This window comes from Bacillus sp. BS98, from assembly GCF_008432245.1.
GTDB lineage: Bacteria > Bacillota > Bacilli > Bacillales > Bacillaceae_G > Bacillus_A > Bacillus_A toyonensis.
This window is the reverse complement of sequence record NZ_CP043830.1, coordinates 812,470-870,140: the sequence shown is the minus strand read 5'-3', so window position 1 is coordinate 870,140 and position 57,671 is coordinate 812,470. Positions and strand designations below refer to the sequence as shown.

The 57,671-nt window shown below is 35.5% G+C and carries 61 protein-coding genes, 2 pseudogenes and 1 riboswitch (2 of these 64 only partly in view); of the genes and pseudogenes, 21 read left to right on the top strand and 42 right to left on the bottom strand.

Annotated elements, in window-relative coordinates:
- Together F0362_RS04490 and F0362_RS04485 are read right to left on the bottom strand one after the other, a co-directional pair.
- On the bottom strand, positions 1–135 hold the beginning of the coding sequence (locus tag F0362_RS04490) for an ABC transporter ATP-binding protein (protein WP_000116604.1). It extends 1,866 nt beyond the left edge of the window; the window shows 135 of its 2,001 coding nt (coding positions 1–135); the start codon lies at positions 133–135; its stop codon lies off the left edge, out of view.
- The gene (locus F0362_RS04485; protein ID WP_000493209.1) at positions 132–1,892 is read right to left on the bottom strand and encodes an ABC transporter ATP-binding protein; all 1,761 of its coding nucleotides are present in this window, start codon (positions 1,890–1,892) and stop codon (positions 132–134) included. The genes F0362_RS04490 and F0362_RS04485 overlap by 4 nt, the downstream gene beginning before the upstream one ends.
- Positions 1,893–2,537: 645 nt before the next feature.
- Between F0362_RS04485 and gapN the strand changes: the two genes are divergently transcribed.
- Entirely contained in the window at positions 2,538–3,977 is a 1,440-nt protein-coding gene (gene gapN / locus F0362_RS04470) for an NADP-dependent glyceraldehyde-3-phosphate dehydrogenase (RefSeq protein ID WP_000213647.1), read from the top strand.
- Between the two features lie 40 nt (positions 3,978–4,017).
- Here gapN and racE read toward each other — a convergent pair whose 3' ends face one another.
- Positions 4,018–4,845 carry a glutamate racemase gene (gene racE / locus F0362_RS04465; protein ID WP_000109657.1) on the bottom strand — a complete coding sequence of 276 codons (828 nt, stop codon included), beginning with the start codon at positions 4,843–4,845 and terminating at the stop codon, positions 4,018–4,020.
- Positions 4,846–5,045: 200 nt separating this feature from the next.
- A riboswitch (Lysine riboswitch) is annotated at positions 5,046–5,227 on the top strand.
- Positions 5,228–5,373: 146 nt separating this feature from the next.
- Here racE and F0362_RS04460 point away from each other — a divergent pair.
- The 4 genes from F0362_RS04460 (at position 5,374) to F0362_RS04445 (ending at position 9,311) form a co-directional block, all read left to right on the top strand.
- Positions 5,374–6,798, top strand: a complete 1,425-nt coding sequence (locus F0362_RS04460) for an amino acid permease (protein ID WP_001186296.1) — start codon at positions 5,374–5,376, stop codon at positions 6,796–6,798.
- A gap of 60 nt (positions 6,799–6,858) precedes the next feature.
- Positions 6,859–8,058, top strand: a complete 1,200-nt coding sequence (locus F0362_RS04455; RefSeq protein ID WP_000021402.1) for an ABC transporter permease — start codon at positions 6,859–6,861, stop codon at positions 8,056–8,058.
- A 267-nt stretch (positions 8,059–8,325) separates the two neighbouring features.
- Positions 8,326–8,841 (top strand): type 1 glutamine amidotransferase domain-containing protein, encoded by a 516-nt coding sequence (locus F0362_RS04450; RefSeq protein ID WP_000037539.1) that lies wholly within the window; start codon positions 8,326–8,328, stop codon positions 8,839–8,841.
- Between the two features lie 266 nt (positions 8,842–9,107).
- Entirely contained in the window at positions 9,108–9,311 is a 204-nt protein-coding gene (locus F0362_RS04445; protein WP_001066489.1) for a hypothetical protein, read from the top strand.
- Between the two features lie 57 nt (positions 9,312–9,368).
- Here F0362_RS04445 and F0362_RS04440 read toward each other — a convergent pair whose 3' ends face one another.
- A complete protein-coding gene (locus F0362_RS04440; protein ID WP_149889668.1) occupies positions 9,369–10,631 on the bottom strand; it encodes an MDR family MFS transporter in 1,263 nt (420 codons plus the stop codon).
- An 84-nt stretch (positions 10,632–10,715) separates the two neighbouring features.
- Here F0362_RS04440 and F0362_RS04435 point away from each other — a divergent pair, with 84 nt between their 5' ends.
- A complete protein-coding gene (locus F0362_RS04435) occupies positions 10,716–12,476 on the top strand; it encodes an SgrR family transcriptional regulator (RefSeq protein ID WP_149889667.1) in 1,761 nt (586 codons plus the stop codon).
- 30 nt (positions 12,477–12,506) lie between these two features.
- A complete protein-coding gene (locus F0362_RS04430; protein ID WP_061529752.1) occupies positions 12,507–13,025 on the top strand; it encodes a hypothetical protein in 519 nt (172 codons plus the stop codon).
- A gap of 49 nt (positions 13,026–13,074) precedes the next feature.
- Here F0362_RS04430 and F0362_RS04425 read toward each other — a convergent pair whose 3' ends face one another.
- Together F0362_RS04425 and F0362_RS04420 are read right to left on the bottom strand one after the other, a co-directional pair.
- Positions 13,075–13,623 (bottom strand): NAD(P)H-dependent oxidoreductase, encoded by a 549-nt coding sequence (locus F0362_RS04425; protein WP_000789203.1) that lies wholly within the window; start codon positions 13,621–13,623, stop codon positions 13,075–13,077.
- Between the two features lie 23 nt (positions 13,624–13,646).
- The gene (locus F0362_RS04420; RefSeq protein WP_000061962.1) at positions 13,647–14,186 is read right to left on the bottom strand and encodes an ester cyclase; all 540 of its coding nucleotides are present in this window, start codon (positions 14,184–14,186) and stop codon (positions 13,647–13,649) included.
- A gap of 169 nt (positions 14,187–14,355) precedes the next feature.
- On the opposite strand from F0362_RS04420, the gene F0362_RS04415 reads away from it, so the two are divergent.
- Positions 14,356–14,694 (top strand): winged helix-turn-helix transcriptional regulator, encoded by a 339-nt coding sequence (locus F0362_RS04415; RefSeq protein ID WP_001059478.1) that lies wholly within the window; start codon positions 14,356–14,358, stop codon positions 14,692–14,694.
- Between the two features lie 53 nt (positions 14,695–14,747).
- On the opposite strand, the gene F0362_RS04410 is transcribed toward F0362_RS04415, so the two are convergent.
- From F0362_RS04410 to F0362_RS04380, 6 genes and pseudogenes are all read right to left on the bottom strand, one after another.
- The gene (locus tag F0362_RS04410) at positions 14,748–15,950 is read right to left on the bottom strand and encodes an MFS transporter (protein ID WP_000742966.1); all 1,203 of its coding nucleotides are present in this window, start codon (positions 15,948–15,950) and stop codon (positions 14,748–14,750) included.
- 281 nt (positions 15,951–16,231) lie between these two features.
- Positions 16,232–16,810 (bottom strand): TetR/AcrR family transcriptional regulator, encoded by a 579-nt coding sequence (locus tag F0362_RS04405; protein WP_002038002.1) that lies wholly within the window; start codon positions 16,808–16,810, stop codon positions 16,232–16,234.
- A 137-nt stretch (positions 16,811–16,947) separates the two neighbouring features.
- A complete protein-coding gene (locus tag F0362_RS04400) occupies positions 16,948–17,262 on the bottom strand; it encodes a DMT family transporter (protein ID WP_000539672.1) in 315 nt (104 codons plus the stop codon).
- Between the two features lie 2 nt (positions 17,263–17,264).
- Positions 17,265–17,621: a DMT family transporter gene (locus tag F0362_RS04395; protein WP_098001296.1), complete on the bottom strand. Its 357-nt coding sequence runs from the start codon at positions 17,619–17,621 to the stop codon at positions 17,265–17,267.
- Positions 17,622–18,090: 469 nt separating this feature from the next.
- Positions 18,091–19,149, bottom strand: a pseudogene (locus F0362_RS04390) (glucan-binding protein).
- A gap of 517 nt (positions 19,150–19,666) precedes the next feature.
- Complete coding sequence (locus tag F0362_RS04380) at positions 19,667–20,026, bottom strand: MerR family transcriptional regulator (protein ID WP_000288079.1); 360 nt, start codon at positions 20,024–20,026, stop codon at positions 19,667–19,669.
- Between the two features lie 137 nt (positions 20,027–20,163).
- Between F0362_RS04380 and F0362_RS04375 the strand changes: the two genes are divergently transcribed.
- Positions 20,164–20,934 carry an SDR family NAD(P)-dependent oxidoreductase gene (locus F0362_RS04375; protein ID WP_000878088.1) on the top strand — a complete coding sequence of 257 codons (771 nt, stop codon included), beginning with the start codon at positions 20,164–20,166 and terminating at the stop codon, positions 20,932–20,934.
- A 77-nt stretch (positions 20,935–21,011) separates the two neighbouring features.
- On the opposite strand, the gene F0362_RS04370 is transcribed toward F0362_RS04375, so the two are convergent.
- Together F0362_RS04370 and F0362_RS04365 are read right to left on the bottom strand one after the other, a co-directional pair.
- Positions 21,012–21,467: an N-acetyltransferase gene (locus tag F0362_RS04370; protein WP_000686679.1), complete on the bottom strand. Its 456-nt coding sequence runs from the start codon at positions 21,465–21,467 to the stop codon at positions 21,012–21,014.
- A gap of 128 nt (positions 21,468–21,595) precedes the next feature.
- On the bottom strand, positions 21,596–22,090 hold the full coding sequence (locus F0362_RS04365; RefSeq protein ID WP_000446110.1) for an Lrp/AsnC family transcriptional regulator: 495 nt from the start codon (positions 22,088–22,090) through the stop codon (positions 21,596–21,598).
- A gap of 205 nt (positions 22,091–22,295) precedes the next feature.
- Here F0362_RS04365 and F0362_RS04360 point away from each other — a divergent pair, with 205 nt between their 5' ends.
- Positions 22,296–23,207 carry a DMT family transporter gene (locus F0362_RS04360; protein ID WP_001146259.1) on the top strand — a complete coding sequence of 304 codons (912 nt, stop codon included), beginning with the start codon at positions 22,296–22,298 and terminating at the stop codon, positions 23,205–23,207.
- Positions 23,208–23,241: 34 nt separating this feature from the next.
- Here the strand turns inward: F0362_RS04360 and F0362_RS04355 are convergent, their stop codons facing one another.
- The 9 genes and pseudogenes from F0362_RS04355 to F0362_RS04315 all read right to left on the bottom strand — a co-directional run bounded on the left by F0362_RS04355 (position 23,242) and on the right by F0362_RS04315 (position 30,952).
- Positions 23,242–23,724, bottom strand: a complete 483-nt coding sequence (locus F0362_RS04355) for a PRK06770 family protein (RefSeq protein ID WP_000758760.1) — start codon at positions 23,722–23,724, stop codon at positions 23,242–23,244.
- 87 nt (positions 23,725–23,811) lie between these two features.
- Positions 23,812–24,213 (bottom strand): nuclear transport factor 2 family protein, encoded by a 402-nt coding sequence (locus tag F0362_RS04350; protein ID WP_000920284.1) that lies wholly within the window; start codon positions 24,211–24,213, stop codon positions 23,812–23,814.
- Positions 24,214–24,371: 158 nt separating this feature from the next.
- Positions 24,372–24,776: a DoxX family protein gene (locus F0362_RS04345; protein ID WP_001077742.1), complete on the bottom strand. Its 405-nt coding sequence runs from the start codon at positions 24,774–24,776 to the stop codon at positions 24,372–24,374.
- 164 nt (positions 24,777–24,940) lie between these two features.
- Positions 24,941–26,002 carry a DUF871 domain-containing protein gene (locus F0362_RS04340; protein ID WP_000580648.1) on the bottom strand — a complete coding sequence of 354 codons (1,062 nt, stop codon included), beginning with the start codon at positions 26,000–26,002 and terminating at the stop codon, positions 24,941–24,943.
- Between the two features lie 48 nt (positions 26,003–26,050).
- On the bottom strand, positions 26,051–27,415 hold the full coding sequence (locus F0362_RS04335) for a PTS transporter subunit EIIC (RefSeq protein WP_000711289.1): 1,365 nt from the start codon (positions 27,413–27,415) through the stop codon (positions 26,051–26,053).
- 35 nt (positions 27,416–27,450) lie between these two features.
- A complete protein-coding gene (gene murQ, locus F0362_RS04330; protein ID WP_000892375.1) occupies positions 27,451–28,335 on the bottom strand; it encodes an N-acetylmuramic acid 6-phosphate etherase in 885 nt (294 codons plus the stop codon).
- A 156-nt stretch (positions 28,336–28,491) separates the two neighbouring features.
- A complete protein-coding gene (locus F0362_RS04325; RefSeq protein ID WP_000648150.1) occupies positions 28,492–29,355 on the bottom strand; it encodes a MurR/RpiR family transcriptional regulator in 864 nt (287 codons plus the stop codon).
- Positions 29,356–29,372: 17 nt separating this feature from the next.
- A pseudogene (locus F0362_RS04320) lies at positions 29,373–29,701 on the bottom strand (outer surface protein).
- Positions 29,702–29,824: 123 nt separating this feature from the next.
- Complete coding sequence (locus tag F0362_RS04315; RefSeq protein ID WP_000899811.1) at positions 29,825–30,952, bottom strand: cation:proton antiporter; 1,128 nt, start codon at positions 30,950–30,952, stop codon at positions 29,825–29,827.
- 410 nt (positions 30,953–31,362) lie between these two features.
- Here F0362_RS04315 and F0362_RS04310 point away from each other — a divergent pair, with 410 nt between their 5' ends.
- Complete coding sequence (locus tag F0362_RS04310) at positions 31,363–32,766, top strand: branched-chain amino acid transporter BcaP (protein WP_000838706.1); 1,404 nt, start codon at positions 31,363–31,365, stop codon at positions 32,764–32,766.
- A gap of 28 nt (positions 32,767–32,794) precedes the next feature.
- On the opposite strand, the gene F0362_RS04305 is transcribed toward F0362_RS04310, so the two are convergent.
- The 3 genes from F0362_RS04305 to F0362_RS04295 form a co-directional block, all read right to left on the bottom strand.
- Positions 32,795–32,938, bottom strand: coding sequence for a hypothetical protein (locus F0362_RS04305; protein ID WP_000583224.1), 144 nt, complete (start codon positions 32,936–32,938; stop codon positions 32,795–32,797).
- A 38-nt stretch (positions 32,939–32,976) separates the two neighbouring features.
- Positions 32,977–33,177 carry a hypothetical protein gene (locus F0362_RS04300; RefSeq protein ID WP_000435798.1) on the bottom strand — a complete coding sequence of 67 codons (201 nt, stop codon included), beginning with the start codon at positions 33,175–33,177 and terminating at the stop codon, positions 32,977–32,979.
- 80 nt (positions 33,178–33,257) lie between these two features.
- Entirely contained in the window at positions 33,258–35,720 is a 2,463-nt protein-coding gene (locus F0362_RS04295; RefSeq protein WP_149889666.1) for a LamG-like jellyroll fold domain-containing protein, read from the bottom strand.
- Between the two features lie 353 nt (positions 35,721–36,073).
- On the opposite strand from F0362_RS04295, the gene F0362_RS04290 reads away from it, so the two are divergent.
- Positions 36,074–36,499, top strand: a complete 426-nt coding sequence (locus F0362_RS04290) for an S-Ena type endospore appendage (protein WP_000791321.1) — start codon at positions 36,074–36,076, stop codon at positions 36,497–36,499.
- Between the two features lie 57 nt (positions 36,500–36,556).
- Here the strand turns inward: F0362_RS04290 and F0362_RS04285 are convergent, their stop codons facing one another.
- The 4 genes from F0362_RS04285 to F0362_RS04270 all read right to left on the bottom strand — a co-directional run bounded on the left by F0362_RS04285 (position 36,557) and on the right by F0362_RS04270 (position 38,299).
- Positions 36,557–36,901 carry a DUF3992 domain-containing protein gene (locus F0362_RS04285; RefSeq protein WP_000525817.1) on the bottom strand — a complete coding sequence of 115 codons (345 nt, stop codon included), beginning with the start codon at positions 36,899–36,901 and terminating at the stop codon, positions 36,557–36,559.
- 20 nt (positions 36,902–36,921) lie between these two features.
- Positions 36,922–37,290, bottom strand: coding sequence for a DUF3992 domain-containing protein (locus F0362_RS04280; protein ID WP_001277536.1), 369 nt, complete (start codon positions 37,288–37,290; stop codon positions 36,922–36,924).
- A gap of 110 nt (positions 37,291–37,400) precedes the next feature.
- On the bottom strand, positions 37,401–38,006 hold the full coding sequence (locus tag F0362_RS04275) for a DedA family protein (RefSeq protein WP_000435005.1): 606 nt from the start codon (positions 38,004–38,006) through the stop codon (positions 37,401–37,403).
- An 11-nt stretch (positions 38,007–38,017) separates the two neighbouring features.
- Positions 38,018–38,299 carry a YkvA family protein gene (locus F0362_RS04270; protein ID WP_000733839.1) on the bottom strand — a complete coding sequence of 94 codons (282 nt, stop codon included), beginning with the start codon at positions 38,297–38,299 and terminating at the stop codon, positions 38,018–38,020.
- Between the two features lie 352 nt (positions 38,300–38,651).
- On the opposite strand from F0362_RS04270, the gene F0362_RS04265 reads away from it, so the two are divergent.
- Entirely contained in the window at positions 38,652–39,464 is an 813-nt protein-coding gene (locus tag F0362_RS04265; protein WP_000557730.1) for a non-homologous end joining protein Ku, read from the top strand.
- A 17-nt stretch (positions 39,465–39,481) separates the two neighbouring features.
- Here F0362_RS04265 and F0362_RS04260 read toward each other — a convergent pair whose 3' ends face one another.
- Positions 39,482–40,261: a DUF2935 domain-containing protein gene (locus tag F0362_RS04260; protein ID WP_149889665.1), complete on the bottom strand. Its 780-nt coding sequence runs from the start codon at positions 40,259–40,261 to the stop codon at positions 39,482–39,484.
- Complete coding sequence (locus tag F0362_RS04255; protein ID WP_080023262.1) at positions 40,261–40,644, bottom strand: VOC family protein; 384 nt, start codon at positions 40,642–40,644, stop codon at positions 40,261–40,263. Before F0362_RS04255 ends, F0362_RS04260 begins: the two co-directional genes overlap by 1 nt.
- A 93-nt stretch (positions 40,645–40,737) precedes the next feature.
- On the opposite strand from F0362_RS04255, the gene F0362_RS04250 reads away from it, so the two are divergent.
- From F0362_RS04250 to brnQ, 4 genes are all read left to right on the top strand, one after another.
- Complete coding sequence (locus tag F0362_RS04250) at positions 40,738–40,953, top strand: spore coat associated protein CotJA (protein ID WP_001046260.1); 216 nt, start codon at positions 40,738–40,740, stop codon at positions 40,951–40,953.
- A gap of 8 nt (positions 40,954–40,961) precedes the next feature.
- Positions 40,962–41,225 carry a spore coat protein CotJB gene (locus F0362_RS04245; RefSeq protein ID WP_000194492.1) on the top strand — a complete coding sequence of 88 codons (264 nt, stop codon included), beginning with the start codon at positions 40,962–40,964 and terminating at the stop codon, positions 41,223–41,225.
- 12 nt (positions 41,226–41,237) lie between these two features.
- Positions 41,238–41,807, top strand: coding sequence for a spore coat protein CotJC (gene cotJC, locus F0362_RS04240; protein ID WP_000265285.1), 570 nt, complete (start codon positions 41,238–41,240; stop codon positions 41,805–41,807).
- Between the two features lie 219 nt (positions 41,808–42,026).
- Positions 42,027–43,343, top strand: coding sequence for a branched-chain amino acid transport system II carrier protein BrnQ2 (gene brnQ, locus F0362_RS04235; RefSeq protein WP_001260922.1), 1,317 nt, complete (start codon positions 42,027–42,029; stop codon positions 43,341–43,343).
- Between the two features lie 42 nt (positions 43,344–43,385).
- Here brnQ and F0362_RS04230 read toward each other — a convergent pair whose 3' ends face one another.
- The 3 genes from F0362_RS04230 to F0362_RS04220 all read right to left on the bottom strand — a co-directional run bounded on the left by F0362_RS04230 (position 43,386) and on the right by F0362_RS04220 (position 46,086).
- Positions 43,386–44,396 (bottom strand): ABC transporter permease subunit, encoded by a 1,011-nt coding sequence (locus F0362_RS04230; protein ID WP_000269940.1) that lies wholly within the window; start codon positions 44,394–44,396, stop codon positions 43,386–43,388.
- A 1-nt stretch (position 44,397) separates the two neighbouring features.
- A complete protein-coding gene (locus tag F0362_RS04225; protein WP_000239657.1) occupies positions 44,398–45,264 on the bottom strand; it encodes an ABC transporter permease subunit in 867 nt (288 codons plus the stop codon).
- Between the two features lie 87 nt (positions 45,265–45,351).
- Positions 45,352–46,086, bottom strand: a complete 735-nt coding sequence (locus F0362_RS04220; RefSeq protein WP_000451311.1) for a YwaF family protein — start codon at positions 46,084–46,086, stop codon at positions 45,352–45,354.
- 211 nt (positions 46,087–46,297) lie between these two features.
- Between F0362_RS04220 and F0362_RS04215 the strand changes: the two genes are divergently transcribed.
- From F0362_RS04215 to entC, 4 genes are all read left to right on the top strand, one after another.
- Entirely contained in the window at positions 46,298–47,401 is a 1,104-nt protein-coding gene (locus F0362_RS04215) for an efflux RND transporter periplasmic adaptor subunit (RefSeq protein WP_000728809.1), read from the top strand.
- Complete coding sequence (locus tag F0362_RS04210; protein ID WP_000609098.1) at positions 47,398–48,072, top strand: ABC transporter ATP-binding protein; 675 nt, start codon at positions 47,398–47,400, stop codon at positions 48,070–48,072. The genes F0362_RS04215 and F0362_RS04210 overlap by 4 nt, the downstream gene beginning before the upstream one ends.
- Positions 48,073–48,074: 2 nt before the next feature.
- A complete protein-coding gene (locus F0362_RS04205; RefSeq protein WP_001097724.1) occupies positions 48,075–49,250 on the top strand; it encodes an ABC transporter permease in 1,176 nt (391 codons plus the stop codon).
- A gap of 458 nt (positions 49,251–49,708) precedes the next feature.
- A complete protein-coding gene (entC, locus tag F0362_RS04200; protein WP_149889664.1) occupies positions 49,709–51,100 on the top strand; it encodes a cell wall-binding protein EntC in 1,392 nt (463 codons plus the stop codon).
- Between the two features lie 279 nt (positions 51,101–51,379).
- Here the strand turns inward: entC and F0362_RS04195 are convergent, their stop codons facing one another.
- From F0362_RS04195 to F0362_RS04165, 7 genes are all read right to left on the bottom strand, one after another.
- Positions 51,380–52,465, bottom strand: coding sequence for a DUF871 domain-containing protein (locus F0362_RS04195; RefSeq protein WP_000440064.1), 1,086 nt, complete (start codon positions 52,463–52,465; stop codon positions 51,380–51,382).
- Positions 52,455–52,733, bottom strand: a complete 279-nt coding sequence (locus F0362_RS04190; RefSeq protein ID WP_000900038.1) for a hypothetical protein — start codon at positions 52,731–52,733, stop codon at positions 52,455–52,457. The genes F0362_RS04195 and F0362_RS04190 overlap by 11 nt, the downstream gene beginning before the upstream one ends.
- Entirely contained in the window at positions 52,709–54,019 is a 1,311-nt protein-coding gene (locus F0362_RS04185; protein ID WP_001013063.1) for a PTS sugar transporter subunit IIC, read from the bottom strand. The genes F0362_RS04190 and F0362_RS04185 overlap by 25 nt, the downstream gene beginning before the upstream one ends.
- Before the next feature lie 71 nt (positions 54,020–54,090).
- Positions 54,091–54,396: a PTS sugar transporter subunit IIB gene (locus F0362_RS04180; RefSeq protein WP_000275635.1), complete on the bottom strand. Its 306-nt coding sequence runs from the start codon at positions 54,394–54,396 to the stop codon at positions 54,091–54,093.
- 1 nt (position 54,397) lies between these two features.
- Positions 54,398–54,718, bottom strand: a complete 321-nt coding sequence (locus F0362_RS04175) for a PTS lactose/cellobiose transporter subunit IIA (protein WP_000131325.1) — start codon at positions 54,716–54,718, stop codon at positions 54,398–54,400.
- 109 nt (positions 54,719–54,827) lie between these two features.
- Positions 54,828–56,768: a BglG family transcription antiterminator gene (locus F0362_RS04170; protein WP_000169811.1), complete on the bottom strand. Its 1,941-nt coding sequence runs from the start codon at positions 56,766–56,768 to the stop codon at positions 54,828–54,830.
- 76 nt (positions 56,769–56,844) lie between these two features.
- Positions 56,845–57,671, bottom strand: the 3' portion of a protein-coding gene (locus tag F0362_RS04165) for a DUF871 domain-containing protein (RefSeq protein ID WP_001253371.1). Its footprint extends 262 nt past the window's final position; the window shows 827 of its 1,089 coding nt (coding positions 263–1,089); its start codon lies beyond the right edge, outside the window; its stop codon occupies positions 56,845–56,847.

Sequence of the window (57,671 nt, the reverse complement as noted above, 5' to 3'; positions counted from 1 at the left end):
ATCGTCAATCATCGTTTTAGCGACGAACGGACCGGCAAGCTCAGCGATAACGAAAATAAATAACATCGCCATCGCTGCAAAAATCGTCCCTTTTACTTTCATCGCATATTGAAACAATCGTTTTGAAACACTCATATTTTCACCCCACTATCCGCACTCTCATTTTCACCTTGTTGTCTTTCAAACTGCTCAGCATACCAGCCTCCGTTTCGAAGTAACTGGTCATGCGTGCCTTCTTCCATAACTTCGCCGTCATCCATAACGAGAATCCAATCTGCATGTTGTACGGCAGATAAACGGTGCGTCGTAATAATCGTCGTCTTTCCGCTTCTTTCCGTTCTTATATTTTCAATAATCGCCGCTTCCGTACGAGCATCGACGGCTGATAACGAATCGTCCAAAATTAATATTTCTGGATTTTGAATAACCGCTCTCGCAATCGAAATCCTTTGCTTTTGCCCTCCTGATAACGAAACACCTTTCTCTCCAACGAGCGTTTCTAATCCTTCTGGTAAAAACTCTAAGTCTTTTGTAAACGCAGCAATTTCAATGGCTTTCTCGAGCTCTTCTTCAGTCGCTTCCCTGTTTCCGAATAAAATATTTTCCCTCGCTGTTTTTGAGAATAAAATGTGCTCCTGAGGTACATATCCAATCCACCCGAGTACATTATCACTCGTCATTTTATCTAATGTCACATCAGAAACTGCAATATCCCCTTCTCCAAGCGGATATTGACGAAGAAGCTGACGTACAAGCGTCGTTTTTCCGCTTCCTGTTTTTCCGACAACCCCTAGCGTTTCTCCTTGTTTTAATGTAAAAGAAACCTTTTTTAAATTTTCTTCAGCTGATGAAGGATAGGAAAAAGAAACTTCATCAAACTGAATATAATCAGGATCTTGTACAAGCTTTGGATTTTTCGGATTCTTTACATCTGGTTCATATGCTAACGTTTCATTCACACGATCTAACGAAGCATTTCCTCTTTGCATAACATTAATTAATTCGCCAATTGCAAACATCGGCCAAATCATCATCCCTAAATACACGTTAAAGGAAACGAGCTCACCAAGTGTCACCTTTGATTGAAATACAAGGTATGCACCATACACTAAACCAATTAAATAACTAAGTCCGACAAGCATTTTCACAGTTGGTTGGAATAACGCATCGATTCTTGCTACCTTCATATTTTTTTCGTAGACGTCATCTCCTAAATGATGAAATCTTTCCTGATCTGCGTTCTCTTGTACGTATGCACGAATCACCCGCACGCCAGCAATTGATTCAAGTACTTTATCATTCATATCACCGAACGCATCTTGCGCAACTGTAAACCTTTCATGCAATTTCTTTCCATATATATTCATCGCATATGCCATAATTGGCAGCGGTATAAGGGCCGCTAATGTAAGCTCCCAACTTATTGTAAATCCCATCATAAAAACGATTGTAAGCATATATAAACTAGAATCTACAAGCGTTAATATACCGAAACCAGCTGTCATAGCGATTGCTTTTAAATCGTTTGTTGCTCTCGCCATTAAATCGCCAGTACGATTTTTTTGATAAAACGTCGGTGTCATCTTGAGTAAATGCCCCATAAATTTCGAGCGCATCGTCTTCTCAAGTACGAACGCACCTCCAAATAATTGATGCTGCCAAACAAAAGTAAGGCCATATCCAACTATCGTAACTCCTATTAAAATAAGAATAGACTCCATAATTGCTGCATTCGTTAACGTTCCTGTTTTTATATTATCAATCGTAACCCCTAGTACTTTTGGGGGAATAACTTCAACTATATTTACAATTAAAAGCGCACCAATTGCGATACTATATCTCTTCCAATGCTCTTTAAAAAACCATCTTAACTTTAGTAATACTGAAAACAATGTAACCTCTCCCTTCTCGTTTTCGTTTCACTCTCATTTCTTTATCCGCTATCCAAACCAATCACATTTACATTTCGTAACCCATACAATCTCATCACATTTTTCCACCTTCCAAATTTCAGTTTTATAGTAACCATACAAAGTATGGAAACAAGCAAATTGGACAAAAAAAAGCATACCGTCGCTTGACGATATGCACAAGAATGCATAAAAGCGTACGTTACGATATACGCAACGTACGCTTTTTATAAGACAAAAATGCCCTATATATCCGTACGGGTTGCGTAATGATATGAATGTTTTCTGTTATTTAACAGAGCTAAGCCCATTACATTTACGATTACAATCATTACGCACACCCCTTTCATTTATTTTCCATTTATTATCTTACAACTATATTGAGTATTCTGTCAATTGTTTTTTTCGTTATAGAGTAAGATAGTCTTTTATCACAAAAAAATGAAGAATGGTTCATAACACGATAAATAAGTTAGAAATAAGGGAATCTTCTGTAAGAAAGGGCATACAAAATAAAAAAAGAATAAGAAATCGTTTTCACAAACATTTCATTTGAAAAATATTATCAAACCCCCTACAATCACCTTATACTCACTCTTACAAGTTGCTATTTTAGGAGGACTAATCATGACAACTAGCAATACGTACAAATTTTATTTAAACGGAGAATGGAGAGAAAGCTCTTCAGGACAAACAATCGACATTCCATCTCCATACTTACACGAAGTAATTGGTCAAGTACAAGCAATTACTCGCGGAGAAGTAGATGAAGCAATTGCATCTGCAAAAGAAGCTCAAAAATCATGGGCTGAAGCTTCTCTACAAGATCGCGCAAAATATTTATATAAATGGGCTGATGAGCTCGTAAATATGCAAGATGAAATTGCCGATATTATTATGAAAGAAGTCGGTAAAGGATATAAAGATGCGAAGAAAGAAGTTGTTCGTACAGCTGACTTCATTCGTTACACAATTGAAGAAGCTTTACATATGCACGGAGAAAGCATGATGGGCGATAGCTTCCCTGGCGGAACAAAATCAAAACTTGCGATTATCCAACGCGCACCACTTGGTGTTGTATTAGCAATCGCACCGTTTAACTACCCAGTAAACTTATCTGCTGCAAAACTTGCACCAGCATTAATTATGGGTAACGCTGTTATTTTCAAACCAGCAACTCAAGGTGCAATTAGCGGTATTAAAATGGTGGAAGCACTTCATAAAGCTGGCCTTCCAAAAGGTCTTGTAAACGTAGCTACAGGACGCGGTTCTGTAATTGGTGACTACTTAGTAGAACACGAAGGTATCAATATGGTATCGTTCACAGGTGGTACAAACACAGGTAAACATTTAGCGAAAAAAGCTGCAATGATTCCACTTGTATTAGAACTTGGTGGGAAAGACCCTGGTATCGTTCGTGAAGATGCTGACTTACAAGATGCTGCAAACCATATCGTAAGCGGTGCATTCTCTTACTCTGGTCAACGTTGTACAGCTATTAAACGTGTACTTGTACACGAAAACGTAGCAGACGAGCTTGTTGACTTAGTAAAAGCGCAAGTAGCTGAACTATCAGTTGGATCTCCAGAACAAGACAGCACAATCGTTCCATTAATTGACGATAAATCTGCTGACTTCGTTCAAGGTTTAGTTGACGATGCTGTTGAAAAAGGTGCAACAATCGTTATCGGTAACAAACGTGAGCGTAACTTAATTTACCCAACATTAATCGACCACGTAACAGAAGAAATGAAAGTTGCTTGGGAAGAGCCATTCGGCCCAATCCTTCCAATCATCCGCGTTTCTTCAGATGAGCAAGCAATTGAAATTGCTAACAAATCAGAGTTCGGCTTACAAGCAAGTGTCTTCACAAAAGACATTAACAAAGCATTTGCAATTGCTAACAAAATCGAAACTGGTTCTGTTCAAATTAACGGACGCACAGAGCGCGGACCTGATCACTTCCCATTCATCGGTGTAAAAGGTTCAGGTATGGGCGCACAAGGTATTCGTAAGAGCCTTGAGTCTATGACACGTGAAAAAGTAACTGTATTGAACTTAGTTTAATCTTATATAGAAGCTGATCTAGTTTTAGATCAGCTTCTTTTTATTTCACGAGTTGTTTTTCCATAGGTAAATTCACACATTCTACAGAAATTTCATATCCTAGCCAACGCTCAGCAATATGTTCAAATGATAAAACAGAGCCTGTTGTAAAAAATCGATGCTTCGGATTCAAATTGTCAGACAGGATTCCTTTGTGCTGTAAAATTGTGCTTAATTCTATCGCTGTTTCTTCTGCAGAACTAATAATCGTTACATCTTCTCCTAGTTCCTTTTTTATATAGGACTCTAAAAGTGGATAATGCGTACACCCAAGAATTAACGTATCTATATCTTCTTTCGTTAATGGCAGTAAAGCTTGTTTCACTTGCTGCGTTACATATGCTGTATCTTCTAATTGATTTTCTACAACTGTAGCTAAAGTCGGGCACGCGTGACTATGCACTTCCAAATATGTATCAAGCTCGTGTAATGCTTTTTCGTACATATTAGACTGTATCGTACCTACAGTTCCAATTACTCCGATTTCCCCTTTCTTTGTCACTTTAATTGCCGCTCTTGCTCCCGGATGTATAACGCCAATAACCGGAATAGACAGTGCTTCTTGCAGCGCAGTCAATGCAGCAGCTGCAGCAGTATTACATGCTACCACTAGCGCTTTTAACGGAAACTGTTTGAGGAACTCAACCATTTCAAATACGAAAGATTGTACCTCTTCTACACTTCTTGGCCCATACGGACAACGCTCATTATCACCAATATAATAAATGCTCTCTTTAGGCAATTGTCTTATAATTTCACTCGCAACTGTTAATCCCCCAACTCCCGAATCTAGCACACCTATTACTGAATGTTTATGACATACAGACATATACTTCATCCCCTTCTCAATCTTCTAGCGTCAATAACATTTATTATATTATGAAAATTCAATATTACATAATAATCCCTCTCTCTTTTAATCACAAACTCTTCTCTATAATCTGATTATTACTATATCCATTGACGTATAAAAATACATTTGTTACTCTTAAATACGTTAATTTAATATTTAAATCCTCATTCGTATCTCGGTGAGGTAGAGGTTGCAGTCATTAAGAGTATCATTTCAGGAGATGTAGTGGCATTGATGAAGAAATGGGAAAGGAATGATTGCCGAAGTAAGTCGTGTCCACCATGCACACTTGCTGGGTCTGCATTTAATAAGTGCAGAACTGTCACAAACGTTTCGTTTGTGGAGAGCTATCGAGAGGTATGTCGTGGGTTTCTTATAAGATAGAAAGCATGTAGCGGCAGATTACGTGCTTTTTTTGTTTTGTTTGGGACTTCTCTTCTCTAATCGGAAGACATACATATCTCCTCGCTTGACTTGGTTATACTAACTTTGGAGGTATTTTCTATGCAACAAAAAAAATGGGGCTTTTGGGTACTAACAGCTTTCGTTGTCGGTAATATGGTTGGCGCTGGGATTTTCATGGTGCCAAGTACATTGGCACAAACAGCAAGCCCACTCGGTGTCACTTTAGCTTGGTTAACAACAGGGTTTGGTGTTTTAATGCTAGCTCTTGTTTTCGGTAATTTAGCAATTCGTCGTCCTGATTTAACGACAGGACCACAAAGTCATGCATATGCTTTATTCTCAACACCAAAAAAGAAAAAAATGGCTGGTTTCAGTATGGTATGGGGATATTGGGTTGCAAACTGGGCAAGTAACGTTGCTATTATTACATCTTTCGCGGGATATTTATCACTCTTCTTCCCAATTATGAAAGATACACGACTACTATTTTCAATCGGTTCGTTTAACATAGAAGTCGGAAAACTAATTACATTTACGATTTGTTCCATCTTACTTTGGGGAACTCATATTATATTAACTAATGGTGTAAGCGGAGCTGGAAAGCTAAACTTCTTAGCAACAACAACGAAAGTGACTGGATTCCTTTTATTTATCGTCGTTACGTTATTTGCATTCGAAGCTTCTAAGTTTGGACAATGGTACACACCGATGATCGATAAATCAGGTGTATCACATGGTCTTCTTTCACAAGTAAATTTAGCCGCTCTTACAACGCTTTGGGCGTTTATCGGAATTGAATCAGCCGTTCTTTTATCAAACCGGGCTGTTTCTCCAAAAACGGTAAAACGGGCAACAGTTGCGGGATTACTTATTACAGTTGCAATTTACTTAGGAATTACAATTTTAACAATGGGTGTCCTTCACGTTGATACATTACAAGCTTCTGAACGTCCGTTAGCAGATGCACTAAATGCTGCAATGGGTCATGGCGGCGGGAAACTGATGGCATTACTTGCTCTTACTTCCCTATTCGGTTCTATCTTAGGCTGGATTTTATTAAGCTCAGAAGTACCGTATCAAGCAGCAAAAGAAGGTTTCTTCCCTTCCTTCTTCACAAAAACAAATAAAAAAGGAAGTCCAATTTACTCATTACGATTAACAAACATTATGTCGCAAGTATTCTTATTCTCAACATTATCAGGAACTATTGCGGAAGCTTATACATTCGTTATTACCGTATCAACACTGGCCTACCTCATTCCATATCTCGTTTCACCGATCTTCCAGTTAAAATTAGTCGCAACTGGTGAAACGTATAAAAATGAAATGCGGGCAAGAATTACAGATGGTATAGTCGCAGTGATCGCACTTTGCTACGCACTATGGGTTATAAAAACCGGTGCATCCGATATAAAAACGTTCCTTCTCGGAATTGGTTTATTCGTAATTGGATTTGCTTTCTATCCATTAATGAATCGTGATCAGAAAAAAAATAACGAAAAGAAAAACGGGCAAGTTGCATAACGCAATTTGCTCGTTTTTTCTTTTGTAAAACATATATAATAGAACAAAGAGGTGAAAAACATGTCAATTGAATCACTATGGAGCAGTCGCTTCCAACAACATATGCAAAATATCATTACATACTTTGCACGTATGATTAACGGTTTATTATATAGCTTTATCTTTATTTCATGCGTTGGCGCATATTATTATGCTCAGTTTCTAAAAGCATCTCCTTCTAAAGGAATATCTCTCATACTCATAACGACCGTTCTTACATTTATTATAATGAGATGTCCCATTCGCACCTTTATTCAAAAACCTGATGCTGTCTATTTGCTTGCATTAGAAGAGAAACTAACATCTTATTTTAAAAAATCTCTTCTATATAATTACATCATTCAGATTTTCCCATTATTATTTACGTTCCTTATTCTCGTTCCGCTGGCTATGCAATCATTACAATTAACTGTACCGTTCTTATGTACAATCTTTATCGTTTTAATGATTACGAAAGCTTGGAACCTGTACATATATTGGATGTGGCGTGATAGCCATGAAAAAAACATATGGTTCATTATTCGTATTGCTTGTAACGTCCTAATCATTTACATGCTATTTTACTCGGCACATGTTCTCATATTAGGCGGATTGCTCTTACTACTTGCTTTCCTACTTCTATATACGAAAAAACAGCCTACAAAACGAATACCGTGGGATTACATAATCGAGCAAGAAGAAAAAATGGATGTTCGCTTTTATCAATTTGCTAGCATCTTTACTGATGTTCCGCAACTTAATAAGCAAGTAAACAAAAGAAAATGGCTTACAAATTGGATTGAACCTTTATTACATAAAAAACGAGCAACTTTCTTCTATTTACATACACTAGCATTTTTACGCGGGAATGATTATTTCGGTATATATATTCGCTTAGGGCTGATTGGTGCCTTCGCCTTATATTTTATACCAAACACATACGTAAAAGGCGCTATCGCATATATCGTCCTATATATGATTTCTATGCAGCTTCGTTCCCTCTGGAAATATTTTTTGGGAAATATTATTGTAGCATTGTATCCGATTGATACTGAAAAACGAATGAATCAATTTCTTCGCTTAATCTTTATATTACTAAGCATTCAACTCATTGTATTTTCGAGTGTTATACTCATTGCTACAGGTCAATTACTACATACCTTGATTATTATGATAATCGGGGTAATCTGGATTAAATTTATTATTGTACCAAAAACGAAGCAACGTGTTTCTTCGTTTTAACGAAAAGAATTATCTTAAAAGCCAAGGAGAAAATAAATTATCTCCTTGGCTTTTTTATTTTTCTTCCTCAAACAACCGATATTTTATGATTTTTACATACAAAAACGATAATACATGTTTACGTCCTAATAAAAAGGGTATTTATTAAATTAACAGGGCAAAGGAACTGGAGGGAATGAAAAAACATGAATTAAAGCTTCACTTTATAAAAGGCATTGCTCAAGGATGATTCTGGAACCGATACTATAATATAAGGAGCTGACTGCAATGAGTAAAAAAATTGCTATTTTAATAACGGATTATTTCGAGGATACAGAATACACAGAGCCAGTAGAAGCTTTTAAGCAAAAGGGATATGAATTAACAACTATTGAAATGGAAAAAGGTAAAACGGTACACGGTAAGCAAAGAAAAAGTGAAGTCGTAATTGATAAAAGTATTGATGATGTTTCCCCAGAGAACTTTGATGCCCTCTTCATACCGGGCGGATTTTCCCCAGATATACTTCGTGCAGATGAACGTTTTGTTCACTTTAGCAAAACATTTATGGATGCGGAAAAACCCGTTTTCGCTATTTGTCACGGACCTCAGCTACTCATCACTGCACAAACACTTGAAGGACGCGATGTGACTGGATATAAATCCATTGAGGTCGATTTGAAAAATGCTGGCGGAAACTTTCATGATAAAGAAGTAGTCGTATGCCAAAATCAGCTAGTCACAAGTAGACAACCGGAAGATATCCCCGCTTTTATTGAAGAATCGTTGCGTATATTAGGATAGCTACTTTGGTTAACCTCTTTTATTTGTATGAAAAACAAAATGTAATCAGTGGGGGATTTATTTCATCCCCCACTGATTATTAGTTCACACTAATCACGTGTTTATGGGCAACCCGACTCCCACAAATACACCTCTTATCTCACTCTAAAATTCCCAATCACTATTCATAGGCAGTTCTCATATAGTGAAAATGACTATATAATTCCTATCCATAAGTTAAATCATGATTTTACACATATATAAATACAAAAGATGGGAGCCTAACTATGAACAATACTCCACCTTCAACGCCCCCAAATCCAACGGAAACGAATAATAATGAAGTGAGCTTACAAACGTTACGCGTCATTGGGCTTATTGTACTGATTAGTGGCTACATATTAGTAGCACTTTCTGAAGTAGGAACGTTAAAAAATCTTTTACTACAGCCGAATACCACTCCAAATTTAGCTGAAGTTGATCCGTTTTAAAAATGGTATAAAAAGCGCTCCTCATTATAACTGGTTCGCTTTTTATATCGTTTCACTTTATCCGATCTGAGAAACCTTCCCTTCATCTTGATATTTCTCTTTCCCTATCGCCTTCATAAATAATAAAACACTGCTCATACCAACAATAAAGTACAGAGCACTCATGCCCCAAGATGCAATAAATGAACCTAACATAACACCTAATGCCCCGTTCATTTTCGCCATTTGAAAGACCATCCCGTTAATCGCCATATAAGAACCTCTTGCCTCATCCGGCACCATATCCGCCATAATAGATTGACGAACCGGCACATACATTATCTCTCCTACCGTTTGGAAAAGCCCAGCAATTAATAAAATCGATAAGCTATTGCTCGTTCCGAGTATTGTAAATCCAATTGTATAAATGAATAAACCTACATATAAGATTTTCAAATCGTTGAAGCTTTTCAGCATTTTAATAAGGAGTGCCGAACATAACACAACTAAAATTGTATTCTCTGCTGAAATCCAGCTCATCATTCGAATACCTGTTAAATCAAACGTAACACCATTCCCAAAGAAAAAGTGCACCGTTTCAAATTCCTGCTGCAAACGTACTCCTAAATAATTATTAACCTGAAACTCTAAAGATAATGTACATATACTTGCTGCACAAAAAATTAAAAACGCTTTATCTTTCATTACAACTTTATAACTATCTGCCATATCTTTTAAGACATTTTTCTTCTCTACTGTTTTTCTCGCTACATACACCTCTTCCATATATACAGCCATCACATATAAAGTAATAATGGCAACAAGCGTTAATACGATAAACAATTGTAATCTATAGTTTTCAAATAGTAGTCCTCCAAATATCGCTCCAATTGCAATGGATAAATTAATCGCCCAGTAGTTAATGCTGTACATCACTTTTCGATTTTCCGGTGTACTCACATCAATTAACATCGCCTCTGTCGCAGGATTCATAAGACCAGACCCTAAACTATTCACTAACATAAAGATAAATGTTAGCCACGGTGAATCTACATAATCTGAATTTGCAATCCCCATACAAGCGATTGAAATGACTTGTATACTTTGACCGATAATCATTACTTTTTTACGACCAAGTCGATCCCCAACATATCCACCGTATAAACCAATTACTAATGAAGCAATTACATTAATAAGTAGCAACGCACCAGCAATTGCACTACCTAATTTTATTGAAAAATAAATCGCCATAAATGGAAAAATCATCGTGGATACAGTACGTGTTAAAAACGAAGTTATAATTCTAATTTTTATATTTCGATGCATACTCCAAAATCCCATCGTTTCCCCCTCCTTATGCTTACTTATTTTACTTTGAAAAAAAGGAAGAAAAAGGTTAGAATATTCTAAAGAGTTTCCCCTTTTATGATAGAAGGAAGTGTATATATGAAAATTATGGACTATTACATTAGACTAAGACTACATGCACAAGATCAACAACATATGCGAAATAGCTTACAAGAATTAGCGGATGTTTTATATTGCAGTACGAAAAACGTAAAGATTTTATTAAAGAAAATGAGCGAGGAGCAATTAATTAACTGGACTCCAGGGCGAGGCCGCGGGAATAAAACGAAAATTCTATTTATACATAATTTCGTAGAAGCGATTGAGTCCTATACAGATGAACTGTTAGCGCAAGAAAAATTAAAAGATATCTTTCTTCTTTTAAAAGAACCCCTACCCCTTGCACTTCAAAAAAAGATAGAAAATAAACTACATCATCATTTTGGATACGAACCTTCAAATGATATGTACGACATATTAAAGATTCCTATATCGAGAAAGATATTTCCATTAGATCCGGCTTTTGTGGCTGTAACTACAGAGAGCCATCTTACGAGTCAAATTTTTGATACGTTAGTCGTTTATAACGATGTTACTGAAAAAATGGAACCACACATTGCGCATACGTGGGAATTAAGTGAAGACGGGCTTACGTGGACTTTTTATTTACGAAAGGATGTATATTTTCATAACGAAACAGTTTTAACTTCTAAAGATGTACGATTTTCATTTGAAAGACTAAAAGAAATTCACTCTCCTTTCGAATGGTTAACAGAAGAAATTGTTCAAATTGAAACGCCATCACCACTGCAAATTCGATTTCATTTAGCAAAACCAAATTTATTTTTCTTACACTATGTAAGTTCCATACAACTAGCAATTTTACCGCGTGATGTGAGTATCCAAAATCATCATTACATAGGTACTGGACCTTTCAAACTTGCTTATTACTCTGAAGATAATATCGTGCTCGAAGCGTTCACTCATTATTTTAAAGAGCGCGCGTTATTAGATCGTATTGAATTTTGGGGTATTCCTGATCATGTACAAATCGATGCTGACTATGAACTACCAAATGAAGAAGAAAATGAAACGCATGATATACAAATAGAAGAAATAGGTTGTATTTATGCTGGCTTCAACTTTACAAAACCTGGTCCTCATCATGACATGTACTTTCGAAAGGCTTGGAGAGAACTATATGATGTTGAAACGATAATTCGTAGCATAGAAGGTAGACGAACAATTGCTGCATCAAGTTTTTTCCCTGAAAGAAGCCGTCAAGCTTCTAAAAGATCCTACTCTTTAGAAAAAGCGAAAGAGTATTTAAAAAAGAGCACCTATAATGGAAAAACGATACACATTTATTTCTTCGCATTTAAAGATAGTGCAAATGATGCACATTTCCTAAAAGCACGATGTGAAAGTTTAGGTATACAAGTAGAGCTTCACCCATTTCTCGTTTCAGATTATATGAATCGTTCTATTGATCAACATGCTGATATTATTTTTATGGGAGAAGTATTTGCTGCCGATCATGAACTTGCATTCTTAAATATATTTAAAAATAAAAGTTGCTTCGTAAACCGGTTCATGGACCCGCACTATGAAAAACAAATTAACTGTTTGCTAGATACATTTTTATTAGAAGGAAATAAGGAGAAGCGCTACGAGCTCATGTATGAAATCGAAGAATTTTTACAAACAGAACACATCATTTTATTTAACTATCACGTTTTAAAAAGAAAAACATACCCTTCTTCTTTAAAAAATGTAACGATTGATTCATTCGGTTGGGCAAATTTTGCAAATTTATGGATACAGCCATCCATGTCTTAAAATGTGAGTCATTATAAAAGGAGAGGAACTATGAAACGCAACCTAGAAAAAAGACTTTCCTATCTATACACAGGTGAGTTATTTTCAGTCATTACTTTTATCTTCACAAGTTACTTACTTAATTATGCTTATCCTACATTACATTTATATTCCCTATATTCTTTTTGGGTCTCATTTCTTCTTTTAGAGTTTATCTTATTACAAGGAGTAATTTACTGGTACGTAAAGTGGAAACGACTAAAAAAAGAGAAAACATCTGTTACGCCCATTAGGATGATTCAATATTTAAAAATACTTAAAAAGATAAATATAGCATTCATTATCACGGGATTTATTACGTTTACTATTGATTTTGTAATTTGGTATCCCCACTTACCTTTAGGTGGGCTATCATTCACCCTATTTATTTATATTTTTGCATTACTTGAGTACATTAACTATTATCATACTCAGCTTTCATACGATAACATCTCTGATATGAAACATTTAATCAAATCAAAAAAACTAAAGCAGTCCTGTATAAGTAAAGATTTTCAACGTATTTCATAAAAGAGAAGGTACTACATCCTTAGTAGTACCTTCTTCACAATACAAACTATTATTGAATTACTCCATCCAAGTGATTTTTCAAGTTCAATAAATATTGCTCAATATCCGGATTCTTCACCACATCATAACAAGCAAAACTCTTTAACGGACTCATGCCAAGAAACTTTTGTACGCGATGTAAGTGACTAAGCGCTGACTCTAAACTTTCTCCTTCAAAAAACTTCGTCTTATCTCCAAATGCTTTTTCAGGTGCATTCCAAGTTGTAGAAAACATATATTGCTTCTCTTTTAGTAAACCACCTGTTCCATATTCATCAGCACCTTTAAAGAACAAACCGTATTCATACACTTCATCCATATATGTTTTAAATAGTCCCGGTACACTAAACCAATAAATTGGTGTTTGATAAATCACAACATCCGCCCATAAAAACTTCTCTTGCTCTTCTTTAATACTATAGCCATCTTGAATCGTTGTTGTTTTCACATGATGATTCTCGCTTAATACCGTTACCATATAATCTACTAACGTTCTATTTAATCGTCCTTCTTTCGTACCGTATTTCTCATGTCCATTTATAATAAAAATATTTTTCATCGCTTTTCTCTCCCCTATATGATCTACTCTTCAGCTATTAAGCCCAGTTGCTGCTTCAGCGTAAGATTATCTTCTAAATGCCAGTCTTCCGTGATCTTTCCGTCTTTCACATGTAACATATCAATTGCAAAAAAATTGATTTTCTTATCATTATGCGTTCCCGTAAAAGAAAGACGAGCTGTTACTTTATCACCAACGACTAATAAATCTTCAATCTCGCAATGTATATTAGGAACGACTTTACGAAAATTTTGTGCCGCAACCTTTAATCCTTCAGTACCTTGCGGACGACCTTTCGGTAATGTATTATCAAAGAAATTTTCCGTAACAGTATGCGGAATAAGATTCTCTTTACCTGTATCCCAAAATGCATAAAAACGCTGCGCTGCATGAACCATTTCTGTCGCTTCCTTTTTACTTAATGAAGAATCAATTGTCATTGCTTTTGGCTTTGGCATTTCTTTTAATAAATGAATTTCAGTTTTTTCTTCCACGCCGCATGCTACAAGTACAATACAAACAACAAACAAACTAAGGAACATAAACAATTTTTTCATACTCATGGAAATCACCTCCTCTTCATCTAAACCCTTTTTATTTCATATTGCTATTGTATATGCACTAACTTTCTTTATGGAAGTAGTGATATTTTTTTCATATAGTTACCAAAAGTATAGTTTTGTGATACTATAAAGCAAATTCATTCAAAAAATTTTTATGGAGGCTAGTTCCATGAACAATATAGATTCAGTTGTATTAACGAAAGGTTTACCTGGCATACCTTGTCCTATCGCTAAAACGCTTGACGTAATCAGTACAAAATGGACGTTTTTAATCATTCGTGACCTTCTTATTGAAGGAACTTTACGTTTTAGTGATTTACAAAAATCAATGGACGGCATTAGCCCAAAAACATTATCGCTTCGCCTAAAAGAATTGGAAGCACAAGGGATTATAACGCGAAAAGTATATCCAGAAGTTCCGCCCCGCGTAGAGTACACTTTAACGGATAAAGGAAAGCAGTTAGAGGGGATTTTTATTGAATTAAAGCGGTTTGGATTAAGTTTATAAACGAAAAGCCCCTTACCATACAAATAGTAAGAGGCTTTTCATTATTCACTACATTACTTCGCAAAACTTTCAGCTAGCTGTTTCTCTCTCCACATAAATGTAATGCCGAGACCAACGATTAAAACAACTCCTGAAAATGCATATGGATAATGAATATTCATATCAAATAATATTCCGCCCATAGCAGGTCCTGCGATATTTCCTAAACTCGTATACGTTGAGTTCATACCAGCAACAAATCCTTGCTCTTTTCCAGCTGCTTTTGATAAAAACGTCGTTAAAGCCGGACGAAGTAAATCAAATGCTAGGAAAATGAAGCAAGTAACGAGCAGTACAACCCAATAATTAAAGACTACAGTTGAAACGAAGGCTAACACTGCCCCCACAATTAAACATATTTGAATTAACACTTTTTCACCAAACATGTCAACTAATTTTCCAAACATAAATACTTGCACAACTACCCCAAAGATTGAACTAATTGTAATAATTGCAGCAATATCTTTCGGCGTGAAACCAAATTTATGATCAGAAAACAGACTAAACACAGTTTCATATGCCGATAAACCGAATGCAAGTACAAATACGATAATAAATGCGATTGCATACATTGGGTTTAATGATTTCTTTAAATCTCCAATAAAGCTTGATTCTTTCGTATTAGAAGAAATTTCTGCAAGCTCTTCTTTCGTTAACGGTTCTTTTAAAATAAAGATCGAAATCACACATGCTACAAAAGCAATCACTGCTGCCACAAAGAACGGCACACGTATTCCGTATTCTGCAATAAACCCGCCAATTCCAGGCCCTATAATAAATCCAGTGCTAATAGCTGCTGAAAGATAACCCATCGCCTTTGGCCGTTCCTGAATCGATGTAATATCCGCAACATATGCTGTAACACCCGGCATAATAAACGCAGCACTAACTCCGCCTAACACCCTCGCTACATAAAGCATCCACACATCTTTTCCTAATCCAAAAAGAAGCTCTGAAACACCAAAAATAAATAATCCAATGATTATCATTTTCTTCCTACCGTAAAGATCGACCCAACGACCTGTAATTGGTGAAGTTATGAGCTGAGCCATTGCAAACACTGCAACGAGATAGCCCATCGTTTTACCTGTTAAATTCATATCATTCATAAAGGACGGCATAACCGGAATGATTAACCCAATCCCTAAAAAAGCGATAAATATATTGCTTAAAAGAATGACCAATACCATCTTTTGTTCTTTTATCGGTTTCTTCACTTTTTAACACCTCTTCCCGTAAGTTCCTCTCAAAAATAATGCCCAAGAAACTTTTTCTTTATCCTGCTATTTGTGGGCTAATAATGAGTGGAGATACCCCCCCACTCATTAAAATTTCACTTTATCCTTCCACACATACACAAATACAGGGTGAATGACTATCATTCAGTTTTTCGTAGAAATGAACCTACCGTCTTAAGATAGGTTCACCTAACTGTTTTGTCCCCATTAATGCGGGCTAATAATCAGCAGGGAATGCCCCTACCAATTAAAGTTTCCCTTTATTTCTTTATATGTAGTGCATGTATTAAAAAATCTAGTACTTCTGCCTTTTGAAGCTCCACTTGCTCATCATCTTTATGATCGTATAAATAAACTTGTTCCGCTGCTGATTCAACAAGAGCGATAAATAACTTGGCTGTTCGCTCTGCGTGAACCGAATCACGAATTTCACCAGCTTCTTTTGCCTCGCTTAAAAATTCGCTTAGCCACATATAAAGAGGCTCATATACAGCTTCCCATTCTTTTATATGTTCAGTAGATGCAAGACCCGCATACATTAATGCTTGTATTTCACGATATTCAGCTATAAAGTTAAATACTGCATCTATTACTTGCTCAACTTTACTTGAAAAAGATGCATCGTTCTGTACTTTTTCTTTCACTGCAAGTATCATCTTCTCAACCATCACTTCTGCTATTGCAGGCATAACAGATAGCTTAGAAGGAAAATATAAATAGAAAGTTCCTTGTGCAATGCCAGCCAATTTCACGATATCAGAAATCTTCGTTTTTTCAACGCCCTTTTCCTGAAACACTTCAATAGCTGCATAGACAATTTTTTCTTTTTTATTCATCATCTAAACCCTTTCACACTCATATTGAATGACTGTCACTCATTTTATAAAATAACTAGCTGTACTGTCAATCATCATGTACTTTCATAATAAAAATCTCCCAACAGATCGTTAGGAGATTTAGCTTTAATATCCTTTTCTTATGAAAGGGCCTTTAATCCCGTAACTCCACATACGATAAGAGCTACGCTAATCAAACGTGCCTTACTTTTTGATTCACCAAACAGAAACATATTTAATAAAACTGCGCCTGCTGTTCCAATACCAATCCAAACCGCATAAGCCACACTTACTTGTAGGAACAAGAAAGAAGTGTATAAGAATGCGAAGGACGTTGCAAATCCACCTATATAAATCGCTCCATTTGCTAACGTCTTATCTTTACTATACATTTTAAGTCCTATCACACCGACTATTTCACTAATTGCGGCACAAAATACGAAAAACCAACCCATTTTTAAGCAGCTCCTTTCACAATTTCTTCCGCGATTTCTTCTTTATTATCAGCCAGTTTTAAACCGATAACACCCGCTACGACCATCACGATAAAGAATAGTTTCCCTACACTGAAACTGCCGCCGAAAAGGAATACATCCATTAGGAAAGTACCTACCGTACCAGCTCCGGCAAACACAGCATATACAGTCCCTGTTGCAAGATGTTCGCACGCTTTAGAAAGAAAATGAAAATCAACAGCAATAACTCCTACAATAACAACCCAATGCCACCAAGTATGGGCTGTATTAAAACCGAACACCCAAAATATTTCAAAGATACATGTTAATATCACATATAACCAAGCTTTATTTTTCATATCTCTCACCTTCTATTATTATATGACTGACCGTCAGTCATTTTTAATTTAAAAAATATAATCTCACGCAAACTACTATTTTAAAAAAACAATATCAGCCTCATTTATCCTTATATTTGTTCTTGTTCAGTTATTAAAAATTACTTATCTACACCCTTTCATAATAAATGACTGAATGTCATTCATAAATTATTTTACACGAATAATTTATAAAATGTCAATACCAACATTCCATAAACAATTTAACTACTTGTAATACTTTACATTTTTAGAAACCGTAAATTGCTTAACTTGATGGCAACAATGTCTCTTCCTCCATCAATCAACTTAATAAAAATCGGTACTCATTATTGTTAAAAATGTTATTCTTTCTTTATTAATAGGGGGCTAGCGTAAAAAAGACACCCTCACAGGTGTCCTTTTCATTATGGAAATCTCTTAAAATACATTTCTATTTAAAAACCTTTTGTTACATCATAATACCGTTATGTTTGAACGTATACCATTTTCCATTAATTAAATGTTTTCCAACTGCCATGTCACCGCTAGACTGTAAATAATACCAATTTTTATTTTCTTGTAACCAACCTGTTTTCATTGGGCCATCTTCAAAGTAATACCATTTCCCTTTATTGCTAAACCAACCTTGTTCACTTGCACCAGATTGATCATTAAAGTAATACCATCCTTCTTCTAGCTGTTTCCATCCTGTTAGCATTGAACCATCTTCATTAAAGTACCAAACCGTACCGCCTTCAGCTAGTTTCCCTTTTCGCATAGCACCAGTGTCATCAAAAACATAACGCTTTCCGTTTTCTTCTAACCAGCCTTCGTTCCAGTTATTTTCTGTGCTTTTCATTGATCCATCTGTATTTAAGTAATACCATACGTTATTATTTTTTAACCAGCCTGTTTGCATGACACCAGATGCATCAAAATAATACCATTTCCCTTTCACTTGTGCCCAACCTGTTTCCATAGCGCCATCTGCATTATAGTAAAACCATTTCCCTGTATAAGGCCCACTTTTAATCTCTTGCCAACCTGTAACCATAGTTCCATCTGCATTAAAAGTGTATGTTTTTCCTCCTATAGTCCTACGGCCATCAGACATGTAACCATCTTTGTCAAAGTGATACCATGAACCATTGATTTTTTTCCAATCTTTAGCCATAGAGCCATCTTCGTTAAAATAATGCCAAACTCGAACTTTCTTCCATCCTATTTGCATTGAACCATCTTCATTAAAATAATATGTTTTTCCTTGAATATTTTTCATATATGTAGCCATCATGCCTGTTTCATCAAAGTGATACCATTTTCCATTAATATTTTTCCAACCTATAGCCAAAGAACCATCTTCATTATAGTACAACCAGTATCCCGTCCCTTAAAACCAACCACGTTTTTCTTGAACTTGCTCAATTGTATCCGCTTTCTTTTGAGAAACTACATTTTCTTCTGCATGAGACACTGCTGGTATGATAAACATTGAAGACATTAAAATCGGCAAAATAACTTTCTTCATTTTCCAAATCCCCCAATTAATGAATATTTTTAGTTTTTATTTCCACAAACAGAATTGTATTACGTTAGTTAAATATAGTCAACAGTTTTTGTAATGTAATTGTAATATTTTTTATATATTAGAAACATATGAGTTTTTAATGTAATTATAATTACATAATCGTTATAATTAATCATCCATTTTTTCAAGTAATTCATTCGTTCCAAATATCAAAAAGATAAAAAGTATGGATTTCATAGTAGTCAAAACTTTGAGCGTATACATGAACTTTTTAATACTGTTATAATTTTAGTTAAAACAATAGTCTTTCAAATTTTTAATCTAGTTTAATAAAATCAATATTCCGTCAATAATATTGATAATACGATACTTTCTCCACTCCCCCTTGGAGAGATCCCTTGAATGGAGCAGTTAGCTTTTGCTAGCTGCTCTTTTTATTTGTCCGCACACTATGATGAAATACTCATAGATCAAATCCATTTTTCATCACGTAACAGGAAACAGCGTATTTTTTAATCTATGTATTTTTCAACGAGTCTTTGTATGCAATGATTTTATTTTCAAGCATCTTCTCTGTAACTTCTAAGTTTTCTCTTTGAATCTGAATAGATTTCCTATGATCTTCTAGGAGCTGCAAACGAGCTTCAGTTGTATGCTCCCCTTCTAAATATAATCTAGCGTATTCTCTTATTTTCGCTATTGGCATTTGCGTTTGTTTTAACTTCATTACAAACTGCAACCACTTTATATGTGATTCTTCATACAGTCGATTTCCATTTGTATCGCGATTTGCAATTAGTATGTTCTCTTTTTCATAATAACGTAATGTATGTGTGCTCACTCCTAATAATGTAGCTACCTCGCTAATTGTGTACATACTCATACTCCCTCCGCATGCCATTTGCCCTCATATATTTTGCATTCTTATCAAATTTATAAAAAACATTTGACTTAGAGTATACTCTAACAAATACAATCTAACCATAAATGAATTTGAACTTAGGGGGATTTTATATGAAATATACTGTTATTACTGGTGCTAGTTCTGGAATTGGCTATGAATCGGCTTTAGCCTTTGCATCTCGTGGAAAAAATATAATACTTGTAGCTCGAAGAAAAGAAGAATTAGATGGATTAAAATTGAAAATTAACGAAATGTATCCGGAGTTAGATGTTGTCATTCGAAGAACTGATTTATCCGTCACGGAAAATGTTTATAAACTTTATGAAAGTCTCCAAAGTTTCCAGATTGAAACGTGGATTAACAACGCAGGTTTTGGTAATTTTGCCTCAATTGCTGAACAAAATTTAAATAAAATAGAAACGATGTTGCATGTAAATATAGAAGCACTAACAATACTCTCTTCCCTTTTCGTTCGAGATTATTCAATGATTGATGGAACACAGCTTATTAACATTTCATCAGGCGGTGGATATACGATTGTCGCTAATGCTGTTACGTATTGCGCTACGAAATTCTATGTAAGTGCATTTACAGAAGGATTATCTCACGAACTGAAAGAACAAGGTGCAAAATTACAAGCAAAAGTTTTAGCTCCTGGTGCAACTGAAACAGAGTTCGCGAAACGATCATTTGATATTGATGAATTCCAATACGATAATGTTGTACCAAAATTCCACACTGCAAAACAAATGGCACAATTTATGCTCGACCTTTATGATAGCGATAAAGTTATAGGGCTTGTCGATGGTTCTACTTATAACTATGAACTTAAAAATCCCATTTTTAATTTTGCAGTAAGAAAAACAAATTCAAATTCTTAACAACATCTCATTTCTGCCTAAAATATAGATACCCACTATTTCTTAAATAATAGTGGGCTTTTTTCTTTCTAAACATTTCACCCAACATACCTAATCATCGCCACTTCATCACAATAATCAACTTTTGGACAATGCCTGCAATCAATCCACACTTTCTCTGGCAACACTTCCTTATTCACAAAATCAAACCCACACTTTTGAAAAAATTCCGTTTCATATGTTAAAGAAATTACCCTGTTCACTTTTATCTTTGCCGCCTCATTCATAACATGATTCACTAACATACGCCCTATCCCTTTCCCTGCATATGTATGCGAAACTACTAAAGATCGTACTTCTGCAAGATCCTCTCCTAATACATGTAAGCCAGCAACTCCAACGACTTCCTCTCCTTCTTTCATAACATATAAACATTGCAAATATTGATAGAGAGACAAAAGAGAACGCGGTAAAACAACCCCCTCTTTTGCATAAACTTCAATGAGACTATAAATTTCTTTCACATCACTCGTAACCGCATTACAGATTTTCATATTATATCCCCTTGCCCCCAATATTAATATTTATAACTTTAAATGAATTTTAATACATAATTTTATATAATAATACATCTCTCTTTTCTTCTCGTCAATCACTTTATACAAACAAAAAACCAAGCAATCTAATCGATGCTCGGTTCCTCATTTCGTATCGGCAATACCGTCGAATATTTAATTTCACGCAGTGCTAAACTTGTCTGTATCCGTGTAATACCAAGCTTGTTCAACTTTCTAATAAACTGCTCCAGTTCTTTACGATCACGATTTGCAACTTTTAATAAATAATCATATTCCCCTGTTAAACAATGACATTCTAACACTTCAGGCATCGATTCTAATTCTCGTTCTAGCACTTCAAGCTTTTCATACTGATGAATATTCGTACTCATAAAAATGAAGCATAGTAAATCAAAACCGAGCTTTTCTTGATTTAAAATTGCTACTTGCTTATCAATAAAACCTTCTCCATCTAACCTTTTTATTCTTGCATGCATCGCAGCTGGAGATAAATTAACACGGCGTGCAAGCTCTGCATTACTTACTTGTGATTCTTTCTGCAATATATCTAAAATTTGTACATCCAAATCATCTAACACTTTAATAACAGATGACTCCATTATAATTCCCCCTTTTTTCTTACCGATGATTATTCGAAAAAACACCCCTTAATTCAAACGAAACTGAATATTATTCTTTAAGATACAAACGAAACGAAATGTTTTATTGATTTTTAACCATTACACAAAAGAATATATTACACAATAAAGAAAAATGCTAAAATTATTTACAATTCGTATTGATTATAACAAAGGGGATTTTAATATGCCTTATTTTTATGTCTTTTTACTATTATTAACGAGCTTATTATGGGGAGGGAATTTTGTCGTTGGGAAATCTCTCGTCGATCATGCCTCGCCGATGACACTGACGAGTTTAAGATGGATCATTGCGATCGTTTGTTTATTACCTATGGTATGGTTTAAAGAAAAGAAAATCCTGCCACCGCGCGCTGCGATACTACCTTTAATACTGATGGGGATTTCAGGAGTCGCTCTCTTTAACATCTTTCAATTTTTAGCATTAGAAAAAACATCCGCAACGAATGTGGGTCTCATCTCTACATTGAATGCAATTTCAATTGCACTATTTTCGGTATTATTTCTAAAAGAAAAAGTAAATACACTTCAAATATTATCCATGACCCTTTCATTCTTCGGGGTTATCCTCGTTCTATTAAAAGGTGATTTCTCACTTTTATTTTCACTACATTTTAATAGCGGAGATTTATGGATGATTGCGGCAGTTTGTATTTGGGGGATATATTCTGTGTGCAGTAAATGGGCAACAAAAACAACTACACCACTAATGGCGACGTTATATTCTGGTATTTTCGGCATTATTTTATTACTGCCATTTAACATCGGTAACTTCACTGTTTCAAATATAAATACATCATTCATTACATCGCTTTTATATACAGGAATCATTTCAACAGTACTTTGTATGGTATTTTGGAACATTGGTGTACAAAAATTAGGAGCTACAACATCGGGAATTTTTCTAAACTTCAATCCGATTTTCACAGCTATTTTAGCATTCCTTTTCCTAGGAGAAGAATTAACATGGATACAAATTTTAGGTACAATTGTCGTCGTGACAGGATGTTATTTATTTTCTCATTTCAAAACAGTTGCTGTTCAGCCAACTAGAGCTTTACTACGCAAACATTCTTAATCAAAAAAACATCGCCACCAAAGTGGCGATGTTTTTATTTACCTTTCATTTCTTTCACATACTTCTTTTCTTCTTCTGGCGATAAACGTTCTGTTGCCTTTCCAGTATCACCACCTTGAATTTCCCACAAAAAGTTATGCTCCTCAACCGTTTGTGAAAAATCCCCTTTCTCCCAGCGCTCCAAAGTAGCAAGTAACTTTGATTTATTTTTAAAATTTGTACTGCTTTCTACCGCTTCCTTCGCACTACGAATTTCCTTATTTGTCATTTCAATAAATCCCCATTTTTCAGAGGATTTCACTTTTTGATGTACCATCCTATGCATGGTAGAAATAATTTCATCTTCACTAGCTTGTTGCTTCTCTTCCTTTGCTTTCTTCCCTTGTTGCCCCGTTACATTTTGTGCTTTCAGACTCTTCTCCTCTTCTTCTATATAATTAAGAAGTTTCGTAACACCGAATACAGCTCCTATTGCAATTACAATCATTGTAATTGTCCCTATAATCCATTTTTTCATATTATGTATTCCCCATTCCCCTAATAATCACATAAACAAATGGAATCGCCTGCGCACAGCCGATTCCATTTGTTTCCTTATTATATTTTAAACCTTCATCGCTTCTCGTACAATAAAACTATCCACATATTGCTTAAATTTTATAATTTTCCCATTTTCAAGCTGCCATATATGAACAAATTCTGCTTCAAACAATTTTCCCGTTTCTTTATAAACTCCTGAATAAACACCTTCAGCAATAATTACATCTTTTCCGTTTACTTCATGATACATATTTACACTCGCTTTATAATCATCCCATTCTGATCCTAAACGACTAAATACATTTTCCATTATATCCTCTGTACCTATATACGTTCCGCCGTACGGGAAACCTTTTGCCTCTGTCCATTCTATTTTTTCAGAGAGGGATTCTGCTAAATGTTTTGCATTCGAAGAAGCTGATCCTTCATACGTACTTTGAATAATTTCTAAATTTGATTTAAGCATAGTAATTCCTCCCTCGTTTATTTATTCTTCACACGAGTAGTAACTATTGTAGTTACAACTTGTGTAAAAAAATATGCTAATTCATTTCATTCTTAACTTAGTTATTGTAACTATTATAGTTACAATAACTCTTTAAGTCAACAATTTATAAATAAAATTTACTTCGTTTTCATTACTTTCTCTTTTAAGAAACGATCTACATATCCTTCTGCTTTTACAACGAATAAATACGCACCCATTGATAATAATGCAAGATCTAATTCATATCCTGGATTCTTGCCATCTCCTAATAATCCTGCTGCTCCATTTACCTTTACGATAGCTCCAGCTAAAATAAGAGCGAATAACAATCCTACATATCGAACACCTAAACCGATAATTAATAATATACCACCAACTAATTCAACTGTCGCTATACCATACGCAAGGCCACCTGGTAAACCGATACTTGTAAACCATCCTGCTACGTTATCTATACCTGATTGAAACTTTGCTAAACCGTGTGCAAAGAACGTAACTCCTAACACGATACGAATAATTAAATTCCCAATATATTGATTCATTTTGAACTCTCCTTTTTGTTTTGTTATGGTGAACATTTATTCACAAGACAAAACAATACGGTATTTCGTTTCATTCGTCAAATGCTTTTTTTAAAGAAAACAAAAAACATTATCCGTTTTACGAATAATGTCTTTTATAAAATAGCGCTAATTCAAGCTTTTACTCAATCGCACAGAAAAAGTTGAAACTTTTTTCCAGCACCAATATAAGGCAATAACAGCACGTCCTCTTCCACAACCATTCCGACAACATTCACCTTCTCATCTGTAGGCAAATCATTTATAACAACTTGCATCTCCCCGGCATATCTACCGTACAATTCATTATCAATTGTGATACTGCCTTTCTTTCTTGCGATTGCATGCATCGGCTGTAAAATCACTTTATTTCCTTCCCTTGATTCTACTGAGCGAATGACATCACGTGCTGGGTCTAATCTATTTGTATGCACTTGCTCTACTACTTTTAATACTTCATTTTCATTTATAAATGACTCATATCGCAGCGGAATAATCCCTCTACTCGCGCTCGCAATTTCTTGTACACTTTCTAAACTAGCACTTATATCTCCAATCAACACTTTATCGACATCACAATCTTGAACAAGTTCTAAAAACGCTTCAAGCGGGCGCATATTGCGGTGCTTTTCTAACGTTGGTAACCCTTCATATAACGGGCCACGTTTATCCTCATCTCCCGGAATAAATGCCATCGTTGTTATTCCACACGCATGTAAATATTGATTTTGCTTTTGTAAGAAGGACCTTGCTAGTCCTGTTTCTGGACGCGGATAAAAATTATGCCACGCTTCAACATTCTCTACCCGTATATTTTCCGCAAGTAACTCTTCCCAGAAAGATTCTGTAATCGTACTCGCATTTAAAGCTACTTTCATCTTATGAGATACACGCGCAATTTCCTTCGGCGCAATGCCATAATCCATTCGTAAACCAGTAATACCAAAGCCCAATAACACTTCCACATTTTCATACGTTATTCCTAAATGATTTAACGACTTTGGAGATATATCCACCATTAATTCCATTTCATTTTCGAGAGCCTGTTTCCCTAATGTTTGAATTAACTCTTTATACGTATCTGGATCATCTTCCGGAATATGAAGTGATGTAAAAATAGATGAAAATCCGTTTTCCTTCGCTATTTTTAGCCACTCTTTTTGTTTGTCTGCTTGCCCTTTTGAAAGATAAATTGAAACTCCTATCATATGAATCTCCCTTTCTATGAATAGAAAAAGAGAAAGGAATCCCTTTCTCTATATGTTTTCTGCCATTTCTTCTTTAAATCCGAAGAAGTACGTGAAGATAAATCCGAAAGTATATGCAATGACTAAACCTAAGAAATATAGTAAATATTTATTATCAGCAATTAACGGGATTAAAGATAATCCTGATACGCCAATTCCGAGTGAAGCCGTTTTCATAACTGCTTGGAATGCACCCCCGACAGCCGCTCCTAAACAAGCAGTGATAAAAGGTTTTCCAAGTGGTAATGTAACCCCGTATAATAACGGCTCACCAATCCCTAAAAACCCAACTGGCAATCCACCTTTAATTACGTTACGAAGTCGTTTATTTTTTGTTTTCACATAAATTGCAATCGCTGCGCCCACTTGACCGGCACCAGCCATTGCGAGTACTGGTAATAAAGGTGTTACGTGCGTTTGATTAATAAATTCCATATGAATCGGTGTTAAACCGTGGTGTAATCCGACCATAACGAGTGGTAAAAACGTTCCGGCTAGCACTGCTCCAGCAAATGCCCCACCAACATTTAAAATTGCGTTAATACCGCTCGTAATACCATCAGATAAAAATCCCGCTGCTGGCTGAATCGCTAACATCGTTACTATACTTACAGCTAATACAGTAATAAGCGGTGTTACAATAATATCTACTGCATTCGGCACTGCTTTTCGTACTCTTCTCTCAACTACTACCATAAGCCACGCTGCAAAAATAACTGCAAACAATCCGCCCCGCCCAGGTACCATTGCCTCACCAAATAATTTCACATTTGCCATCGCCGGATTGAAAATTAAAATACCCGCAATCGCCCCAAGAACTGGTGTCCCGCCAAATTCTTTCGCTGTATTCCAACCGACTAAAATCCCTAAAAATGTAAAGATACCGCCGCCAATAAGTAGTAACATTTGTAGCCATGTAGCATTCGGATCAGCACCGGCGTTTTTCGCAAAGTTAGCAACTCCGTTTATAATCCCTGATGCAACAAGACCAGGTATTAACGGAATAAAAATGTTACCTATTTTTCGTAAAAAGTTCTTCACTGGTGTATTATTTTTCTTCTTCATCTCTGATTTAATCTCTTGACCAATATCTTCAAGATGATGATCTGCAACCTCACCAATTCGCAATCCTGTTAAAACTTCCATTGCAGCTGCTACTTTATTTACAGTTCCTGGACCAACAACAACTTGAAGTGTTTCATCTTCAATGACGCCCATAACGCCTTCAACCTTTTTCAAAAGATCCATATTCACTTTACTTTCATCATGAAGCGTTAACCTCAGTCTCGTCATACAATGAGCAATGCTACGAATATTTTTTATTCCCCCAAGTTGCTCTGAAATTTCTTTGGCCATTCTCTCTTCTTTCTTCATAATAGAATCCCCCTCCCTATTCTTATCGTTTCACTTTATAATGCTTTCTTCACAAAGCCTTTCGCTTCTTTTAGTTTTTCTAGTGCTTCCCCATACTCACACTGTAGTAATACCATAACGATAGCAACTTTCACATTACGATTTGCTTTTTCGTAATACTCTGCTGCTACTTCACAACTAACTCCTGTTGCTTCCACAATAATTCGTTTTGATCGTTCTACTAACTTTTCATTCGTAGATTGAACATCTACCATTAAGTTTTTATATACTTTTCCTACACCAATCATTGACGCTGTTGAAATCATATTGAGCACTAATTTTTGCGCTGTACCAGCCTTCAAACGTGTTGAGCCTGTTAATATTTCTGCACCTGTCTCCACTTCTACATTGAGTTTTGCATACTTACTTATTTCAGCATTTTTATTACAAGAAATACTCGCCGTACTTGCTCCCACACTATGTGCGTATTTCAATCCGCCAATTACGTAAGGGGTTCTTCCACTTGCGGCAATACCAATCACTGTATCTTTCTCGTTTAATCCAATACTTTTCAAATCTTCTTCTGCTAACTCTTCGCGATCTTCGGCACCTTCCACCGCCTTAGTAAACGCTTTCAATCCACCTGCTATAAATCCTTGCACCATTTTATCATCTGTTCCAAATGTTGGTGGGCATTCAACCGCATCTAGAATACCTAAACGACCACTCGTACCAGCCCCAATATAAATTAATCGGCCCTCTTCTTCAAAAGATTTAATAACAGTCTGTACGACCTTTTCAATGTGTTCTATTTCTTTTTCAACTGCTAACGCAACAGTTCTATCTTCTTCATTCATACTTTGTAACACTTCTTTTATACTCATCTCATCTAGATTCGTCGTTTTCTCATTACGGTGTTCTGTCGATAAATTTTCTAACATATTGCCACCCTCTTCGAAATTATATTTCACACTTTTATTATAACTTTAAGAAACTAAAAATCAATAACTCTTTCTTATTTTATGAAATAAAATTTCACAACGTGACATATTTGTGTCAAAGTTAATAAAAAAAGATGAGTCCCCTCATCTTTTCTTCTACTTCAACTTCCGTAACCGCAAAGCTTCTTCTCGCGTCTCCATAAATTGATCCAGCACTTTATTGCCAATTCGATTAAAAGTAATCACATATAAAGCATCAATCATATTCAGTTGCGTCATTCTCGAAGCAATACTCGCAATACGATGATCTTGCTCTACATCCGGCATACAAAGGCGAATGTCCGCTTCTTTATATAAAGGTGATGATTGGTCAAGTTTCGTAATTCCGATAACAGTTGCACCTTGTCTCTTTGCATATTGCGCCATTTCAAGCACATCTTTCGTTCGCCCAGATGTTGAAATCGCCACAAATATATCGCCTTCTTTTAAATTCGTCACAAGCGGCAACATCATATGAAAATCAGATAGCATCATCGCTGTAAATCCGAGCCGTGTAAATTTATACGCCCCATCCATCGCCGGTGTCGCTGACCCACCTACGCCGTAAAATAAAATCTTATCCGCATTTACAATACGATCTGCAGCTTTCTCAAGTTCCTTCTTATCTATCGCCGTAACACTTGCCTCAATTGCAGCTTTATTCACATACGTAACTTTATTAAACAAATCATACGGTCCATCTTCCTTATTCATCACTGAAAAATCGTTAATATTATAATCAGCAATTGTTAATTCACGAACGAGCGCTATCTTAAATGCTTTAAAGCTTCCAATACCGATTGTTTTACAAAAACGTACAACACTCGCCTCACTCGATCCCGCATTTGTAGACACTTCTTTTGTCGTTAAATTTGGAACAATCTCTGCGTTCTCCATTATGTACATGGCAACCTTCTTTTCAGCTGGTGAAAATTGATCCATATTATTTTCAATTTTAAATAGTAATGTTGAAGCTTTCACTATTTAACCTCCACTTCTTACGGTTGCGTATATTCTCTAATATCATTTGTATCATATAGATAAAAACCATCATTACCAGGTGGATGATGAACAATTACAGTTCGATCCCCTTTTTTATATGACGTTATTTCACCTTCAGATCTCTGTTCTTCCCATCCATGTATCCAAACTGCAAAGTCAGGTACAAAAGCAGTGTACTTATAGTCTTTCGGTTTTCATCTTCTACATAGGAAGAAAAAATAGAAACTGGAAAACATTTCACTTTTGATTCTTTCCATGCGGTAAATGGTATACATAGTGCAATAAGTATGATTACGCCTATAACCTTCCCCTTCGTAATCTTCACATATCCCTCTCCTCGTCCACATCATATACATAGATTTTACCATAATTACAAACCACTCATGCTACATGCCCATTGCTTTTTGAAATAAAAAAAGCTTACCTACGTTAGATAAGCTCTTTCCCTCTATACAAAATACTTCTTTAAAAGTGGCGGTGTAATAATCGTCGTCAATATAACAACAATCACAATCGCTGTGAAATTTTCTTTCGCTAATAAATTCGCCGTCAGTCCGTTTGCTGCGATAATCAGCGCTACTTCTCCGCGTGACACCATCCCTGCACCAATACTAATAGAAGATTGGAGTTTGAATCCTGTCAGTCTTGCTCCTAAACCTGATCCGATTAACTTTGTGAAAATCGCAACGAGCGTCATAATGATAATGAACCAAAGCTGACTCCCGATTCCTTGAAATGTAATTTCCATTCCGATACTTACGAAGAACACTGGTACAAATATCGCATAAGCAATCGGTTCAATTTTATGTTCCACTTCATGCTTATACTCCGTTTGAGAAATGGCAATTCCTGCTGCAAATGCTCCAATAATACCTGCAATTCCCATCATTTCACTGTAATACGAAAAAGAGAAACAAATAATAAGAGCTGCGCTAATTAAAGCTTCTGTTACGCGAAGCGGCACAAGCATTTTCATAATCCAAGGAACGACTTTCCATGCGATAAAAACAATACTTACAAAGAAAACGATTTTCTTTACAATGACAAGTGTTATATTCACATCTTGCGTTCCTAAAAAGCTCATAACAAACGCTAATAAAATAACGACAATTACATCATCAAATACAGCAGCACCTAAAATCGTTGTACTTTCTCTCGTATTCATCTTCCCTAAATCTCTTAGCGTTTGCACTGTAATACTAACCGATGTTGCACAAAGTAATAATCCTAAAAAGATGGCATGAGATTGCATTAATCCAAACAACAGTCCTGTCACATATCCACCGATGAAAGGAAAAATAATTCCACCAGCCGCTACTGCAAACGACGATTTCAAATTCCGATTTAACTCTTCTAAATCTGTTTCAAGTCCCGCCATAAACATAAGTAGCAAAACACCAATTTCACTAAGCTCATCAATAAGTTCTGAACTATTAATAATACCTAGCACCGCAGGACCGATAATAATACCAACAAGTAATTTACCAAGTACAGAAGGCTGACCGAGTCTAACGCTAATATCACCAGCTAATTTCGTACAAAGTAAAATGACGACAAGTTCAAAATAAAATAACATAGCATCTTCTCCTACTATATAAAGTGAAACTTTAATCAGTGGGGATTTTGTTCATCCCCCACTGATTATGAGCCCTCACCAATCGGGCGTTTACGGGCAGCCCGACCCCCACCTAACTTCTTTGCTCCAGCCGAATTTTGAGGTGGGGGTTTTACTGCCCGTTAATGCGGGATAAAATAAATCTATTTGTTAACCCGCATCCATTTCCGCACATAGTTTCCCCTATTCATCCGCATTTTATTTGTTAAAATTTTATTTGACAAAATATTCTGAATTATAATAAAGTTAATCCAGAAACTTTAAAAAACTACATACCATAACTGTACCTCCATTTACTTACGTACTCTTTTCTAATGGGCTCATACTATATTCGCAGTTATGGAAATGAAAAAACGGGGGGAGAGTCCAAAATGAAGTCATTATTACGAAAAAAAGCGCTCAGTACTGAATCACCAAAGCAACTAGATAGAACATTAACTGCACTCGATTTAACGTTTTTAGGAATCGGCGCCGTAATTGGGACAGGAATCTTTGTATTAACGGGTATTGTTGCAGCAAAACATTCTGGTCCTGGTATTATGCTATCATTTCTTATCGCTGCATTTACTTGTGCTTGTGTAGCCTTTTGTTATGCTGAATTTGCTTCTTCTATACCTGTCTCAGGAAGTGTGTATACTTACGCATATATGACAGTCGGAGAAGTCGTCGCCTTCATCGTCGGATGGTGTTTAATGCTCGAATATTTACTTGCCGTTGCAGCTGTAGCTGTTGGGTGGTCTGGTTATTTACAATCTTTACTACAAGGATTTAACATACACCTTCCCGCCATAATCGCCTCGGCCCCCGGTGTTGGAAAAGGTGGTATCATTGATTTACCAGCTGTCTGTATTTTACTTCTTATTACTGGCCTTTTAAGTTTCGGTATACGTGAAAGTGCACGCATTAATAATATTATGGTTCTTATTAAACTAGCTGTTATCATTGCCTTTATCGTTGCAGGCGCAAAATATGTAAAGCCTGAAAATTGGACACCGTTCATTCCATTCGGATACGACGGTATTATTACTGGAGCTGCCACTGTATTCTTCGCCTTTTTAGGGTTTGATGCAATCGCAACCGCTGCAGAAGAAACGAAAAAACCACAGCGTGATTTACCAATCGGCATTATCGGTTCCCTTCTTATTTGTACTGTTTTATACATGATTGTATCTTTCGTTTTAACAGGCATGGTTCCTTATACACAATTAGATGTTTCTGATCCAGTTGCATTTGCATTGCATTTCGTTGGTGAAGATACAATTGCAGGGTTACTCGCTGTTGGTGCGATGACTGGAATGACAACCGTTCTCTTAGTCGTTATGTATGGACAAGTTCGTGTTTCATATGCGATGAGCCGCGACGGTTTACTTCCAAAAGCGTTAGCACGTGTAAATAAAAAAGTGAAAATCCCTTTATTAAATACGTGGATTACTGGCGTTGTTGCCGCTTTATTAGCAGGACTTTTAGACCTACATTTACTCGCGAATTTAGTAAACATCGGTACGTTAACAGCCTTCACATTCGTTTGCTGTGCTGTACTTATTTTACGAAAAACACATCCTGACTTAAAACGCGGATTCCGTACTCCTTTCGTACCTGTACTACCAGTTGTCGCAATCCTTTGCTGTTTATATTTAATGATCAATTTGTCTAAAACGACATGGATTAGCTTTGCAGTTTGGCTTATAGTCGGCTTATGCTTCTATTTCTTCTACTCTAGAAAGCATAGTCATTTAGCTACTGAAAAAACAAATGATGAGACGAAAGAAGCATAATAAAATAGCTCGCCGATGAAACGGCGAGCTATTTTCCTGTTTTATTATGTTTTCTCGTTAACGATTGTAAAATGATGAATATGCCGATGTAAGCTGTAAGCGATGCCCAATTCCCTATTGGTGTAGCGTATTTAAAAACTCCAATACTTACAAGCAATAAGAAAATAATCACCTAATATATAAGCTTCCACTTTTGCATAGCTTCCCCCTTTACTTCGTCTCCTTCTTTTTCTTCCACGCATTTACACTATCAAAGAAGAAATTAATAAATAACGTGCCTAAACCCGCTAATAAGAAAGTCATTAAAAATAGAATCCATATACTTTTATCTTTTAATAAATAATATCCTACAAGGAGCACAACCGCGATCCATACATATTCAAGAATTCTTTTTAGCTTTTTCTGTTCCAAATTATTCGCTCCCTCTTTCTATACTACTTTTAGTATAACAAAAAAGAAGCCTATCATGATAAGCTTCTTTTTCTTCTCTCTTATTTGTTCATGCTTTTTTCAACAAGTGAAATCGCATGCTCTATCGTACGATTCATCGTTTCTACCTGTTCGTCTTTCACTTTCGCATCTTTTAATACAGCTTCTGCAACTGTAATTTTTTGTTGTAATGATTTCACTGAACCGTCCGTTACATTCGCAGCTTGCGCTTTCTGTACTACAACTTTTGCAGATTCAATATTGATTTTTAATTTTTCTTTCGGTGTTTTTGGTTGCTCTTCTGCTACTTTAGATTGTACAAAGGTTACATTAGCTGTTTTTAATTCGTTATACGTTTGAATAATTTGTTCCCCAGTACTTCCGATATTTTCAAACGCTTGCTTTGCAGTGTTATAGCTTTTCTCTAGTTCTTGAAATGCTTCCTTTGAGTATTGACCTGGCTTATCACCAAATTCATATGTACCAGCTAACACTGCTTTTACTTTTCCTAGCTCTTCATATAACGCGTTTACTTGCTCTAACTTCGTACGATTAAAAAACTCATTGTACGCTGCTAATACTTCTGAAGAACTTAATGCTTTACTATATAATTTTGCTAGCGCAATTTGACCATTTAACGAAATGCCACCATTTCCATTGCTATCTGGATCAGCTCCAAATGCAAACGGTACGTTCGGATGATACACTTTTCCTTGAGCTGGTTGGCTATTTACTTTTTTACCATCTACATAAATGGCTACTTCATTTCCGTTATACGTTCCTGTTAAATGATATGTTTTGTTCGCTTCTAACTGAACGCCAACACGTTTATAACTACCACCAATATGAGCCCACAATTCAACATTTCCACTTCCTGTAGATTCAAAACCAATTCCACCACTCTCTGTATTTTGCAAAATACCTTGTCCACGAATTTCATTCATTGAAAATACAGTTTCTAACGTAAATGCATTTGCTACTTTTTCTTTTTGTGCTGCTGAAAACGGCAGATACCCAAATGTATTTGCTTTCCCGTTTAACTTCATAACATTCTTTTTCAAAGCTTTATCATATTCAATAGTCACATTGCCCTTCACATCACCTTTTGTAACAAATGGTGAATTGTCTTTAAATGTACCATCTGCAAAGTTCACATCGAAAACATCAGCCTTTGGCACTTTTACATTCGGATCGATATTATCTTTTTTCGTAGTAATTTCTGCCGTTAACGGCTGCACACTTTCATTGCCAAATGAATCAATTGCGACGACTTCAAGTAGGTATGTTTTCCCACCATCTAACCCTGCAAGCGTAAATGTAAGGTCTTTCGGCACTGGGTCACGGTAAAACTCTGAGAATGCTAATAACTTATTTTTAATCTCACCTGTTTGTTTATCCTTCGCTTGTACACGATAAGAATGAACAAGAAGGTTGTCCAATGCTTGCGGGAATGTTACTGTTGCTGCGTTTTCTGTTACATTTGATACAGCAAGCTTTGCATCCTTAGCGAAGTATGGCTTTTCTTTATCACGATTTTCTACATGTGTAAATGTTTCTTTCTTTGCTGGCAATTTAATTTTCCAAGGCTCACCCGTCCAAGCATTCGTATGGAAATCACGACGATTAATCGTTACCTCTTCATCATCTACTTCTACTAATAAACCTTGGCTTAACGTACTAGCTCCTGGCGGGATATTTCCTTGTACTTTACCGCCTTCAACTTCCATATAACTTACAGAAGATGTACCAACAGACGTAAAGTCTTTTTGATGAATTGATCTTGGATCATCTAACGGATAATGAGAATGACCTGAAAACGTAATGACTTGTGGGTATTCTTTTAATACTACATTAATTTTCGTACTATCTTTCGTTCCCCACTCTTGGCTACCGTATACTGTATCTTTAATATGTTGATGTAAAAATACGAAAATCGGCTTTTCTGGATCATCCTTTTGCGCTTTTGCCATTTCTTCTTTTAACCAGTTAATTTGCTTGTCTGAATAATATCCATGAGTTGTCCCATCTTCCGGAGACATAACAAGGAAGTGATACCCTTTCACCACTTTATGATAATAAATCGATTCCATTCCTGTTTTTTCTAAGAAACGCTTCTGCGCTCCATCTACAGATAAGCCGTTCCAATAATCATGATTACCGAGAGAATTCATTCGTACCGCATCTTTATTTGCATTTTCATTATACACTTGCATGAAGCGATCATATTGTTGTACCGATCCTGAATCAGTAAAATCTCCTACAATTACAAATGCATCTTGTTTTGGAGCAAGTGTATTAAACTGTTCAATCGCTCTTTTCCAGCGAAACGTATCATCCGTTCCACTGTTTTTAATATGTACATCACTTACAACTGGAAAAACTAACTTCTTCTCACTCTGCATCTTTTCTTGTTTCTTCTCTTCCGCTTTGACTGATGTACTCCATGGAAATGATACAAACGCCAATACAAAAATCATTAATAATCCAATAAGACCTTTTACTTTTCTTAAAGCAATTCTGTCCACGTGAATCCTCCTCATAATAATTGATTCATTACAAGGGCTATTTTATCTAAAGCATATTAATGTCGTTTAAATCACAAATGAATTTTATTAGATTTTTGTAAATATACAGTTAATTATAAATTAAGTCCCACATTCCTCGTACTATTGTATACAACCACCTTTTGTCTAAAAGATTCTGATCATTCTTTTCCCATGTCTATTCACATATACTCTTTTCTATAACATGAATGATACGTTAAGATGTAAGCCTATTAGACAATCTTAATTTTTAACATTTTCTTCTTTTCTTAACACATCGGCCATGCTTCTACATTTAATAGTAGTAAAAGACAACTTAAAAAGGAGGGGTTGTATTGAAGAATAAAAAAAATATTGGCTGTTTCGCTCCTTTATCTATCATTTGTCCAGACCCTTGTCCACCGCCCCCTCCTCCAAATCCAAGTTGCGAGCTAGTAACAAATGAATTTGCAGGGAATTTCCTCATAACTAATAGCACCATTCCCTCTGCCAAAGATGCATTACAATCAATGATACTATGGCAAAGTGATGGGATACTCCTTATATCAGGTACTGTCTCGGTTTACAATAGTACTAGCAGCACTGAAGCAATTACAATTCAAATCGTTGGAGCAGTAACTAATATTTTCACTGTGTTTCCTGGCAATACAATATCTTACACAGGTAAAGGTTTAATATCCGTTAGTATTATTAATATACAAAGTAATTCTTCACTATATTTAGAAGGCAAGTACTGTTGCCAATTTACATGTTGCTTATAGAATACCAATTTCATTACTTCCTCAATAAAAAAAACATACCCTTTACGGTATGCTTTTTTATGAAATCGGATAACGTACTGTAATACAAAACTCTCCTTGACTAACAGTTGTTCCTGTCGTAGTAATTCGAATTGTAGTAAAATATCGTATAGTGAAAGTACCGCTACTTTGCGGTTGAACAGTAATCGTATCAACTACTGTAGCACCTACTAAAAAATCAACAGTAATTGGATTTGCGCCTACATCATATTTCACATAACCCGAACCATACACTTCTTGCGTAATATTATTCGTATATACAATTTGAGTACCAGCACCTGTAATAGACCAGTCTGTACATACTTGATCTTGTACAAGCGTTTTATTAGAACAACAAGACAAACTGGAACTTCTCATTCCCATTTTGATCCTCTCCTATTCTGCTATGAAAGTGGATAACGTGTTGTAATACAAAACTCTCCCTGATACGTTCCAGCAGGTGTTGCCGGTAACACAACTTGTATACTATCAAAGCGGCGATACGTAAAAGCAATACTCGTTCCTGGGTTTAATGTTTGTGTATCAATTGTAGCCCCAGCAGAATCAAGTGCTTCTACAGTGATTGGGCCCGGTCCAACATCATATTTCACAAAGCCAGTACCAATTACATTTTGATTAATATTATTTGTATAGAGAACATTATCAATTGCTGTTGCAACTACAGTAGCAGACCACGGACTACACACTTTATCTTGCACATAATTTTTATCTGGACAGCAAGTTAACGCTGACCCTGAGCACTCACAAGACATAGTTGTTTCCCCTCTCTCTTTTATATTCCCTATATGTGTATGTCCTTTAGAGTCTTTTGCCTGTACTATTCATCTATTTTCAAAAATTAATCAAAACTCAATGCTAATAACTAGATAGATTCCGTTTTGTTTCGCTTTTTCATAAATTTATAGATAAAGATACTAGCCACGATAAGAAGAACGCCTCCTAATATCGGTAGCATATATTGTCCAACAATATCCGCTGCTTTTTCCCAATGCGGACCTAATTTCATTCCTACATATATATACAAAGCCGTTAACGGGAACATCGCTACAAATGTATATATGCTAAATTTCCATATGTTCATTTTCGCCATACCACATGGAACGGAAATAAGTGTTCGAACTCCTGGAACGAAGCGTCCAACAAATGCTACAACCGGTCCGTATTTCTCAAAGAAATCATCTGCCTTTTGAATTTGTTCTTCCTTAATGAAGAAGTATTTTCCGTATTTTATTAATAGAGGACGACCACCGTAATAACCGAGTGCATATAACGTTAATGGTCCTGTCGTTCCACCAAGCGTTCCAGCTAATACAGCTAGCCAAAAATTCATATCTCCCTCGTACACCCAATATCCAACCATGGGTAAAACTACTTCTGCTGGAATAAATTCAAACGTTAATGCTAACACAACTCCAAAATAAGAAAACTGCTTTAAAAACTCGATTATATCTAAAATAATTTGCTCCATTCTTTTAACTCCTATCCAATATTTACATTATGCTTTTCTTGTAATTGCACTGGTGCCATTTTTACAATTCGATTCAAAATGAATAACACAATTCCAATATCATCTAAAATACCGATAAACGGCAGGAAGTCTGGAATTAAATCAAGCGGCATCGCCACATAACCAACTAAAAAAGCAACAGATAAAATTTTCTTCTTTATTGAAACCTCTTTTGAAGTGAAAAAGTCAAATAGGAATGGAACAAACTTGCGGACATGAAATACAACTCTTAATCTACTAATAAGTTTTTTCATTTTTTATCTCCTCTCTTTGTATACAAAAAGGCCCCTACCAAATATGGTAAGGGTCCTAAAAAAGACAATAAGGGGCCTGTACCATTGCTGGTAAAGGTCTCACTAACAACGAAACGTTGCCAATAAAGCCGAGGGTTTCTCCCTGTAATGACGACTTTACTGTAATAAGTTACTCCCCTTTATATACACAATTTTATACAATCACATTAAAATATTTTAGAGGGCTTGTCAATACATTTTATGACTCGAACTATCTAGCTTACCCTTGACTAAAAATAAAAAACGTATATGAAATTTCTTACTATCTCATAATAAACATACTTATTTTTTTAAATGAAAGGAGAAATTTCATATGCATACCGTATGGAAAGGTGCACTTTCACTTGGGCTATTAAATATAGGAATCAAACTATATAGTGCCGTAGAAGAAAACGATATAAAGTTTTTAAGTCTCCATAAAGAATGCCTAACACCTATTAAATATAAAAAGTTTGCTCCTGATTGTACGGATGAAGAAATCGATGATAAAGATATTGTAAAAGCCTATGAATATGCACCTCATAAATACATCATTATTGATGAAAAAGAATTAGCTAAGCTGCAAAAAGTTCATGAGCCACGGTCCATTCGTATTATATCTTTTGTCCAAAATAGCGAAATTGATTCTGTTCTCTATGACCGTTCTTATTTTATAGGCCCTACGCCGGGACACGAAAAGTCATATTTATTATTAAAAGAAGCTCTTGAACGTACGAATAAACTTGGTCTAATTCATATTTCTATCAGAAAAAAACAACACTTAGCTATTATCCGTAGCTTTGAAGATGGGCTTATGTTACAAACCATTCATTACCCTAATGAAATTCGCAATATAACAACTACACCTAATTTACCAAGTAACGAAGATCATCCTATTCAAAAACAAGAACTCACCGCGGCAATCAATTTAATTCATCATCTTACAAATCCTTTCGAACAAGAGCTATTTACAGACGAGTATAAAGAAGCTCTTACCGAATTAATCGAAAACAAAATTGAACAACAGGAAAAAACTGAAACAATCTCCCCAGCTCCAAACATCATCAATATTATGGAGACATTACAGGCAAGTATTGAGCAAGCAAAAATAAAAAGAGATAATAAAAAAGAACAAGAGGCCAACTGAAATCGACCTCTTGTTCTTTAAAGTGGATTACATTTTGGCATCTCAAGTCCAGATGATTGTGCTAACTTTAATAAATAATAACATTCCTCTCTTGCCATATGATCTGCCATTCTCGCTGATAACGCACTTAATATTTCATTCGATAACTCCATCTCTTCAACCTCATGGAGAAAATGCGAAAATAATTTTAACTCAAGTGAAACATCTTTTGTAAACTTCTTTAACGCCGGAAAATGATGAAGCTCTGTCCGTAAATACCCCGTCATCTCAACTGCCTTTAAGTAAAATTGTTCAAAGTGCTTCTCGAATTCTTCGCTTTTCTCTTTCAATCTTTTTTCAACAAGATCTAATCCACCAGAAATAGACCCTGCATGACCAGCTGCATCTGTTAACCAAACGAGATGATAATGTAATTCATGAAAAACAGGCGGAACTTCTCCTTTCTTTAAAAACTCTGACACCGTTATATACTCTTCTACTTCATTTACCATATGATTAATAAAAGTCGGCGTAAAATGAATAGTAATTTTCCCCTCCAACTGTTTCTGTATAATATTTAATTTAAACGTTCGTATCTCCTTAGCAGCTCGCTCTGCCTCTTTTGAGAATGCAATGAGATTGACAGTATGAATTTTATTTAAAAAGCCTGTAAACGTCTCAACAAAATAAGTAGCTTTCTTTATATCTTCCTTCTCCTTTGGAGCTAACGCATCAAGTAAAAATTGCGCATGATCACTAAGTACCTTTAGCCAAAACTTATGCTCAAACAACGCACTTTCTTCGTAATTTCTCTCCATCAAATCGCCTCCCTATGTTCCTTTCTTTCTATCACTTGAACTTTATATCCATCTGGGTCTTGTACTACAATACTCTTCTCACTTTTGTTTTCTGTATATGCAATTTTATAAAACACTAACCTCTTCTTTAAGTTCTCTATGTTAGAAATTGAAAACATTAGAACATCAACCGCATCCGTAACACTCTTCTCACGCCCACCCAAACTACGATTCATTACAAAACTAACTCTCATTGAATCAGCATCATACCAAACCCCTGTTATATCTAATTGAGGTCTCTCTGAACTGGGGCTTATTCCTAAAATCCCTTCGTAAAAATACAGCGTTTCCTTTAAGTTCTTTACTTCTAGCACAATGAAATTCTTTACATTCTCCACATTCATTCCCCCTGTACTTATTACTTTTTTATATGTGTCATAAATGCCTGTTATGTCTGAATACAATACGTAGTGATGAAGAGTTAAGGAGGTTTATTCATGAATAAATATATGAGATCATTCGTGCCATACCATAGCCCTCAAGATCCTTGTCCTCCTATCGGAAAAAAATATTATTCTACTCCTCCTAATTTATTTTTAGGTTTTCAACCGCCAAATTTACCGCAATTCACACCAAAAGAGGCATTACAAAAAGGAACTTTATGGCCTGTTTTTTATGACTATTATGAAAATCCTTATAAAAAAGGGCGGTGACTACTGACGTGACTCAATCGCTACCAGAAGAATATTATCAACTTTTACTGGAGCTTCAAGAACTAGACTTTGTACTAGTTGAACTAACTCTTTATTTAGATACACATCCAGATGACACTGCTGCGATTAATCAATTTAATGACTTCTCCTATAAACGAAGGGTATTAAAACAAAAGATGGAAGAAAAATACGGACCACTTCAGCAGTTTGGAAATAGTTATTCTAACGCTCCATGGGAATGGAGCAAAGGTCCTTGGCCATGGCAAATATGAAGGAGAGAAAATATGTGGATTTATGAGAAGAAATTACAATACCCAGTTAAAGTAAGCACCTGTAATCCAGCCCTTGCCAAATTATTAGTTGAACAGTACGGTGGTGCTGACGGCGAACTAGCTGCTGCCCTTCGTTACTTAAATCAGCGTTATACTATCCCTGACAAAGTCGTTGGCTTGCTAACCGATATCGGCACCGAAGAATTCGCACACCTAGAAATGATCGCTACAATGATTTATAAATTAACAAAAGATGCAACACCGGAACAAATGAAAGCTGCCGGATTAGACGCACAGTACGCTAATCACGATAGCGCTTTATTTTATCATAATGCAGGTGGTGTTCCTTTTACTGCTACTTATATTCAGGCAAAAGGAGACCCCATCGCAGATTTATATGAAGATATTGCCGCTGAAGAAAAAGCGCGCGCAACATATCAATGGCTCATTAACTTATCCGATGATCCAGATATAAATGATAGCTTACGCTTTTTACGTGAACGAGAAATTGTGCATTCACAACGCTTCCGAGAAGCAGTTGAAATTTTAAAAGAAGAACGTGATAAAAAGATTTTCTTTTAACACACATATCGTAACGATATGTGTGTTTTTTTATATGTAAAGTTAAATCCTTCCTAATTAACATATAAATAGTATATTTATTCAATTTAATGCATTATTTTTTAATTTTTATAAAATTCCCTCTTGCTTTCTAGTCATCAGACCTTTAAAATAATAACAGTTACTCGACAAATTATTTGAATTTTCGACAAAAATACTCATTAGGAGGATTTTCTTTATATGCGTACAACTTTAAAACCAGCGCAAATACTTTCGATTAGTTTACTACTATTCGCAGTTTTCTTCGGTGCTGGTAATATGATTTTCCCGCCCCTTCTCGGTCTTTCTTCCGGAGAAAACATGTGGGTTTCCATTACAGGATTTATTATTACAGACGTCGGTTTATCTTTACTAGCTATCGTCGCTGTTGCCCTTGCCGGTGGTAGTTTTAACACTTTAGCAAGCCGTGTTCACCCAAAATTCGCAGCAGTATTCGCTATCATTATTTATCTTTCAATCGGCCCACTATTTGTTATTCCACGAACTGGATCTGTATCTTACGAAATTGGGATTGCACCACTTTTCCCAGATCAATGGTATTCTATGTTGGCTTTTAGCGCTATTTTCTTTACAGTCGTTTACTTCCTATCATTAAATCCATCCAAATTAGTAGATCATATCGGTAAAATATTAACGCCAATTTTACTTGTAATTATTGCAATTATGGCAACAAAAGCAATTCTTTCACCAGGATCATTCACAGAACCTATCGGTGACTATAAAGACATCCCATTTTTCAAAGGATTTCTTGAAGGGTTTTTAACGTTAGATGCAATTGGGGCGCTCGTATTATCAACGATTGTTGTAAATGCAATACGCCAAAACGGTATACAAGATAAAAAATCCATCGCAAAATATACAATTATTTGCGGAAGCATTGCTGCCCTTTTCTTAACAATTGTTTATTTCTTACTCGGTTATATCGGGGCTTCAAACGGAAACTTAGGACAATTTGAAAACGGTGGTCAGCTATTAGCTACGATTATGTATCAATTCTTTGGGACAAGCGGTAATGTTTTATTAAGTATCGCAATTATTTTCGCTTGTTTAACGACTGCAATCGGTGTTGTAAGTGCATTCGCAAACTATTTCGCAACAGTGTTAACGAATGTTTCATACAAGAAACTGGTATTATACGTTTGTATATTTAGCTTCATCATTTCAAACCTAGGCTTAAGCTTATTAATTAAAATTACATTACCTGTATTAATTATTTTATATCCAATTACAATCATTTTAATTTTCGTATCATTTATTGATAAATATACGAAACGTAAACCTTCTGTCTATATCGGAGCAATGATCGCTGCATTCCTTATTAGCTGTATTCATGCACTTGATAATGTGGAAATGATTCCAAACTTTATCGCTAATATCGTACACACAATTCCTTTTTATAACTTAGGGATCGGCTGGATTGTTCCGGCAATTATCGGTGGTATAATCGGATACTTTATTCCGCAAACAGAAGCTGAAGGTGAAGTTTCTACGAAATAAAAAAAGAAGCAAGCATTGATTATGCTTGCTTCTTCTTTATTTTCACATCGTATGTTTAAAAGTAAATAACTCTTCTTTTGACTGCACAACAGATTGTTCTTCTTCTACAACTGGCTTCTTTATCTCTCCGCCTAACCTTACTTTTGACATCGCCTCTTCTATACTTTTTACAATCATATTTCCTGAAAAAATAGTAAGCCCGAAAAATGTAATTGGGACGAGAGGAATCCACGGATGCACTGTTAATGATCTAAAATAGACTCCTATTAATCCTGACCATTCATGTGTGTAAGAGTCTATTTCTTTTATCCCTATCGGTCCACCAAACTGGACTGTCCCTCCAAAAAACACCTCAAGTAACCCTAAATGAAGTAAAATGGTCAAGGTTTGAGTAAACTGTTGAAGAAATACAAGTATAAACGTCATATAGAGATGCGGAAAAAGATGCCTTATAACAATGTGCCTTCTCGATCCACCTAATATGCGCGCGGCATCAACAAATTCTTCCGTTTGTAATTTACGAACTTCCTTCGCAACATACAGTGCAATAACTGGCATCACAAGCAGTACAAGTAATACAACTTGAAACGAAGCCCTTTCAAAAAAAGTTGTTGTTTCCTCTCCACTTCCAAATATATTCACAGCTTGAAGAAAGAAATACGCAATCATAACTGTCGGAATAACTGTGAAACTATCAAAAAAAGCCTCAATCTTTGAAAAGCCTCTTTTTATATATGTTCCGAGTATAACACCGAAAAACACACCTATTACCATTCTAAGTGCCGCAATTAAAATAGATATACCAATCGTCCACTTCGCGCCTTCAATGACTAAATGTAAAAGGTCATATCCTTTCAAATCTGTCCCGAGTAAAAATTGTAGTGAAGGTGAAAACGGTGGCACTTCTGGATTTCCATCCGCATCATATTGCAGTGTAACTTTTTTAATCTGTCCATCATTCCATATCGTATTTCCGATGCTCAAAAGAACTAATAGGAGAAGAAACCCAATGCTTATCCAAAATCTTTTATCGCGTTTTATATACGTCCACATATTATAATCTCTCCTTCATCGCAGCTGGAATGAGATAATGAAACAATTTAAATATAATAAAAATCGGAATATAAATAAGCAGCACACTAACGATGAAAACCTCAACCCTAATACCCTCATACGATTTCAAAAACATAAAAATACCACTCGTATTAAAAATCCATTCTATAATATATAAATTAGATAGCATAAAAAAAACATTCGTTTTCGCAAAGAAAAGTGTACTAAGCAACACATTTCGTAAAATATGACGATTTAAAATATGAAAGCGATTCAGCCCTTTCGCTTTAGCAAATAGTACATAATCTTTTTCTAGCTCATTTTCAAAACGAAGCACTAACATTTTTACAAACATAATCGTTGTCGGTATACTCAAACATAATATTGGCAATCCTCTAATCGACTCGCCTCCAATTGACGCAATTTGAAAAGGTAAAAAACCTGTTTGTTTAAAAAACCATATAACTAAAATTTGTGATACTAAAATAAGAAGAATGTCTGGAATGGATTCTAGGAAGATAAGAAATGATTTAATTCGATGTTGTATACGCGGTGAACTACTCATAATCATATAAACGATACAAAATGCTACAAATAATGAAATGAAAAAAGCGGCCAAAAAAATAACAATCGTTTCTTTATAATGGATAAACAACTGTGGGAATAAAAATTTATCTCTCACATATTGCAAATTGGAGAGATCCATTAAGTTCAAAAATACTTCTTTTAAACTCTTTATGTACTCTGATACATGCAGCTCAAATCCATAAAATAATTTCGGCAGTGCCCCTAAAAAAATAATCCCCAAAATCGAAATAATAAATTGAATCGTCATTTCCATCCCATTCAAAAATACTTTTTTGACCATTTTTCCCCTTCTCTCTCTATGATTTACCCTTTAATTTTATTCTTAATTTTCTGAATTGTAAATATTCAAACGTAAAAAATCACTAGGTTATGATCCTAGTGATTCTTTATGTACATGTTTTTCTCTTTTCGCAAACGGCATATACACAATAAAACATCCAATAAGCGCTGCGAGTTCTAATGAAATAATGTAGTAAGGATGCGGTCCTAACATATCGAGTAATGAGGCAGTTTCTGGCTTATGAGCTAAAAACATATAATTTCCACCCGTTTTGTAATTCACAAACGAAACAATTGGAATCAATATGTTTAAAAATATCATTGTGCGTTTAATAGATTGTACCGTCGGACGATACCCTTCTACCCAGGTCATAAAGAGCGGTGCCCAAATGAGCAATACATGCGCAATGAAATATTCAATGAAACGAAAATGCGGAAAAGCATACTGCAAGTTTGGCGTTAAAATGGCTTGTGATGCACCGATAATTCCTGTGAAAAACACAATCTCATATATGCGATAACTTTTCGTTACAATCATAATTGACGCTAATAATAAACTAATCGTACATAACTCAAATGGTAATGAAGTGCCTAGGTCAAAAATCCCGGCTTTCCATTCCCACATATGAAGCCCAATTTCACTTCCTATAAATAGAAATGCAATCGCATATCTAACCGTTATATTCCACTCAATTTGACGTAATACATCTTGGTATTGATATAGAAAAACGATCCCCACCAACATAATAAATAATATAATGGCATGTTGCCTTGAGTATGGAATAAATGGCTTTAATGGATGCGCACTAAAATAAGTTTCCATCTTCCTTCCTCCTCTCCTTCCTACAATATTATTGTAGGAAAGAAACAACGAGTCAATTCATTTGCTTAAGCTAGGACAACCTCTACCTTACATTTACATATTCATACCTTACAAAACTGTAAGGTTATTGTAAGCTAAAACGATTTGTCAGATTCTTCACCTCTTCTATACTTAATGTAGATACTAAAACGAACGAAAAGGTGATAAATAGATGAAGAAGAAAAATAAAGTGTTAATTACTAGTGTAGTAGCAATCGGAATTGCAGCTGGATCATACTTTGCATTTGCTGGTGGTGGTTCAGATGTTGCAATGGCATATAGCAGTTATAAAGTAACAGAAAAACAAATCGAAAACGCGCAAAAATTTGGCGGTGAAGTTATTCCAAACGGAATTGAAACTATTTCATTTGATCCAACAAAAGGCACGTATGAATTAGCGGTTAAAAAAGGCGATGAAGTGAAAAAAGGGCAGCTTCTGTTTAAATATAATGACCCCACTGCTAAACAAGGTGTAACGGAAGCAGAAATGCAAAAGAAAATCGCACAAAAAGAAGTAACATTGTTCCAAAAACAAATCGATGCAGCGAAACAAAAATTACAAAAAGATAAAAATGCAGGTCTTCCTCAGGAAGCATTAAAAGCATCGGAAGTCGAAGTGCAACAATTAGAATCACAACTTGAAATGAAAAAGTTTGAAGTTGAAAAATCTGATGAAATGATTAAAGCAGCAAAAGAGAAAGTAAACACTCTTTCTGTAACAAGTCCTGTTGATGGTGTAATTGATGATATCGTGAAAACTGCTGATGAAAAAACAGGTATGAGTGGCATTACTCTTCGTCATGCTGGTCAATTTAAAGTAAAAGGTCAACTTTCTGAATATGAGCTTGCTAGTATGAAAGTTGGGCAAGAAGTAACTGTTTCATCAAAAACGGTCGCTGGTAAGACTTGGACAGGAAAAGTAACGGAAATTGGTTCTACACCATTAAAGAGTATAGACGAAAATAAAACTGTTTCTAACTATCAATTCACTGTCACATTAGATAATAGTGAAGAATTACAAAACGGCTTCCACGTTTATGTAACAAGTAAATCTGGCGAAGCAACTGGTACAATTGTTCCGAAAAGCAGCATCGTGAAAAAAGGTGACAAAAATGTTGTCTTCGTTGTAAAAGATGGTAAAGCGAAAGAACAAGCGATTACTGTTGAATTCGAGACAGATAGCGAAGCAAAAGTTTCTGGAGTGAAAAAAGGAGAACAAATTATCTCTAAACCTGAAAAAGACTTAAAAGATGGTATGGAGGTTGTCGCCCAGTGATTAACTTAAAAGGCATCACGAAATCCTTCCAAAATGGTGCAGAGTCCGTTCAAATATTACACGGAATTGACGTAACACTAAACCAAGGAGAATTCACTTCTATAATGGGACCTTCTGGTTCTGGTAAATCAACTTTAATGAACATTATCGGTTGCTTAGATAAACCAACGACAGGTGCGTATGAATTAGCGGGACAAAATATTTCAAACATGTCTGAAACCGAACTTGCACGCGTTCGTAATAAAGAGATCGGGTTCGTATTTCAAAACTTCATGTTATTACCAAGACTTACAGCACTTCAAAATGTAGAACTACCTCTTATTTACGCTGGAGTCGATAAAAAAGAAAGACGTGAACGCTCATTAGCCGCTTTAACAAAAGTTGGTTTAGCAGATCGAGCTACTCACTTACCGAACGAATTATCCGGTGGTCAAAAGCAGCGTGTTGCCGTTGCCCGTGCAATTGTAAATAACCCAAAATTCATTTTAGCTGATGAACCAACGGGTGCACTTGATACGAAAACGAGTACACAAATTATGGACCTCTTTTACGAATTAAACAAACAAGGCTCAACAATTATTATGATTACCCATGATCGTGAAATCGGGGAAGCTGCAGCACGTCAAATTGTAATTCGTGACGGAAATATCGTCCAAGATTGGAGAGGTTAATTTTGAACACGAGTGAAAATATACGCATGGCCCTTTCCTCTATCTTTGCTCATAAAATGCGTTCTATATTAACAATGCTAGGTATTATTATTGGTATTAGCGCCATTATTACTATCATTTCAATGGGTGATGGTACAAATGCAAAGTTTAAAAAAGAATTAGGCCAAGGAAAAGATACAGAAGTAACGATTTACTACAACAACCCTGATTACGGAACTGATAGTGCCAAAATTACAGCTGATATGTTAAAACGTCTTCAAACTGTGCCAGGCGTTAAAGATGTTTATCCAGATGTAAGTATGAAAGTAAAAGCATCTTCTGGTTCAAAAGATGTCTCTCTTGATTTAAGAGGTGGAACAGGCGCCTTCATGACAGATGCGAAAATAAAATTAGTTCACGGTCGTGAATTAAATGATAGTGAATTAAAGCAAGCGATTCCTGCTGTTATTTTAAATGAAGAAGCTTTCAATAAATTATTTAACGGCTGGGAATCAAATTTATACACTGACATAAAAGGAAAGCCATATAAAGTAGTCGGTGTGTATGAAACGAAAAATGATTTCGGAATGGCTATGTCAGAAGGTTATACATCACTTGAAAACGCTCCTGTAATCTCAGGAGTAACTGAGTATGACTCTGTAAGATTAATATTAACTTCACCAGCAGAACGTAAAAGTGTAGAAAAACAAGCCGCTTCTGTTTTAAACGATATGAAAGCTCCTAAATTTGAGCATAAATTTGAAGCTCAAGATATGGGTGAATTTACGAAGCAACTAGATGAATCAATCGGTATGATGAAAATGGTATTCGGTGGTATCGCTGCTATTTCATTACTTGTTGGTGGTATCGGTGTAATGAACATCATGCTTGTATCTGTAACAGAACGTACACGTGAGATTGGTATTCGTAAAGCACTTGGTGCAACACGCGGTAAAGTATTAACGCAATTCTTAATCGAATCTTGTATTTTAACAGGACTAGGTGGTTTTATCGGATTCATGCTCGGTATTTTCTTCGCTTGGATCGTCTCAATCTTTGCCGGATGGCCACTTGTTATCTCAAAAGAACTTGGACTTCTTTCAGTAGGTATTTCAATGCTAATCGGTATTGCATTCGGACTACTACCAGCTAACAAAGCTGCAAAACTTGATCCAATTGAATGTTTACGATATGAGTAAATAAAAAACGTAGGAGTGTACACTCCTACGTTTTTTATTTACCTATCAAATTGTGTTTCTTCTATTATATATGTTTCACGTTACAACTATCTTTCTAATACTCTTCATTCTTTATAGACACTCGGGCTATTATCGAATCCTATTATTGCAAAAATAATATGTAATAGACAAAATACAAGGCGTAATTTTTTCCATGCATCGACTTATTTTGTAACAATTCTATCGATATTTCATTAAATTTCACCTCATTTATATATTTCCACAGTCAAAAATATTATTATTTTATAACTAAATTTTCGTTTCGACAGTAAAACACACCATTTTTGTAATACTGCAGAAAACAATTAGAAACATTGCTGTAATATTATTAACGTTATAGAAATTGAAATACCACTCATTTTATGTTTCACACGCTCTAATCCTCCAAAAAACAATAAGGAAGCGCTATCAGGTTATTTATGGAATTATTACAGAATATTAATGCCCCGTTACGAAAGCTTTGTAATTTTATGTTTTTCGCAAATAAGAAAATAATGGTTGCTATAATGAGGTCAACGAAAACAAATGCAATGGAGGCTATTATGAAAAAATTTATGGGTATAGCAACAGCAGCGGTTTTTGGTCTTGGGATTTTCACAACATCTGCTAAAGCAGAAACAATCGTAACGACTGACGTACTAAACGTACGAGAAAACCCAACTACTGAATCAAAAGTTGTAGGAAAATTATTAGATGGATATAAAGTAAATGTTTTACATACAGAAAACGGATGGTCAAAAGTTAAATTGAATAGCGGTAAAGAAGCTTTCATAAGCGCTGACTATACGAAAGATACTTACTACGTAACAGCAAACGTATTAAACGTACGTGCTGGAGCAAACACAGACTCAGAAATTCTTGGTAAGTTGAAACAAGATGATGTAATCGAAACAACACACGAAGTGCAAAATGACTGGATTCAATTTGAATATAACGGAAAAACAGCTTATGTTCATGTTCCTTACTTAACAGGTAAAGCACCAGTTAAAGTTCAACCAGCAGTTAAAGTTGAAAAAGCAATTAAAGTTCAAGACACAGCTAAAGTTCGTGAAGCAGTTAAAGCTGGTGAAGTAGCTGAAACTCAAGCAAAAGCTAAAGCAGAGGAAGCAACTAAAGCTCGTGAAGTAGCTGAAGCTCAAGCAGAAGTTAAAGCTCAGGAAGCAGCTAAAGCTCGTGAAGAAGCTAAGGCTCAAGCAGAAGCTAAAGCTCAGGCAGATGCTGAAGCTCAAGCAGAAGCTAAAGCAGAGGAAGCAGCTAAAGCTCGTGAAGAAGCTAAAGCTCAGGTAGCAGCTGAAGTTCAAGCAGCGGCTAAGGCTCAAGAAGCAGCTAAAGCTCGTGAAGCGGCTAAAGCTCAAGCAGATGCTGAAGCTCGTGAAGCAGCTAAGGCTCAGGAAGCAGCTGAAGCTCGTGAAACGGCTAAGGCTCAAGAAGCAGCTAAAGCTCAAAAACCAGCCACACAAAAACCTGTTGCAAAAGAAACTGAAACAAGCACACCATCATCTTCTCGTGAGTTAAGAGTTGTAGCAACAGCTTACACAGCAGATCCACTTGAAAATGGTTATAAAGCAGGCGACCAAGTAAAATCAGCTTTAGGTCACAACTTAACAGCAAATCCAAACATGAAACTAATTGCAGTTGATCCAAGTGTCATTCCATTAGGTTCAAAAGTATGGGTTGAAGGTTACGGAGTAGCAATCGCTGGTGATACTGGTGGAGCTATTAAAGGAAATAAAATCGACGTTTTAATGCCAGATAAAGGCACTTCAAGTAACTGGGGACGTAAAACAGTTACAGTGAAAATTTTAAACTAATTACTATAAAAAAAGAGTCAGTCTCATTGTTGAGGCTGACTCTTTTTTTTACTCTATTAAACTACTGAAAAATGTCACAGTAAATGAAATTATATCAACGATTTTTCAAATATATCTATCGTAACCTACAATATATCAACGATTTTTCGAATATATCTATCGTAACTTATAATATATCAACGATTCGACAAGAAATATCGATTTATCGACAAATTTTTACATTAAAAGCACTTTACTATTAAAAAGGCGTTCCAAAATTTAGAACGCCCCCTATCTTCCCTATTCCACACAAGTAAACTGCGTCCAAGCTCCTACATAATCTAGTAAGAATAACTCTTCTTCTGCAATTGTACCGACAATGTTTTTCCGTTCATCTATCGGCATTTCTTTCAAGATGATTTGCAGTTCACCTTTATACTTTCCGAATGAGTTATTACCAATTACAACTTGCCCTCTTTCCTGTAGCACACTTTCGCGCACCGGGAAGTCATAGTCTTTGTACTTTTTACGCACTTCTGTAGAACGTACCATATATTCTGTTATGTCGCCGCGTCTTACGTGTAATTCTTGCAGCGTCGCTTTCTTCTCTACTTCCGTTGCTTCGTCTACAAAGTGTACCTTTAGCTGTAACATGTAACGATTTAAGTTTCCTAATTTCTCTAACTCTTCTTCACTCGCATAAGCATTTCCGATAATGACATCATCAATTAGCCCTGTTGCCCATAAATGCTTCGCTTGTACTTCAATTGGTAAATTACGATGCTCTTCTAACGTACATAAACCGTCGTTAATATCCCATGGACCGATGTTTGCGGCATTTGATGTAATAAAGGCTGCACTGCGAATACCGTGCTTTTTAAAACGTTCACTACATCGAATGAAATAATCGTACGGAAGACCAGTAAACTTTTGTGGATAAAAATTATGGCAACCGATTAAAGCTGATTTATTCGCTTGATGCGAAAGAATATTTTCTAAGTACGCAATATCGTTACTTACATTTAACTCAATTTTTAAACCGTACGGATTATTCGTCATTTTCGCTTCCGTTAATCCGTCAAAACCTACATCTAAACGAATACCGTCTGCGCCTAATTCTGCGAAAAATAATAGATTGCTATAACTAATACCAAGCTGATCAAACACAGCTGGAGCTACATCTAAAATAACTTCCATATTGTTATCTTTTGCGTGATTAATAATCTCTTTAAATTCAGCTACAATTTCTTCTTTTGGACGATTCACAGATAACAAACAAGTAAATATTCTTGAAAAACCGTGTCGTGCCGCTGCGGAAATATAAGCCATATCTTTTTCTTTCGTTGAATGCTCTGGATAAAGTGAAATTCCTAATTTACGCTCCATGCTTTTGCATCTCCTTCACACGTTGTATTAATGCCATGCTCGTAAATCTATATTTTGCAGATAAACATGTTGCACATAAAATTGTCGGTACAATAATTACGTACGGTGAGTGTAGACCTAAAATTACATATGCACCCATTGAACAACCGATAAACAAAACTGATACGAGTAGTAAAACTAATAAAGATTTACTTTGTACCCATTTCGAATAATGAGCAATGCATTGTCCGATCACAAATGTAATTAAGATGATAATTGCTCCGAGCATTCTGTTTTCTCCTCTCCTGCTATTTGTTGTTTCTCATACATTTTGAAGAATGGATAGTAAATAATAAATGAGATTACAAAGTTAATAATTACAAGTACGCCAGCCATAATTGTCCAGTCCGTACTAATCACTGCTGCAATTGGCGCTAACATCGTAAATGGCAACTTCGCCATCATAAGTGGAATCATACCTGAAACAACTGCGAAATATGATACCGTCGTTGTAACTAACGGTGTAATAACGAACGGAATAATTAAGATTGGGTTCATTACAATCGGTGCCCCGAAAATAATTGGCTCGTTAATATTGAATAAACCTGGCACGAATGATAATCTACCTAACTCTTTTAAGAACTTAGATTTAGAGAACATAAACATAATGACTAAAGCTAACGTTGAACCCGACCCACCAATCCATACGAACCATTGAATAAATTGCTCTGTAAATAAGTTTGGTAACTGATGTGCATTTCCTGTAGCCGTGAACACTTCCATATTTTCAAGAATTGCTGAATCCCACATCGGACGAATGATTGGTCCTAAAATCGCTGGGCCATGAATACCGAATGACCAGAAGAACACGATTAAAAATACTGTTAATAGACCGCCGAATAAATTGTTTCCTACTAATACTGACTTTAATGGTGCAATTAAATATGTGATTGTTGTATTTACATCAAATTTTAAACCGTAACGAATACCCCAGAATAAAAGAATAACAACTAAAGTTGGAATTAATGCTGCAAACGAGTTTGCAACTGCTGGTGGTACACTTTCTGGTAATTTAATCGAAATATTATGCTTAATCATAAAATGATAAATTTCTACTGCAATTAATGCAGTAACAATTGCGCCGAATAAAGACGTGGCACTTAATGTTCCTACTGAAATGTATCTACCCGCATCAATAACACCTGGTACAGCTTTCGTAATTTGAATTGGTTCAACTGATGCTAATAAAAAGGCGAGTACAGAGAGTAACCCTGCGCTTAATTGATTGAGCTGATAAAAATTAGCGAGCGAAGCCCCTACCCCAAAAGCTGCGTATAATGCCATTAAGCCTACTGTAAATCGGAATGGAATATCTAAAATATGACGAAACGGTGCAATCCACTCCATATATGCATCAATTGGTAAGTTTAAAAAGATAACGAAAAATGATCCGACGATCGTTAATGGTAATGTAGAAATAACCCCGTTTCGAATTGCTAATAAATGTCGCTGTCCTGCAATCTTTTGCGTTGTTGGCATAATCTTCTGTTCCATAAAACTCATAAACCCATTCATCAATAGCCCTCCCTTTGTTCAATATAACCAAAAGTTATAACATTATAATGTTTATGTTTAAAAAAATATAATTACGCTAAAACTAATTCTTCTGCCTGCTTAAGTACTTTCAAACCGTCACACATGCCATAATCTCGTTGGTTTATAATAGCAACTGGTATATCGTATGACTTTGCAAGAAACGCTACGGCCGGAAATAAATATTTCACTTGCGGACCAATTAAAACGACATCTGCTTCCTTAATTTCAAGCTTCACAAGTTCTGAATCAACTGCCTTAATTTTATAATCCTTCCCTTGTTTCTTCGCCTCTTCTTGCATTTTTCTTACAACCATACTCGTTGACATACCTGCAGCACAACATAATAAAATATACATATTATACTGTCACTTTCTCTTCCACACGTTTATGAAGAGCGATAAATTCTTCAGCAAGTTCTTTCACTGTAATTGCATTCATTAAATGATCTTGTGCATGCACTAACAGTAAACTTATTTCTGCATGATTTCCTCTTGCTTCCTCTTGAATTAAATCCGTCTGAATACGATGAGCTGCTGAAATTTCTTCACTAGCAAGTTCCATCTTTTCACTCGCATTCTCAAAATCTCCTTGTCTTGCAAAAGCGATTGCTTCAAGCGCCGCGCTTCTCGCGTTGCCACCATGTAAAATTAACGCAAATGGAGTTTGCATATCAGTCATTTTAACTTCCCCCAAGCTTTGTTTTTCTATATGTTCATCTTATTATGAAAACGCATACAATTAAACATAAAAAACTTCCGTTATGTAACGGAAGTTTTTATATACTTTTTCAATACGATAATAAAATCTCTTGAAAACCTTCAATTAATTCAGCCTGAGTTAATTTCTCTATCGTATTCTGATTAGACATAATATCATATAAAAAATCATAAAGCCGTTGCAAATCTTCATTATTATTGCGCTTCACACTAAATAAAATAATCAATTGTACTTTTTTATCTCCCCAATCAACAGCCTTATCAAGTGTACAAAACATCAAAAATGTTTCCTCACTTAATAACTGCATCGGATGCGGAATCGCCACTAAATTCCCAACCGCTGTCGGAGATGTATTTTCTCTTTCCATAACAGAAGCATAAAAATTTTCTGGCACATAGTTTTTCTCAGCGGCTTTCTCACATAAAAATTGAATAACTTCTTCTTTCGTAGAAGCACTACGATTTAAAAAGATTAAATCTTCTTTTATATATTGCTGCACACTATTATTCACATGCGTAAACAATTGCTGACCAATCGATTTAATCTCTTTATCATCAAATATTGAATTCACCTTTATAACTGGTACAGGCAAACCACTCGGTATATGAATCGTACTAATAATACAATCTATTTTATCTTTATAAAGGTCTTCTACTTTCAATTGATAATAACCTGTAATACCTACAATCTCTAATTTATCTCGAAATTGTGATAAAATTTTATATTTTAATAGTTGTGCACTCCCTTGACCAGTCGCACAAACTAGTAAACATCTTTTCTTTTGATTCTGCTCCTGCAAACGGCTCATCGCTCCGCCGAAATGAATAGCAATATAACCAATTTCACTTTCCGGAATCGTTTCACCCGTATATTCACCAATTATATCTCCAACGAGAACCGCAATTTCAAAAGCATACGGATAATTCTTTTTCACTTCTGCCAAAAGAGGATTTCTCGTATTTAACTTATACTTCAAACGATTTAATAACGTTTTTAAATGAACACCAAATCCAAATAATAATTCTTCATCATAATAAAAAATAAGATTCCGTTCTTCCGCTACTTTAAAAAGAATATGTTGCATAAATGCATATATATCTTTTCCTAATAGCTCTTCTACATTTTCATAGCGATCTCTCGCTGTAACAGCAGTACTTAACAAATGCACCGTCACATATAATACTTCTTCTTCTGGAAATAAAAGTTTTAACTCTTTCTCTAAATCTCCTAAAATCTGCTTCGCAATTGTATATTCTTTCTTTATTATAAGTTCTGATTGCTCCACATGCAGTCCCGTCATATAATGTTGACTTTGACAACGCTTTAATGCGATTGCAATATGAATAACTAGATTATCAATTTCTATATCAGATAAATATATTGTTCCACCCTCAATATACTTTAATATAATTGAACGAATGAGTGATATATGAGGTAACGATACATATGTATCCGTCTGCTCAAATTGCTCATGAAACGGAGTATGTTCATAACGTGGTAAACCATATTGTGATAAACAAGAACGAATATTAAATTCCTCTCCCACAATACGTATACCATAATACGGTCTCTTTTCAATTTGCAATGTATAGCGACCGCATATATCTGTAACATCTTTCATAATTAAATTTACAGTTGATTTACTCACGTAAATTTCTTCTGCTAACTGCGAAAGCTTCACATATCCTTCTGTCGTTAAAACACGTTGTAAAATATACGCAACTCTTTCTTCATAAGAAGTTGGGATCTTTTCCGTCTGTTTTTGAAATAGACTCACACAAAACTCTTCAAATATCTTCGTTTGTATAATTTCTAGTTCATATCCAGTCCCTCTTTGCGATTCGATTTTCGCTCCGTTTTCTTCCAATATATCATTTAATAATTTTATATCTTTTTGAATCGTCTTCGTTGATACATGTAATCGGTTCGCTAAAAAAGCTCGATTTAACATCGATTTCTCTTCTAAAAACTCCTCTAAAATAGAAATTAATCGCTGATGCACCTTTGTCATAGCTCTTCCTCTCGCTCTTTATATATAAAGGGGGAAAAGCTGCTGAAATCAGTAGTTTTTCCCCTTTATATTCTCTCTATTTCTTTAATGTAAATCCGAATTTATCCCAAGCATGTAAAAAATCTAGTAAGAAAATCTCTTCTTCTATAATTCGACCAACTACATTTGTTTTTCCTGTATTCACCATATCTTTTAATGCAATTTGTAATTCACCTTTATACTGGCCATATTGCTCATTATCAATTAAAAGATCGCCACGCTTAATTTCACGCGTATTATGAGGTTTAAACTCTTCTTTTTTATATTTCACACGACTTTGTGTAGAACGAATCATATATTCAGATACATCCCCGCGATAAAAATGAGGTTCTTCTAATACGATAATTCTTTCTAAATTTGTCGTTGTATCGTATAGTTCTATATCAAATGTTTGTTTCTCTTTATTTAACGCACCTAGTGCTTGTAATTCTTCTTCTGATGCATAAGCGTTCGCAATAATAACATCATCAATTAATTCTGTCGCAAATAAATGCTTCGCTTGCGTTGTCATCGGTAATTCACGATGCTCTTCTAACGTACATAAACCTTCTGTTACTGGCCAAGGTCCGTATGTTGCATCAAATGATGAAATAAATGCAGCTGTTCTCATGCCGTAATCTTTAAATTGTTTCGAGCATGTAATGAAATGATCGTATGATAACCCAGAATAGCGGTGCGGATAAAAATTATGACAGCCAATTAAATTTTCACGATTTGGTCTATGACTCATAATGTTATCTACATACTTCGTACCATTGCTCATATTAATCTCAATTTTCAAACCATACGGATTATAAGTCATAATTGATTCTTCTAATCCTGAGAAACCAACATCTAAACGAATACCGTACGCACCTAATTCAT

What these genes read in the sequence shown, in the direction of transcription:
- gapN (WP_000213647.1), top strand. Translation starts at nt 2,538, where the DNA reads ATGACAACTAGCAATACGTACAAATTTTATTTAAACGGAGAATGGAGA.
- racE (WP_000109657.1), bottom strand. Translation starts at nt 4,845, where the DNA reads ATGTCTGTATGTCATAAACATTCAGTAATAGGTGTGCTAGATTCGGGA.
- F0362_RS04460 (WP_001186296.1), top strand. Translation starts at nt 5,374, where the DNA reads ATGCAACAAAAAAAATGGGGCTTTTGGGTACTAACAGCTTTCGTTGTC.
- F0362_RS04455 (WP_000021402.1), top strand. Translation starts at nt 6,859, where the DNA reads ATGTCAATTGAATCACTATGGAGCAGTCGCTTCCAACAACATATGCAA.
- F0362_RS04450 (WP_000037539.1), top strand. Translation starts at nt 8,326, where the DNA reads ATGAGTAAAAAAATTGCTATTTTAATAACGGATTATTTCGAGGATACA.
- F0362_RS04445 (WP_001066489.1), top strand. Translation starts at nt 9,108, where the DNA reads ATGAACAATACTCCACCTTCAACGCCCCCAAATCCAACGGAAACGAAT.
- F0362_RS04440 (WP_149889668.1), bottom strand. Translation starts at nt 10,631, where the DNA reads ATGGGATTTTGGAGTATGCATCGAAATATAAAAATTAGAATTATAACT.
- F0362_RS04435 (WP_149889667.1), top strand. Translation starts at nt 10,716, where the DNA reads ATGATAGAAGGAAGTGTATATATGAAAATTATGGACTATTACATTAGA.
- F0362_RS04430 (WP_061529752.1), top strand. Translation starts at nt 12,507, where the DNA reads ATGAAACGCAACCTAGAAAAAAGACTTTCCTATCTATACACAGGTGAG.
- F0362_RS04425 (WP_000789203.1), bottom strand. Translation starts at nt 13,623, where the DNA reads ATGAAAAATATTTTTATTATAAATGGACATGAGAAATACGGTACGAAA.
- F0362_RS04420 (WP_000061962.1), bottom strand. Translation starts at nt 14,186, where the DNA reads ATGAGTATGAAAAAATTGTTTATGTTCCTTAGTTTGTTTGTTGTTTGT.
- F0362_RS04415 (WP_001059478.1), top strand. Translation starts at nt 14,356, where the DNA reads ATGAACAATATAGATTCAGTTGTATTAACGAAAGGTTTACCTGGCATA.
- F0362_RS04405 (WP_002038002.1), bottom strand. Translation starts at nt 16,810, where the DNA reads ATGATGAATAAAAAAGAAAAAATTGTCTATGCAGCTATTGAAGTGTTT.
- F0362_RS04400 (WP_000539672.1), bottom strand. Translation starts at nt 17,262, where the DNA reads ATGGGTTGGTTTTTCGTATTTTGTGCCGCAATTAGTGAAATAGTCGGT.
- F0362_RS04395 (WP_098001296.1), bottom strand. Translation starts at nt 17,621, where the DNA reads ATGAAAAATAAAGCTTGGTTATATGTGATATTAACATGTATCTTTGAA.
- F0362_RS04380 (WP_000288079.1), bottom strand. Translation starts at nt 20,026, where the DNA reads ATGTACACAATTAGCGAGGTAGCTACATTATTAGGAGTGAGCACACAT.
- F0362_RS04375 (WP_000878088.1), top strand. Translation starts at nt 20,164, where the DNA reads ATGAAATATACTGTTATTACTGGTGCTAGTTCTGGAATTGGCTATGAA.
- F0362_RS04370 (WP_000686679.1), bottom strand. Translation starts at nt 21,467, where the DNA reads ATGAAAATCTGTAATGCGGTTACGAGTGATGTGAAAGAAATTTATAGT.
- F0362_RS04365 (WP_000446110.1), bottom strand. Translation starts at nt 22,090, where the DNA reads ATGGAGTCATCTGTTATTAAAGTGTTAGATGATTTGGATGTACAAATT.
- F0362_RS04360 (WP_001146259.1), top strand. Translation starts at nt 22,296, where the DNA reads ATGCCTTATTTTTATGTCTTTTTACTATTATTAACGAGCTTATTATGG.
- F0362_RS04355 (WP_000758760.1), bottom strand. Translation starts at nt 23,724, where the DNA reads ATGAAAAAATGGATTATAGGGACAATTACAATGATTGTAATTGCAATA.
- F0362_RS04350 (WP_000920284.1), bottom strand. Translation starts at nt 24,213, where the DNA reads ATGCTTAAATCAAATTTAGAAATTATTCAAAGTACGTATGAAGGATCA.
- F0362_RS04345 (WP_001077742.1), bottom strand. Translation starts at nt 24,776, where the DNA reads ATGAATCAATATATTGGGAATTTAATTATTCGTATCGTGTTAGGAGTT.
- F0362_RS04340 (WP_000580648.1), bottom strand. Translation starts at nt 26,002, where the DNA reads ATGATAGGAGTTTCAATTTATCTTTCAAAAGGGCAAGCAGACAAACAA.
- F0362_RS04335 (WP_000711289.1), bottom strand. Translation starts at nt 27,415, where the DNA reads ATGAAGAAAGAAGAGAGAATGGCCAAAGAAATTTCAGAGCAACTTGGG.
- murQ (WP_000892375.1), bottom strand. Translation starts at nt 28,335, where the DNA reads ATGTTAGAAAATTTATCGACAGAACACCGTAATGAGAAAACGACGAAT.
- F0362_RS04315 (WP_000899811.1), bottom strand. Translation starts at nt 30,952, where the DNA reads ATGTTATTTTATTTTGAACTTGTCGTCATTTTACTTTGTACGAAATTA.
- F0362_RS04310 (WP_000838706.1), top strand. Translation starts at nt 31,363, where the DNA reads ATGAAGTCATTATTACGAAAAAAAGCGCTCAGTACTGAATCACCAAAG.
- F0362_RS04285 (WP_000525817.1), bottom strand. Translation starts at nt 36,901, where the DNA reads ATGGGAATGAGAAGTTCCAGTTTGTCTTGTTGTTCTAATAAAACGCTT.
- F0362_RS04280 (WP_001277536.1), bottom strand. Translation starts at nt 37,290, where the DNA reads ATGTCTTGTGAGTGCTCAGGGTCAGCGTTAACTTGCTGTCCAGATAAA.
- F0362_RS04275 (WP_000435005.1), bottom strand. Translation starts at nt 38,006, where the DNA reads ATGGAGCAAATTATTTTAGATATAATCGAGTTTTTAAAGCAGTTTTCT.
- F0362_RS04270 (WP_000733839.1), bottom strand. Translation starts at nt 38,299, where the DNA reads ATGAAAAAACTTATTAGTAGATTAAGAGTTGTATTTCATGTCCGCAAG.
- F0362_RS04265 (WP_000557730.1), top strand. Translation starts at nt 38,652, where the DNA reads ATGCATACCGTATGGAAAGGTGCACTTTCACTTGGGCTATTAAATATA.
- F0362_RS04260 (WP_149889665.1), bottom strand. Translation starts at nt 40,261, where the DNA reads ATGGAGAGAAATTACGAAGAAAGTGCGTTGTTTGAGCATAAGTTTTGG.
- F0362_RS04255 (WP_080023262.1), bottom strand. Translation starts at nt 40,644, where the DNA reads ATGAATGTGGAGAATGTAAAGAATTTCATTGTGCTAGAAGTAAAGAAC.
- F0362_RS04250 (WP_001046260.1), top strand. Translation starts at nt 40,738, where the DNA reads ATGAATAAATATATGAGATCATTCGTGCCATACCATAGCCCTCAAGAT.
- cotJC (WP_000265285.1), top strand. Translation starts at nt 41,238, where the DNA reads ATGTGGATTTATGAGAAGAAATTACAATACCCAGTTAAAGTAAGCACC.
- brnQ (WP_001260922.1), top strand. Translation starts at nt 42,027, where the DNA reads ATGCGTACAACTTTAAAACCAGCGCAAATACTTTCGATTAGTTTACTA.
- F0362_RS04230 (WP_000269940.1), bottom strand. Translation starts at nt 44,396, where the DNA reads ATGTGGACGTATATAAAACGCGATAAAAGATTTTGGATAAGCATTGGG.
- F0362_RS04225 (WP_000239657.1), bottom strand. Translation starts at nt 45,264, where the DNA reads ATGGTCAAAAAAGTATTTTTGAATGGGATGGAAATGACGATTCAATTT.
- F0362_RS04220 (WP_000451311.1), bottom strand. Translation starts at nt 46,086, where the DNA reads ATGGAAACTTATTTTAGTGCGCATCCATTAAAGCCATTTATTCCATAC.
- F0362_RS04215 (WP_000728809.1), top strand. Translation starts at nt 46,298, where the DNA reads ATGAAGAAGAAAAATAAAGTGTTAATTACTAGTGTAGTAGCAATCGGA.
- entC (WP_149889664.1), top strand. Translation starts at nt 49,709, where the DNA reads ATGGAATTATTACAGAATATTAATGCCCCGTTACGAAAGCTTTGTAAT.
- F0362_RS04195 (WP_000440064.1), bottom strand. Translation starts at nt 52,465, where the DNA reads ATGGAGCGTAAATTAGGAATTTCACTTTATCCAGAGCATTCAACGAAA.
- F0362_RS04190 (WP_000900038.1), bottom strand. Translation starts at nt 52,733, where the DNA reads ATGCTCGGAGCAATTATCATCTTAATTACATTTGTGATCGGACAATGC.
- F0362_RS04185 (WP_001013063.1), bottom strand. Translation starts at nt 54,019, where the DNA reads ATGAATGGGTTTATGAGTTTTATGGAACAGAAGATTATGCCAACAACG.
- F0362_RS04180 (WP_000275635.1), bottom strand. Translation starts at nt 54,396, where the DNA reads ATGTATATTTTATTATGTTGTGCTGCAGGTATGTCAACGAGTATGGTT.
- F0362_RS04175 (WP_000131325.1), bottom strand. Translation starts at nt 54,718, where the DNA reads ATGACTGATATGCAAACTCCATTTGCGTTAATTTTACATGGTGGCAAC.
- F0362_RS04170 (WP_000169811.1), bottom strand. Translation starts at nt 56,768, where the DNA reads ATGACAAAGGTGCATCAGCGATTAATTTCTATTTTAGAGGAGTTTTTA.